This is a genomic window from Dehalobacter sp. TBBPA1, from assembly GCF_040931655.1.
GTDB lineage: Bacteria > Bacillota > Desulfitobacteriia > Desulfitobacteriales > Syntrophobotulaceae > Dehalobacter > Dehalobacter restrictus.
In genome coordinates, this window is the sequence record NZ_CP162385.1 from 1688155 (window position 1) to 1745670 (window position 57516).

At 46.0% G+C, this 57516-nt stretch carries 60 protein-coding genes, 1 riboswitch and 1 other annotated feature (2 of these 62 cut by a window edge); of the genes, 13 read left to right on the forward strand and 47 right to left on the reverse strand.

Going from position 1 to position 57516, the window contains the following annotated elements; translation table 11 throughout:
- The 3 genes in view from trpB to AB3489_RS08290 are tightly spaced (each overlapping or abutting the next) and all read right to left on the reverse strand, a layout consistent with a single transcriptional unit that may run on beyond the window.
- Positions 1-542, reverse strand: partial view of a tryptophan synthase subunit beta gene (gene trpB / locus AB3489_RS08280; protein WP_368292533.1) — the 5' portion only. It extends 712 nt beyond the left edge of the window; only the first 542 of its 1254 coding nucleotides appear in the window; its start codon is at positions 540-542; the stop codon falls past the left edge of the window.
- On the reverse strand, positions 539-1471 hold the full coding sequence (locus AB3489_RS08285; protein WP_368292535.1) for an aldolase catalytic domain-containing protein: 933 nt from the start codon (positions 1469-1471) through the stop codon (positions 539-541). The genes trpB and AB3489_RS08285 overlap by 4 nt, the downstream gene beginning before the upstream one ends.
- Complete coding sequence (locus AB3489_RS08290) at positions 1464-3650, reverse strand: anthranilate synthase component I (protein ID WP_368292537.1); 2187 nt, start codon at positions 3648-3650, stop codon at positions 1464-1466. Before AB3489_RS08290 ends, AB3489_RS08285 begins: the two co-directional genes overlap by 8 nt.
- Before the next feature lie 72 nt (positions 3651-3722).
- Positions 3723-3969: a binding site (T-box leader), on the reverse strand.
- A 154-nt stretch (positions 3970-4123) separates the two neighbouring features.
- On the opposite strand from AB3489_RS08290, the gene asnB reads away from it, so the two are divergent.
- Positions 4124-5965 (forward strand): asparagine synthase (glutamine-hydrolyzing), encoded by a 1842-nt coding sequence (gene asnB / locus AB3489_RS08295; RefSeq protein ID WP_368292539.1) that lies wholly within the window; start codon positions 4124-4126, stop codon positions 5963-5965.
- A 294-nt stretch (positions 5966-6259) separates the two neighbouring features.
- Here the strand turns inward: asnB and AB3489_RS08300 are convergent, their stop codons facing one another.
- Positions 6260-6769, reverse strand: a complete 510-nt coding sequence (locus AB3489_RS08300; protein ID WP_019225533.1) for a hypothetical protein — start codon at positions 6767-6769, stop codon at positions 6260-6262.
- Complete coding sequence (locus tag AB3489_RS08305; protein WP_025205552.1) at positions 6769-7875, reverse strand: ParM/StbA family protein; 1107 nt, start codon at positions 7873-7875, stop codon at positions 6769-6771. The genes AB3489_RS08300 and AB3489_RS08305 overlap by 1 nt, the downstream gene beginning before the upstream one ends.
- 226 nt (positions 7876-8101) lie before the next feature.
- Here AB3489_RS08305 and AB3489_RS08310 point away from each other — a divergent pair, with 226 nt between their 5' ends.
- The 3 genes from AB3489_RS08310 (at position 8102) to AB3489_RS08320 (ending at position 10087) form a co-directional block, all read left to right on the forward strand.
- On the forward strand, positions 8102-8785 hold the full coding sequence (locus AB3489_RS08310; protein ID WP_019225535.1) for a DUF421 domain-containing protein: 684 nt from the start codon (positions 8102-8104) through the stop codon (positions 8783-8785).
- A gap of 39 nt (positions 8786-8824) precedes the next feature.
- Entirely contained in the window at positions 8825-9205 is a 381-nt protein-coding gene (locus AB3489_RS08315; RefSeq protein ID WP_019225536.1) for a DUF4363 family protein, read from the forward strand.
- A gap of 66 nt (positions 9206-9271) precedes the next feature.
- Complete coding sequence (locus tag AB3489_RS08320) at positions 9272-10087, forward strand: YihY/virulence factor BrkB family protein (RefSeq protein ID WP_068883342.1); 816 nt, start codon at positions 9272-9274, stop codon at positions 10085-10087.
- Here the strand turns inward: AB3489_RS08320 and AB3489_RS08325 are convergent.
- The 6 genes from AB3489_RS08325 to AB3489_RS08350 form a co-directional block, all read right to left on the reverse strand.
- On the reverse strand, positions 10080-11333 hold the full coding sequence (locus AB3489_RS08325) for a diaminopimelate decarboxylase (protein WP_368292543.1): 1254 nt from the start codon (positions 11331-11333) through the stop codon (positions 10080-10082). The genes AB3489_RS08320 and AB3489_RS08325 overlap by 8 nt on opposite strands.
- A 166-nt stretch (positions 11334-11499) precedes the next feature.
- A riboswitch (Lysine riboswitch) is annotated at positions 11500-11670 on the reverse strand.
- An 80-nt stretch (positions 11671-11750) separates the two neighbouring features.
- Positions 11751-12284 carry an SMC-Scp complex subunit ScpB gene (scpB, locus tag AB3489_RS08330; protein ID WP_368294610.1) on the reverse strand — a complete coding sequence of 178 codons (534 nt, stop codon included), beginning with the start codon at positions 12282-12284 and terminating at the stop codon, positions 11751-11753.
- Positions 12284-13060: a ScpA family protein gene (locus tag AB3489_RS08335; protein ID WP_019225541.1), complete on the reverse strand. Its 777-nt coding sequence runs from the start codon at positions 13058-13060 to the stop codon at positions 12284-12286. The genes scpB and AB3489_RS08335 overlap by 1 nt, the downstream gene beginning before the upstream one ends.
- Positions 13060-14034 (reverse strand): tryptophan--tRNA ligase, encoded by a 975-nt coding sequence (gene trpS / locus AB3489_RS08340; protein WP_025205544.1) that lies wholly within the window; start codon positions 14032-14034, stop codon positions 13060-13062. Before trpS ends, AB3489_RS08335 begins: the two co-directional genes overlap by 1 nt.
- Before the next feature lie 44 nt (positions 14035-14078).
- Complete coding sequence (locus tag AB3489_RS08345; RefSeq protein WP_368292545.1) at positions 14079-16682, reverse strand: CBS domain-containing protein; 2604 nt, start codon at positions 16680-16682, stop codon at positions 14079-14081.
- A 30-nt stretch (positions 16683-16712) separates the two neighbouring features.
- Entirely contained in the window at positions 16713-17060 is a 348-nt protein-coding gene (locus tag AB3489_RS08350; protein ID WP_025205540.1) for a hypothetical protein, read from the reverse strand.
- 211 nt (positions 17061-17271) lie between these two features.
- On the opposite strand from AB3489_RS08350, the gene AB3489_RS08355 reads away from it, so the two are divergent.
- The gene (locus AB3489_RS08355; RefSeq protein ID WP_282432042.1) at positions 17272-18606 is read left to right on the forward strand and encodes an ArsB/NhaD family transporter; all 1335 of its coding nucleotides are present in this window, start codon (positions 17272-17274) and stop codon (positions 18604-18606) included.
- A gap of 114 nt (positions 18607-18720) precedes the next feature.
- Here AB3489_RS08355 and AB3489_RS08360 read toward each other — a convergent pair whose 3' ends face one another.
- Positions 18721-20061 (reverse strand): MFS transporter, encoded by a 1341-nt coding sequence (locus AB3489_RS08360; protein WP_368292546.1) that lies wholly within the window; start codon positions 20059-20061, stop codon positions 18721-18723.
- 606 nt (positions 20062-20667) lie between these two features.
- On the opposite strand from AB3489_RS08360, the gene AB3489_RS08365 reads away from it, so the two are divergent.
- Complete coding sequence (locus tag AB3489_RS08365) at positions 20668-21561, forward strand: DUF3102 domain-containing protein (RefSeq protein ID WP_368292547.1); 894 nt, start codon at positions 20668-20670, stop codon at positions 21559-21561.
- 310 nt (positions 21562-21871) lie between these two features.
- Here the strand turns inward: AB3489_RS08365 and AB3489_RS08370 are convergent, their stop codons facing one another.
- The 8 genes from AB3489_RS08370 to AB3489_RS08405 form a co-directional block, all read right to left on the reverse strand.
- Positions 21872-22678, reverse strand: a complete 807-nt coding sequence (locus AB3489_RS08370; protein WP_019225548.1) for a methyltetrahydrofolate--corrinoid methyltransferase — start codon at positions 22676-22678, stop codon at positions 21872-21874.
- A gap of 42 nt (positions 22679-22720) precedes the next feature.
- Entirely contained in the window at positions 22721-23839 is a 1119-nt protein-coding gene (locus AB3489_RS08375; protein ID WP_019225549.1) for a uroporphyrinogen decarboxylase family protein, read from the reverse strand.
- 1 nt (position 23840) lies between these two features.
- On the reverse strand, positions 23841-24461 hold the full coding sequence (locus AB3489_RS08380) for a cobalamin-dependent protein (protein ID WP_019225550.1): 621 nt from the start codon (positions 24459-24461) through the stop codon (positions 23841-23843).
- Positions 24462-24514: 53 nt separating this feature from the next.
- Positions 24515-24970 (reverse strand): hypothetical protein, encoded by a 456-nt coding sequence (locus tag AB3489_RS08385; protein WP_019225551.1) that lies wholly within the window; start codon positions 24968-24970, stop codon positions 24515-24517.
- Positions 24971-24974: 4 nt separating this feature from the next.
- Entirely contained in the window at positions 24975-25583 is a 609-nt protein-coding gene (locus AB3489_RS08390; RefSeq protein ID WP_019225552.1) for a GTP-binding protein, read from the reverse strand.
- 111 nt (positions 25584-25694) lie between these two features.
- Positions 25695-26435 carry a GntR family transcriptional regulator gene (locus AB3489_RS08395; protein ID WP_019225553.1) on the reverse strand — a complete coding sequence of 247 codons (741 nt, stop codon included), beginning with the start codon at positions 26433-26435 and terminating at the stop codon, positions 25695-25697.
- A gap of 27 nt (positions 26436-26462) precedes the next feature.
- On the reverse strand, positions 26463-27101 hold the full coding sequence (locus AB3489_RS08400) for a B12-binding domain-containing protein (RefSeq protein WP_019225554.1): 639 nt from the start codon (positions 27099-27101) through the stop codon (positions 26463-26465).
- 289 nt (positions 27102-27390) lie between these two features.
- Positions 27391-27663 (reverse strand): hypothetical protein, encoded by a 273-nt coding sequence (locus AB3489_RS08405; RefSeq protein WP_019225555.1) that lies wholly within the window; start codon positions 27661-27663, stop codon positions 27391-27393.
- A gap of 171 nt (positions 27664-27834) precedes the next feature.
- Here AB3489_RS08405 and AB3489_RS08410 point away from each other — a divergent pair, with 171 nt between their 5' ends.
- The gene (locus AB3489_RS08410) at positions 27835-28260 is read left to right on the forward strand and encodes a hypothetical protein (RefSeq protein WP_019225556.1); all 426 of its coding nucleotides are present in this window, start codon (positions 27835-27837) and stop codon (positions 28258-28260) included.
- Positions 28261-28356: 96 nt separating this feature from the next.
- Here the strand turns inward: AB3489_RS08410 and AB3489_RS08415 are convergent, their stop codons facing one another.
- Genes AB3489_RS08415 through spoVAC form a run of 4 tightly spaced genes read right to left on the reverse strand, consistent with a single transcriptional unit; the run spans position 28357 to position 31766 of the window.
- Complete coding sequence (locus AB3489_RS08415; RefSeq protein ID WP_019225557.1) at positions 28357-29880, reverse strand: spore germination protein; 1524 nt, start codon at positions 29878-29880, stop codon at positions 28357-28359.
- A 4-nt stretch (positions 29881-29884) separates the two neighbouring features.
- Complete coding sequence (gene spoVAE, locus AB3489_RS08420) at positions 29885-30247, reverse strand: stage V sporulation protein AE (protein ID WP_019225558.1); 363 nt, start codon at positions 30245-30247, stop codon at positions 29885-29887.
- Positions 30248-30260: 13 nt separating this feature from the next.
- Positions 30261-31271 carry a stage V sporulation protein AD gene (spoVAD, locus tag AB3489_RS08425; protein ID WP_026071852.1) on the reverse strand — a complete coding sequence of 337 codons (1011 nt, stop codon included), beginning with the start codon at positions 31269-31271 and terminating at the stop codon, positions 30261-30263.
- A 24-nt stretch (positions 31272-31295) separates the two neighbouring features.
- A complete protein-coding gene (gene spoVAC, locus AB3489_RS08430) occupies positions 31296-31766 on the reverse strand; it encodes a stage V sporulation protein AC (RefSeq protein WP_019225560.1) in 471 nt (156 codons plus the stop codon).
- A gap of 191 nt (positions 31767-31957) precedes the next feature.
- On the opposite strand from spoVAC, the gene AB3489_RS08435 reads away from it, so the two are divergent.
- Genes AB3489_RS08435 through sigF form a run of 3 tightly spaced genes read left to right on the forward strand, consistent with a single transcriptional unit; the run spans position 31958 to position 33540 of the window.
- Entirely contained in the window at positions 31958-32275 is a 318-nt protein-coding gene (locus tag AB3489_RS08435; RefSeq protein ID WP_019225561.1) for an anti-sigma factor antagonist, read from the forward strand.
- A gap of 30 nt (positions 32276-32305) precedes the next feature.
- A complete protein-coding gene (spoIIAB, locus tag AB3489_RS08440; protein ID WP_015042555.1) occupies positions 32306-32743 on the forward strand; it encodes an anti-sigma F factor in 438 nt (145 codons plus the stop codon).
- Positions 32744-32757: 14 nt separating this feature from the next.
- Positions 32758-33540: an RNA polymerase sporulation sigma factor SigF gene (gene sigF, locus AB3489_RS08445; protein ID WP_019225562.1), complete on the forward strand. Its 783-nt coding sequence runs from the start codon at positions 32758-32760 to the stop codon at positions 33538-33540.
- 79 nt (positions 33541-33619) lie between these two features.
- Here the strand turns inward: sigF and AB3489_RS08450 are convergent, their stop codons facing one another.
- The 9 genes from AB3489_RS08450 to AB3489_RS08490 all read right to left on the reverse strand — a co-directional run bounded on the left by AB3489_RS08450 (position 33620) and on the right by AB3489_RS08490 (position 41854).
- Positions 33620-34792, reverse strand: coding sequence for a D-alanyl-D-alanine carboxypeptidase family protein (locus AB3489_RS08450; protein WP_019225563.1), 1173 nt, complete (start codon positions 34790-34792; stop codon positions 33620-33622).
- A gap of 92 nt (positions 34793-34884) precedes the next feature.
- Complete coding sequence (locus AB3489_RS08455) at positions 34885-35373, reverse strand: CoA-binding protein (protein WP_019225564.1); 489 nt, start codon at positions 35371-35373, stop codon at positions 34885-34887.
- 341 nt (positions 35374-35714) lie between these two features.
- Positions 35715-37016 carry a pyrimidine-nucleoside phosphorylase gene (locus AB3489_RS08460; protein ID WP_368292548.1) on the reverse strand — a complete coding sequence of 434 codons (1302 nt, stop codon included), beginning with the start codon at positions 37014-37016 and terminating at the stop codon, positions 35715-35717.
- A gap of 47 nt (positions 37017-37063) precedes the next feature.
- Entirely contained in the window at positions 37064-37186 is a 123-nt protein-coding gene (locus AB3489_RS08465; RefSeq protein ID WP_368292549.1) for a hypothetical protein, read from the reverse strand.
- A 412-nt stretch (positions 37187-37598) separates the two neighbouring features.
- Positions 37599-38432, reverse strand: a complete 834-nt coding sequence (locus tag AB3489_RS08470; protein ID WP_368292550.1) for a purine-nucleoside phosphorylase — start codon at positions 38430-38432, stop codon at positions 37599-37601.
- Positions 38425-39609 (reverse strand): phosphopentomutase, encoded by a 1185-nt coding sequence (locus tag AB3489_RS08475; RefSeq protein WP_368292551.1) that lies wholly within the window; start codon positions 39607-39609, stop codon positions 38425-38427. Before AB3489_RS08475 ends, AB3489_RS08470 begins: the two co-directional genes overlap by 8 nt.
- Positions 39578-40549 carry a site-specific tyrosine recombinase XerD gene (gene xerD / locus AB3489_RS08480; protein WP_368292552.1) on the reverse strand — a complete coding sequence of 324 codons (972 nt, stop codon included), beginning with the start codon at positions 40547-40549 and terminating at the stop codon, positions 39578-39580. The genes AB3489_RS08475 and xerD overlap by 32 nt, the downstream gene beginning before the upstream one ends.
- Positions 40550-40651: 102 nt before the next feature.
- Positions 40652-41251 carry a stage II sporulation protein M gene (spoIIM, locus tag AB3489_RS08485; RefSeq protein WP_019225571.1) on the reverse strand — a complete coding sequence of 200 codons (600 nt, stop codon included), beginning with the start codon at positions 41249-41251 and terminating at the stop codon, positions 40652-40654.
- Positions 41252-41329: 78 nt separating this feature from the next.
- Complete coding sequence (locus AB3489_RS08490) at positions 41330-41854, reverse strand: NUDIX domain-containing protein (RefSeq protein WP_368292553.1); 525 nt, start codon at positions 41852-41854, stop codon at positions 41330-41332.
- Between the two features lie 139 nt (positions 41855-41993).
- Between AB3489_RS08490 and AB3489_RS08495 the strand changes: the two genes are divergently transcribed.
- Positions 41994-42560, forward strand: a complete 567-nt coding sequence (locus tag AB3489_RS08495) for a hypothetical protein (RefSeq protein WP_368292554.1) — start codon at positions 41994-41996, stop codon at positions 42558-42560.
- A 90-nt stretch (positions 42561-42650) separates the two neighbouring features.
- Here the strand turns inward: AB3489_RS08495 and spo0A are convergent, their stop codons facing one another.
- Complete coding sequence (gene spo0A / locus AB3489_RS08500; RefSeq protein ID WP_368292555.1) at positions 42651-43460, reverse strand: sporulation transcription factor Spo0A; 810 nt, start codon at positions 43458-43460, stop codon at positions 42651-42653.
- 119 nt (positions 43461-43579) lie between these two features.
- Positions 43580-44779: a SpoIVB peptidase gene (gene spoIVB, locus AB3489_RS08505; protein WP_368292556.1), complete on the reverse strand. Its 1200-nt coding sequence runs from the start codon at positions 44777-44779 to the stop codon at positions 43580-43582.
- A 231-nt stretch (positions 44780-45010) separates the two neighbouring features.
- Between spoIVB and AB3489_RS08510 the strand changes: the two genes are divergently transcribed.
- Positions 45011-46030, forward strand: coding sequence for a YbhN family protein (locus AB3489_RS08510; RefSeq protein ID WP_368292557.1), 1020 nt, complete (start codon positions 45011-45013; stop codon positions 46028-46030).
- Positions 46031-46129: 99 nt separating this feature from the next.
- Here the strand turns inward: AB3489_RS08510 and recN are convergent, their stop codons facing one another.
- From recN to xseA, 11 genes are all read right to left on the reverse strand, one after another.
- Positions 46130-47800, reverse strand: a complete 1671-nt coding sequence (gene recN, locus AB3489_RS08515) for a DNA repair protein RecN (protein WP_368292558.1) — start codon at positions 47798-47800, stop codon at positions 46130-46132.
- Between the two features lie 53 nt (positions 47801-47853).
- Complete coding sequence (argR, locus tag AB3489_RS08520) at positions 47854-48303, reverse strand: arginine repressor (RefSeq protein WP_368292559.1); 450 nt, start codon at positions 48301-48303, stop codon at positions 47854-47856.
- Complete coding sequence (locus tag AB3489_RS08525; protein ID WP_176714392.1) at positions 48300-48908, reverse strand: class I SAM-dependent methyltransferase; 609 nt, start codon at positions 48906-48908, stop codon at positions 48300-48302. Before AB3489_RS08525 ends, argR begins: the two co-directional genes overlap by 4 nt.
- Positions 48898-49716: an NAD(+)/NADH kinase gene (locus AB3489_RS08530; RefSeq protein ID WP_019225578.1), complete on the reverse strand. Its 819-nt coding sequence runs from the start codon at positions 49714-49716 to the stop codon at positions 48898-48900. The genes AB3489_RS08525 and AB3489_RS08530 overlap by 11 nt, the downstream gene beginning before the upstream one ends.
- A gap of 4 nt (positions 49717-49720) precedes the next feature.
- Entirely contained in the window at positions 49721-50539 is an 819-nt protein-coding gene (locus AB3489_RS08535; protein ID WP_368292560.1) for a TlyA family RNA methyltransferase, read from the reverse strand.
- A 59-nt stretch (positions 50540-50598) separates the two neighbouring features.
- Complete coding sequence (dxs, locus tag AB3489_RS08540) at positions 50599-52473, reverse strand: 1-deoxy-D-xylulose-5-phosphate synthase (RefSeq protein WP_368292561.1); 1875 nt, start codon at positions 52471-52473, stop codon at positions 50599-50601.
- Between the two features lies 1 nt (position 52474).
- Positions 52475-53053, reverse strand: coding sequence for a hypothetical protein (locus tag AB3489_RS08545; protein ID WP_368292562.1), 579 nt, complete (start codon positions 53051-53053; stop codon positions 52475-52477).
- 76 nt (positions 53054-53129) lie between these two features.
- Entirely contained in the window at positions 53130-53588 is a 459-nt protein-coding gene (locus tag AB3489_RS08550) for a divergent PAP2 family protein (protein WP_368292563.1), read from the reverse strand.
- 87 nt (positions 53589-53675) lie between these two features.
- Positions 53676-54542 (reverse strand): polyprenyl synthetase family protein, encoded by an 867-nt coding sequence (locus AB3489_RS08555; protein ID WP_368292564.1) that lies wholly within the window; start codon positions 54540-54542, stop codon positions 53676-53678.
- Positions 54543-54557: 15 nt separating this feature from the next.
- The gene (gene xseB / locus AB3489_RS08560; protein WP_019225583.1) at positions 54558-54794 is read right to left on the reverse strand and encodes an exodeoxyribonuclease VII small subunit; all 237 of its coding nucleotides are present in this window, start codon (positions 54792-54794) and stop codon (positions 54558-54560) included.
- Positions 54791-56038 (reverse strand): exodeoxyribonuclease VII large subunit, encoded by a 1248-nt coding sequence (gene xseA, locus AB3489_RS08565; protein WP_368292565.1) that lies wholly within the window; start codon positions 56036-56038, stop codon positions 54791-54793. The genes xseB and xseA overlap by 4 nt, the downstream gene beginning before the upstream one ends.
- Positions 56039-56217: 179 nt before the next feature.
- Here xseA and AB3489_RS08570 point away from each other — a divergent pair, with 179 nt between their 5' ends.
- Entirely contained in the window at positions 56218-56736 is a 519-nt protein-coding gene (locus AB3489_RS08570; RefSeq protein ID WP_019225585.1) for a ferredoxin domain-containing protein, read from the forward strand.
- 278 nt (positions 56737-57014) lie between these two features.
- Here AB3489_RS08570 and AB3489_RS08575 read toward each other — a convergent pair whose 3' ends face one another.
- Positions 57015-57516, reverse strand: partial view of a magnesium transporter CorA family protein gene (locus tag AB3489_RS08575; RefSeq protein ID WP_025205486.1) — the 3' portion only. 452 nt of this gene lie beyond the right edge of the window; 502 of the gene's 954 nt are visible here — the last part of the coding sequence; its start codon lies beyond the right edge, outside the window; its stop codon occupies positions 57015-57017.

Consider the following 57516-nt stretch of genomic DNA (forward strand, 5'->3'; position numbering starts at 1 on the left):
AGTGCTTCGTTAATGGCATCCTTAAGCGTTGCCGTCCCGGTTGTCACAGGAATAACTTCAGCTCCGAGCTGTTTCATCCAGAAGACATTGGCATATTGCCGTTCAGCGTCTTCAGCTCCCATATAGATCGTCGCCTGAAATCCCATTTTTGCTGCCATGATCGCCGTTGCCACACCGTGCTGGCCTGCGCCGGTCTCGGCAATGACTCTGGTCTTGCCCAATTTTTTCATGAGCAGGCCTTGGCCGAGCACATTATTGATTTTATGGGCACCGGAATGATTCAAATCTTCCCGTTTTATATAGATTTTGGCTTTGCCAAAATACGCACTAAGCCCTTCAGCATACGTCAGCGGCGTCGGCCTGCCTGAAAAATCCATCAGGAGATTATAGTATTGCTTATAAAAGTCCTCGTCTCGTAATATTTCCTGAAAAGCCTGATTCAGTTCGTCGACAGCCGGTATCAGGATTTCCGGGACAAATCTCCCGCCATAGGCGCCAAAATAACCATTTTGTCCTAGATAATTAATCATTTTGTTCTTCATACCTGCACCTCACTTTGAAAATGATCATAGATTCGGATCAGATCTTCGCCAGCCCCCTGGATACTATAGACAGGATGCTGATTAAAAATCCCCGTCAAGAGCTGCTTCGGACAGTAACCCCAGGAACGTTCGTTAGCATCATGGGTGTAGTAATCATTAATCAGCGCCAGTACAGGCTTTAAATCATAATTGTCCTTACCGACATAGGGTAAAAGACATTCCAGCGGACAGTTGCCGGCGCCCCTGCCCATCCCGTTGACACTCGCATCAAGGAAGTCAGCACCGCTTTCAACCGCCGTAATGGTGTTGGAGAAGGCCAGCTGCATATTGTTATGCACGTGAATTCCCACATTCATACCGTTTAATTCTTCCTTGTACAGCGATACCAGCTTTTTGACATCATCCGGATAAAGCGCCCCGTAACTGTCTACCACATAGACTGCCGCTGCAGGGATTTGCGTTTTGATTTTTCTTAAGCCGCAAACGATTTCCGGGATTCTTTCTCTGGAAATTGCCATGATATTCAGCGTTGTTTCATAGCCTTTATTTTGCAGAAAGCGGACATCTTCGACGGCCTCTTCAATCTGGTTTAAATAGCAGGCAACCCGGCCCATGGTGAACGGTGAAACTGAGGCATTTTCAACCAATCGCCGGTCAAATCTGCCGACATCCACCATAAAAGCCAGTTTGGGAAGCCCCGAAATTCCTTTGATGATGTCACGTATCTCGCTGTCATCACAGAATTTAAGTTTGCCGTAGGCCGTCCGTTCATAATACGTGGGATCTGCTTTATACCCAAGTTCAAGATAATCGACCTTCGCTTCGGAGATCTTTTGAATATGGTCTTTGATATATTTTTCCGGGAACCGGAAGTTGTTGGTCAGTCCTCCGTCTCTGAGCGTACAGTCCAGAATGGTCAGATTACGCACCGTAGGCACCTCCTCGTATAGACAAAATATTGGTGATGATCCGGAATCCTTGATCCTCATCCATCGACATGATGGATTCAGGGTGGAACTGGACTGCTAGAATGTTTTTATCTTTGCTTTCTACTGCCATAACCACACCATCTTCAGTCCAGGCCGTAATCTCAAGTTCCGGCGGTACTTTTTCAGCAAACAGCGAATGGTATCTGCCTACTCTTAGATTGGCCAATTTTTTAAAGATTACTGATTCCGGGGATATTTTTAACGCCGATTGTTTGCCATGTACCGGTATATCCAATACGCCGAGCTTTCCGTTAAAATATTCGACAATCCCCTGCAGCCCCAGACAGACCCCAAAGAGAGGAATTCCTTTGTCCAGACAGAGCCCGATTGTTTCCCGGAGTTTAAAATCAGACGGTTTGCCCGGGCCCGGGGACAGCACGACCAAATCATACCGTTCTTTCTTTAAGGCTTCTCTGGCCAGATGGTGCCGCATCGTGACCACCTGACAGCCGGCTTTACGGAAATAACTGGCCAGTGTATGCACGAAGGAGTCTTCATGATCAACCAGCAGCACTTGAAAAGGATCAGCGGCATTCTCTTGCCGTGGTGAACAAGCTGTGAGCAGATCATTTCTATTTTCAGTCATACCGGCTTTCGCATCACCCAATACTTTGAGAAGGGCTTCAGCCTTGACAATCGTTTCTTTTTCTTCCTCTTCGGGAATGGAATCATACAGCAGCGTTGCTCCGACTCTGACCCCAGCGATCCCGTCTTTTAAGCGGATGGTTCTGAGTGTGAGTCCTGTATTCATCCGGCCGTCAAAACTAAGGATTCCGACTGCCCCGCCGTACCACATCCGGTTGGACTCCTCATGGTCTTCAATCCATTGGACGGCGGCTTTTTTGGGAGCCCCGGTCACTGTTACCGCCCACATATGGGTCATAAAAGCATCCAAGGCGTCATACCCATCGGCCAGAATCCCCTCAACATGGTCCACGGTATGAATAAGGTGAGAATACATTTCGATCTGGCGCCGTCCCAGTACCTTAACCGTACCTGGTATACAGATCCTGGATTTGTCGTTGCGGTCGACGTCCGTGCACATCGTAAGTTCGCACTCATCCTTATGGGAGTTCAGCAGCTCACGGATTCTCTCGGCATCTTCAAGCGCGTCCCGGCCTCTTGGAATTGTACCGGATATCGGACAAGTCTCGATTCTTCTGCCTTCGACCCTGACAAACATTTCCGGCGAGGAACCAATCAGGTGCTCATTGCCAAGATGAATCAGGAACCCATAAGGACTCGGATTAATCTTTGTCAAGTTTTCAAATATTTCCGAAGGCCTGATCTCACAGCTCCGGTAAAAGGTATGAGACGGAACGACCTCGAAAAAGTCACCGCGTTTAAAGTACGCTTTAGCAATCCGGACTTTTTCCGCATATCGTCCTTCGGTATCGTTTAATATTTCCTGCGCCGGAATAGTCCGGCCGTCATTTTTTATTCTCCCGGCAGCTGACAGCATCGTTTTGGCCTGACCCAGACTGGAAAGACCGCCGAATTCAAAATCATACCGAATACGGAAGCAGTCATCCTTCTGATGGTCAATGACAAAGATTTCATCGGGGATAAACAAGATCATATCGGCCTGCACTTCATCCCGCGGCCTTTTCAGATGGATGCTTTCAAACTGAAAGATCAGATCATAGCCGAAGCTTCCATATAGACCGAGAAAAGCGTCCAGATCAGAGTAAAACGCTTCCAGCAGGCTGCGGACCACAGAAAAAACGGATTTTTGCCTGCTTCTTTGCTCTTCCGGAAAAATTTCCTGACATGGAGCAACCCTGCCCGTTATTTTGTACTGCCCGCGGATCAGTGTTTCCAAATATGTTTCCCGCTTCAGAACGTCATAGATAAATTCCAGCAGGATCAGCCCTTTTTGATCCAACGCCGTTATTTGAATATTTCGGCCAAATGTCCGGATCTCGATCGGAGGATTGATAAATCCGATGTCCCAGCGGGTATACCTGCCCGGATATTCAAAGCTGCTGCAAAAGTAAGCGCCCTGAACGTCATTCAGCTCCATGATGATTTTCTCACGATAGGACTTATCAATTTCTTCCGTTACGGAATGAATCAGAAGTCCGCCGCTGGTGTAATAAGATTTTATTGAAGTATTCATATCGATTAACCTCCCTCGAGCTTGCTATAGAACGCCGCTCATCCGTAAACGTCAAAAAGCCCCTTATCCCTAGAAAGGGACAAGAGGCTATATCTCCTGCGGTACCACCCAAATTGGTATATTACTATACCCGCTTAAACATGTACGATCATACACGTCCTGATGATAACGGGTAGGATTCCCGACGACGCCTACTATCGATGATTTCGGGTCGTACTCATGAGGCCATTCGTCATAAACTTCCCTGCCGCAATCACACCAACCTGCGACTCTCTGTAAATTTCCGTTCATGGTTACTATTCTCAATCTTCGCTTTAAAGCTATGCAGTTATTGTAAATCATTATATACAAATGCTTTTTATTTGGCAAGTGAATTCACGAAATTATTTTGAAACATTCGGTTATACCGGTCATATATATAGTATTAGGTGATACCAGTTATCATTATTTTATTATTTAAGGAGTGAACAGCTTTGTGCGGAATTACAGGCTGGCTGGATTGGACGCAGGATATGTCCGAATCCGGCCCTGTCATTGACAGAATGGTCGACACCCTTACTCCCCGCGGTCCTGATACTCGGGGAAAATGGCTTTATCCCGAAATTGCTTTGGGCCACAGCAGGCTGGCGGTTGTAGATATTGAAGGAGGAAAACAACCCATGACCCGCTGGCGCGGCGGCTGGGCCTATACGATTACTTATAACGGAGAATTGTATAACACCGAAGAAATCCGCCAGGCTCTCTCAGCGAAAGGGTATTCCTTCCAAGGGCATTCTGATACGGAAGTCCTGCTTCTGTCTTATCTGGAATGGGGCGTGGATTGCGTTCAGAAACTCAATGGCATTTTCGCGTTTGGGATCTGGGACTGCCGGGAAAAATCTCTCTTTCTGGCCCGGGACAGAATGGGCGTTAAACCGCTGTTTTATTATCATAAATACCCGTCGTTCATTTTTGCTTCAGAACTTAAAGCGCTACTTGCCCATCCGGATATCCCTGCGGTCATTGACCGTGAAGGCCTCGCCGAACTTTTTATGATTGCCCCGGCCAGGACTCCGGGTTTTGGTGTTATTAAAGACATTTGTGAACTGAAACCCGGATACGCGATGCTGGTTAAGTATGAGGGAATAAGACAGTGGCCCTACTGGCAGCTTGAAAACAAACCTCATACAGATGATATCCGAACAACGGTTGATCATGTTCGCGAACTGGTCATCGATGCCATTTCCCGTCAGCTTGTCTCCGATGTTCCCCTAGGGACTTTATTGTCCGGAGGTCTGGATTCCAGTATCATAACGGCTATCGCTGCCAAGAAGTATCAGGCTGAAGGGAAAATCCTCCCCACGTTCTCTATTGACTACATCGCTAACGACAAATATTTTCAAGCAAATGACTACCAGCCCGATCCGGATGCTCCATGGGTGCGTAAAATGGCCAATTGCTTCAACACCAACCACCATAATCTGTTTCTGGATACTGCAGAACTGGTCGAAGCTCTGACAGACGCTGCCGCAGCCAGAGACCTGCCGGGTATGGCCGATGTTGATTCTTCCCTGCTGCTGTTCAGCCGGAGAATCAAAGAGTCGGTAACGGTCGGACTTTCCGGGGAATGCGCAGATGAAGTTTTTGGCGGATATCCGTGGTTTCACCGGGATGATCTTAAAAATGCAGATACCTTTCCGTGGTCAACGGACCTTCAAACTCGCCTCCGGATCCTATCACCGGAAATTCTCCAGATCATCGCACCTTTAGATTATGTAAGAGAGCGCTACCGGGAAGCCGTTTCAGAAGTTCCCGTTTCGGGGACCGGGGGCGCCAAAGTAGACAAAGATAAACGAATCAGTTACCTGACTTTGACCAGATTCATGCCCACCCTGCTTGACCGCAAAGACAGAATGACGATGGCTTCCGGTCTGGAAGTCCGCGTGCCTTTCTGTGACCACCGGATTGTTGAATATGTCTGGAATATTCCGTGGGAAATGAAGTACTGGCAAAATCGCGAAAAAGGGCTTTTGCGAACCGCCCTGGAAGGCATACTTCCTGAAGATGTTCTCTGGCGGCGCAAAAGCCCTTACCCCAAAACCCACCATCCGCAATTCCTGGAGATGGTCACCGGCAGACTTCGTACTGTTCTGGAAGACTCTGCCTCACCGCTGTATGATTTAGTGAATAAAAAACAACTTCTGGACTTAATGGCCAATCCGTCGTCCGATGCCAATCGACCGTGGTTCGGTCAGCTGATGGACACACCCAGACTTTTTGCCTTTCTGCTGCAGCTGGATTTCTGGTTCAAAAAATATAAGATCAGTATCATCTGATCTACAGAGGAAATTATACAGACGGTTACATTGAAGAGGCCAATAATGCCTAAAAGTAGCGCTTTTACTATTCAGAATTCGCCAAGATTCGGATCCCGTATTCTGCATACGATCGCTTAATATACGCAAAATTTAACGTCATGTAGTCTATCCGCGGCCAAGCGGAGCACGATGCGAAGCGCGGCTTTTTGCGCCAAGGAGGGCGCAATAGCCGAAGAGCGGTTAGGGTACATGGCGTAAACCCCAAATAAATAATATAACAAAGAGAAACTGCCCCGCGGAGAACATTTTGCTTTATTCCTCTCCGGAGGCAGTTTGGCTTTTTCGGACAAATTCAATCACTTTTTCATCATCTTCTTCACCGATGACATTCGTAAGCAGAAAGTCAAGACCAGGCAGTGAGGTCTTGGGCCTTGCCTCACCGGTCTGCAGCAATTCTTCCACGCGTACGAGGTCGAAATCCACCTCGGGTCTGGGATTTCCCCTGCCCTGAGGAATACCGTTCATTAACGGCCGCATGGCTTTTTCATCCGCAGCAGCAATCGTGTTGTAGCCCAGCTCCTCCATGGCCACCTCATTCATCACCGGGCTTTGACCGGCGCTCTTATCAAGCCGCAGAACGTTATTTTGCCTTGCCCAATGATCCTGAGGATTTCTGGACTCATTGTTTTGGACAATCGCAGTTTTCAGGGCATTTTTGACAAAAGCAGACCGTTCCTCCGGAGGGATCTGCGAAAGAACCCTCCAGAGCTCAAAATCTTCATTTTCAGAAATATAGAGTACAAGATGACCTGTTGTTTTCATTATTCAACATTTACTTTCCTGGTAAGATTGTTGACCAGGTTTGCGGCCATAATCCGGAAACCTGCTGCATTCCCAAACTGAGGATCGTCAATCAGAATCTTATTTTCCAGATTCAGATATTCAAAGATCATCTCCCCAACTTTACCGGCAACAAGAATTGTATGAATCCTGCCGGCCATCGGTTTCAGCGTCTTCATAATTTCCCTGGAAATATCAGCGGCCAGTTGGGCCAGCATCTTCTTCATGACAGGATTAAGGTCAATTGCTCCGTTATTCCACGGATATAATCCTTTATTCACTCTGAAAATTTTATCAAGTTCCTTGTCATCCGTCTCGATCGGGTTGGTATGGTTCATGGTCATTTCTTTGAGTTTTTCAGCTACGCCGGCGTAGGCCCATTGCAGCCCCTTCTCAATGCTGAATGAATTCGGTGGATCAAGCATAATGCCATCGTAAAATGTGGCAATATCCGTCGTTCTGAAACCAGGATCTATAACAACGACATAACCGCCGAAAAGCTTCGGATTGGTCGGTTTGCCGTCTTCAGTCAGTGTTTCCTTGATGAATACGCCGTAACTTTGAGGCAGCACTCGCGAACGGAGAATGTTCATACTGCGCGTTTGTCCTTTGAATGTGCCGGACAGAAAAGTCACAGAAAAAGAACCCTTTAATTCTGCCTCATATTTGTCTTTCAGAGAGGCGTAGAATTTGACAGGAACCCCGGTTCCGAGATAGATGTTCGTCTTAGGATAAGGCTGGGCCAAAGCTAAGCCCACGATCAGCAAAGACATCGCTTCTTCGTCCATAGATTTATCTTCATCCCAACAATAATGAGCTTCTTTGGGATTCAGACTCTCGGCCAGGCTTCCCATAAAATAATGCCGTTCTACGCCGCTGGAATTATTTCTGACAATGACATCAAGAGAAGCGATTTGTTTATCGAGATCCGATCCTTTTTCAAGCTCAGTTCTGCCCAAGGTTGAGAAAATTCTCTCATTACCATTACAGATGAGTGCAGGAAATAATATCTTCGTATCGCCAATATCGAGCTTTATGGCGCCAAAACCAGGATCTGCACCAGCAACCAGTATGTCGTTTTCGAACACGTGCTTTCCTCCTTATTCTACAAAAAATATGAATTTCCAAATTAATTCTATCATTCTATTCATTGTATATCAAAACAAAGTTCTTGGGAAGATTTTAAACACTCCATTTTCTTGATTTTTTTGGTAATCATATGGCATTTTCCTCATAACTTTCAGGAAATTGAGAATAAATTGCCCGGATAGGGAAAAAATTAATAGAGATATTGGCCGAAAGGAGCACACGCCATTGCTGATCGGTATTGTTCGAACGATTATCCTCTATTTGATTATTGTCCTCGTCTTAAGAGTCATGGGTAAAAGACAAATTGGTCAGCTCCAGCCTTTTGAGCTTGTTATTATTCTGATGATTTCCGAACTTGCCGTTATCCCGAGTCAGGATTCCGGTATTCCGCTGGTGGCGGGCTTATTTCCGGTCCTGATCCTGCTTCTGCTCGGTCTAGCCATTTCGGAGATCGCTTTAAAGAGTGAAAAAGCCCGCGGTATCATCTGCGGTACACCGACCATTCTGATCAATAAGGGGCAAATCCTTGAAGGAGAACTCAGAAAACTCCGCTACAACCTCAGTGATCTGCTTGAACAGCTCCGGGCGAAAAATCTGCCGAACATCGCCGATGTAGAATATGCGATTTTAGAAACCAACGGTCAGCTTAGTGTTATCCCCAAAACAGGTAAACGTCCGGTGAATACGCAGGATTTGAAGCTGCAGGTAATAGCTGAAGGTCTGCCTTTAGCCTTGATCATGGACGGTAAGCTCCAGCAAAAGAATCTGGAGAAATCGGGTGTCAATATTCAATGGCTGAATAAGGAACTGACCAAAGCAAATGTTCCGGATATTAAGAAGGTGTTTTTTGCGAGCATCGACTCCCAGCGCAAGCTCTATATTCAGCAAAAAGCAGACCCAAACAAATAATTCCAAATAAATATTCTCTTTTGAAAAGGAGGAGACAGCATGCGTTCGACGCTCACCATTATCCTGGGTTTCGTGATTCTAATCGGATCGACCTTATGGGTGGCCGACAGGATCGATTCTACTTCCGGCGCTGTTCTGGATAATCTGGATCAGGTCGAGCTTCTGATCGCCTCTGATAAATGGGACGAAGCCTCCCTAACGATACAGCAAACCTATGATCATTGGACCAAACTGCACGATTGGTGGTCCATTTTTCTTAATCACAGTATCCTGAACAATATAGAAATTTCCTACAAACGCCTTTCCCAATACGTTAAGTACAAAGAAAAAAGCCATTCCATGGCTGAATTGAATACTCTGACGTTCCTGCTACAGGAGGTCCCGAAATCAGAAACATTGAAATTAAATAACATTTTATAAAAGTTAAACGATCAGGTTTTAAAAGTTAAGCGATCAGACTTGTTCAAAACTGCGGGGCTAACAAATATGAACTGGCGTAGCTTTTTCCGGAAGTATGTTCGAATTATCTCCATCAATGAATTATTTGCGCTTAGCGGACAGGTTGCCTACTACATCATCCTGTCCTTTTTCCCGTTTGTTATTTTCCTTCTGACCTTGGTCGGTTTTTTGGACATCAGCAATGTGGAGTTCTTCGACAGTTTTAAGTTCCTGCTGCCTGCCGAAACCATCCAAATGGTTGAGACCATTGTCATTGAGGTCTTCAGCGTCCGCAGCAGCCCTGCTTTGCTTGTCTTAAGCATGATTGGCGCTCTGTGGGCATCTTTGAATGGTATCAATGCCTTGATGAGAGGAGCCGGCAAAGCCTACGGTCTTCAGGAAACCTGGTCGTTTTTTCGTTTAAAACTTTCGGCTTTGCTTTTTTTTGTTATCGTTGCGCTGGCTATTGTTGGTTCATTCCTGGTATTAATCTTCGGTCAAAAACTGGCCAATATTTTTGTCTATCTTTTAGGGCCGGACAACATATTTCCGCTCATCTGGCAGAACCTTCGCCTGCTTATCCAGTTTATTTTTCTGATTATGATCTTCATCCTGCTGAATATCATCGCAACCCACAACAAATATCCGATCCGGAGTTACTTTGCTGGTTCATTATTTTCCGCAGGCGGATGGATTATTATTTCTCTGGCCTTTGCCTATTACGTGAATCATTTCAACAGCTATACCCTGGCCTACGGAAGCATTGCAGGCATCATCATTCTTCTGTTGTGGCTGTACTGGAGCTGTGTTATACTCCTGCTCGGCAGCGCACTGAATGCTGCGTTAATTGACAGGGCTAATTGAGCCCATCAAAATCCAGCGTCGCAAAATAATCCTCAATGGTTTCGGCTCTTCTGATCATCTCAACCCGGCCGTCAGTTTTCAGAAGAAGTTCTTTTGATCTGAGCTTGCCGTTATAATTGAATCCCATGGCATGTCCATGGGCACCCGTATCATGAATCACCACAAGATCCCCGATATCCATTTTGGGCAAAATCCTGTCTACCGCAAATTTATCGTTGTTCTCACAAAGCCCTCCGGTCACATCATACTGATGGTCCGGTATCAACTGTTCTTTCCCAACAACCGTGATATGATGATAAGCCCCGTAAATCCCCGGACGCATCAGATCAGCCATGCTGGCATCGAGTCCGATGTAGTTCTTGTAGATTTCTTTTTTATGAAGCACTCTGGCAACCACATAACCGTAAGGTCCTGTAATCATCCGTCCGCACTCCATGGCTACCTTCAACGGGTCCAGTCCTGCCGGAACAAGCAGTTGTTCGTAAACCTGTTTGATCCGTTTCCCGACATATTCCAGATTTACAGGATCCTGACCCAGCCGGTACGGAATTCCGATCCCACCGCCAAGGTTAATGATCTCAATCCGGATACCGAGCTTTTCTTTCAGTTCCACCGCCAATTCAAACATCATCCGGGCCGTCTCGACAAAAAACTCCGGATCAAGTTCATTGGAAATTACCATGGTATGAATACCGAATCTTTTGGCACCGAGACTTCTCACTTTGGCATACGCTTTAAAAAGCTGCTCTCTTGTCAGTCCGTATTTGGCATCTTCGGGTTTTCCGATAATCGTATTGCCCTCGCGCAGCGGACCGGGGTTATAGCGGAAAGAGATCATTTCAGGGATTCCGGCTTCTCTGTCCAGAAAATCGATATGGGTGATATCGTCCAGATTGATGATCGCTCCGAGGTCCCTGGCCTTGCAGAATTCGGCTGCCGGCGTATCATTGGAGGAGAATACGATGTTTTCCTCTTTCAACCCGGCCTTCTCGGCCAAAATAAGTTCTGGAAGAGAACTGCAGTCTGCGCCTGTTCCCTCTTCGGCCAGAATTTTTAAAATATACGGATTTGGTGTTGCTTTTACCGCAAAATATTCCTTAAATCCTGGATTCCAGGCAAAGGCAGCCTGAAGCCTGCGTACGTTCTCCCGGATTGCTTTTTCATCGTAAATATGAAAAGGCGTTCCATACTCCTGGGCAATTCTTTCAATTTCCTGACTGGAAAAAGGCAATGATTTATTCGACATGGTCGCATCCTCCTATTAAGGTAAATTGGCGGCAGCCTAAGCTGAAATTCGATGTATCAGAAAGCGCTTACCGTATTTTCAAATACACGAAAAAAGTTTACGGATACTACCCGTAAACCTGAAAAATCCTATTTTTCCGGCATATCAAACGCCGGTAATTTGAAAGGTTCCGAATAGCGCTTCATTCCGTTTCAGAATGACAGTTTTATACTCTTTCAGTATAAACCCAGCCCGACTCTTGGCCATCATCCGGCTTCGGCAGTGTTTCCTTTCTTTATTCGTCATCGACTGGCATCTCGGAATCATTACTCTTAAGCACTGCGCCTCTATCCCTAAAAATATTCAATTTGCCCAATTATTTTAGCACATCCGACAGAAAAGGACAACTTCCGATAAGAATAATTTCTATCTGATCGATTAAGCTTCCTCTTCCTCTTCTGCCGTATGCTCCAGCGGCGGGAGATCCTGAATAGATTTCAGGCCAAAGTGGATAAGGAAATCTTCGGTTGTCCCGTAAAGGATCGGCCGTCCCGGACCATCCTTCCGTCCCAAGTCTTTGACCAGCCCTCTTTCAACCAGCGTGGCAAGCGCCCGGTCGGATTGGACGCCGCGGATGAAATCAATTTCGCCGCGGGTAATCGGCTGTTTGTAAGCAATAATCGACAGGACTTCCAACGCTGCATTCGATAGTATCTGAGAAGGTTGTTTGTACAAGACTTCGATGTAACCGGCAAGTTCAGGCTTCGTTCCGAGCCGGAAACCCTGTTCCAGCTCAATAAGCACCAAACCGCTCGCGGGATCTTCATATCTGTCTTTTAGTGCCTGCAGAAATTCAGGCACATGATCGGCCGGTATCTCCAGTATCTCTGCAATTTTCGTCATGCTCAGCGGTTCCTTGGCCACAAAAAGCAAAGCTTCCAGGGCAGCAATTTCCGTATCCTGAAACAGCATCATCCCGATTCCTCATTTCGAAAGTCCCAAGCTTTTTCGGTTGGAACCAAAAATATTTCATTGGCCTCCTTGCTTTGCTCCGCCCTGACCTTTCCTTCTTTGAGCAGCTCAAGCAAAGCGATAAAGGCTACCACAATTTCTACCCTCGATCCGTATCTTAGAAGCTGACTGAACTTCAGCCCTTTGGGATGTAGGATCATTCTGCGCATGATGTCGCTCGTCATCATCTCCACAGGGATTTCTTCGACCTGCACATACTGGATATCCTCACCTTTTTCAACCCGCTCCAGAACAGCTTGGAACGCCTTGAACAAATCCTCCATGACAATGCCCTGCAAAGGGTTCGGCGGCGGGATTCTGGAAAGGATCTCTTCAAGATCGATTTCCCGGAAATACCTGCTGCCCAGTGTTTCGTCCCTCGAACTCAAAAACGAGGCAATGTTTTTAAAAGCCCTGTAGGTGACAAGCCTTTCCACAAGGTCTTGTTTCATCTCTTCTTCCAGCAGCAGTTCCTCTTCGGTCTTTTGCGGTTTTGGCAGCAGCTGCCGTGATTTCAGATACAACAGATGGGCCGCCAGCACCAGAAATTCCGAAGTCACTTCCATATCCAGCGCTTCTAATCTGCGGACAGTAGCGATGAATTGATCGGCAATGAGCGCGATCGGAATATCATAAATATCAACTTTATGCTCCTGGATCAGATGAAGGAGTAAATCCAAAGGGCCTTGAAAATTTGGGATTTCAACATAGGGGGCACGTTTTAGAGCATCATCCATCAGATCCCCAGCGCTGACCGGACTTCCGCCATGGTTGCTGCAGCGGTAATCCTGGCTTTCTCGGCGCCCTCCTGCAGTACTTTTTCAACCTTGCCGTCTTCATCCCAGAATAATCTTCTTTCCCGATAGGGGGCAAGCACTTTATCGATGTTTTCAGCCAGATACTTCTTACAGGCGACGCAGCCGATTTTGCCGGCGCAGCATTCTTCTTCGACCCGCTTTACATCCGGCGTATAAATATGATGAAACTTGGAAACCACACAGACTTCCGGATGTCCCGGGTCGTCCTTGCGGAGGCGCTCGGGATCCGTGATCATCTGTTTGACCCTGATATTGATTTCTTCCGTTGAGGCTGTAAGCGAGATTGCGTTGTTATAGCTTTTGCTCATTTTTCGGCCGTCGACACCCGGCAGCAGCGGCACTTTGCCGATAAGGGCCTGCGGTTCGGGAAAAACGTTCCCATACAGGTAATTAAAACGGCGTCCGACTTCCCTGCAAAGTTCGATATGCGGGATTTGGTCTTCTCCTACCGGGACGGCTTTGGCCTTGTAGACGAGAATATCCGCCGCCTGCAGTAAAGGATAACCTAGAAAACCATACGTATGCAGGTCTTTGCCTTCATTTCCGAGCTGCTGGAGCTGATCCTTATACGTCGGCACTCTTTCCAGCCACGAAATCGGCGTAAACATGGAAAACAAAAGGTGAAGTTCCGCATGTTCTTTGACCTGGGATTGAATGAACACGGCGCTCTTTTCAGGATCTATTCCGACACTCAGCCAGTCCAGAGCCATTTCTCTGATTAAAGCCTTAAGGTCAAGCTTATCTTCATAACCAGTGGTCAGCGCATGCCAGTCGACAATGCCAAAATAGCATTCATATTCATCCTGGAGCGCAGCCCAGTTCTGCAGAACGCTTAAATGTCCTATGTGCAGCGAACCTGTCGGCCGCATACCGCTAAAAATTCTGTTTCTCAAAGTCATTTCTCCCTTCAGAATTTTACAATTCATAAAGATCTATTTTATATTGGTTTATTATCTATGCAATCAGCTCTATCATTTTTTTCGAGCAGGATTTCGAGATACCTTTTTTCTTCATCCGGAGTCCGGATTTTTCCTTCGAGCCAGGCCAGCCGGATTTGTTTCAGGATGCTGCCAATTTCCGGTCCTTCCCTGACGCCTGATTGCCGCAGATCTTTTCCGGTTGTTTTCATCTGGATTCCCTCGCGCAGCAAACGGTATTTTTTCAGAGAGTCCGTATAGGCATCATCACTGCCAAGAATATTAAACAACAATAACGGAACTCCTGCAAGTAATTCATCAAGGTTTTTCAGATCGGTAAGATCTTCCAGTTTCAAGGCTTGCTTCAGCCGCAGGTATTCAAGCGTAATCCTTTTGAGAGATTTAGGTAAGGTCAGTCTGTCCAAAACAGCGGAAATCTCATTACTGTCCAGATTTTTCAGGCTGATGAGCCATCGTTCGGTCAATGACCTTTGCTCACCGACGGACTCCGCCTCCTCAAAATTCCAGGCATAATCTGCTTTAAACCAGGCTTTGAAAATACCGTTCCGTATTAATTCGCGGCCCATGCGCTGAAACTTGGCTTCCTTATAGATCAGGATCAGTTCTTCCGTAAAGCGTTCCGCACTGATTTTGGCAAAAACGGCCTCTTTTAAGGCGATTGGTATCGCATCCGCCGTCACCTTGGCAAGCTTGAACTCATACCGAACTGCAAACTTTATCGCTCTGAGCATCCGGGTAGGATCGTCAATAAAGCTGAGGTTATGCAAGAAACGAATTTCCTTTTGCTGCAGGTCACGAAAACCGCCATAATAATCAATGATATCGCCAAAGCTGTCTTCGTTCAAACATAAAGCCATGGCATTAATGGTGAAATCTCTCCGGAGCAAATCCTCTCTGAGGGTTGACTCCTCCACAACCGGCAAAGCTCCGGGAAAATCATAATCCTCCCGGCGGGTTGAAGCAATGTCCAAATGTGTGCCGTTGCAGAAAATCAGACTGGCTGTGCCAAAGGACGCATGCAAGACCAATTTGTCGCAAGTCAGTTTTTTACTCAGAATCCTGCCCAGCTCAATCCCGTTGCCTTCGACAACAATATCCAGATCATTGTTCGGCATATTCATTAGTAAATCCCTGACAAAACCGCCAACCAGATAGACCTGGTTCCCCATTTCCGAAGCGGCTTCCCGAATTACCGCCAGATCATCCTGAATGTACTGGGGAAGCCCTGCAATATGCCGCAGGATTTCTTCCCGTCTGGCTATGCTTCTGTCTCTGGCAAGCTCATTTAAGGTTGGTACGACGCTGCCATAAATGAGCCGCATCACATCGGATCTCGACACAATGCCGGTAAGGATCTCGTTTTCCACCACCGGGATTCTGCCGATATCATGTAAAACCATCAGCTTCTGGACTTCTTCCCAACTTAAATCCGGCTGGACCGTGATCACGTCCCGGGTCATAAACCCCTTCACCGGAGCGTGCTGCAGCCCGTGTTTCAAGGCCTTGTCCACGTCCCTGCGCGAGATAATCCCGACAAGTTTTTCATCCTGGACAACAGGCAGACCGGTATGCCCGTACTTTAGAAGCATCTTGCCTACCTCTTCGATCGAGGTATCCGGGAAAACCGTTTTAACAGGATAACTCATGATGTCGCGTATCGTCGTTGGTTTCTCTGCCCTCAGCTTGATCTCTTCTCGTAACAGCCTGATGATGCTGTCTATATTGCCATTTTTGATTACGGCTGAAGCGGCTTTTTCATGGCCTCCGCCGCCAAAAGCCTGAACAATTTCATTGAGTGGCAGGCTGCTGCCTCCTCTTGCTCTGCCGACAAGATAGACCCGGTCTTCCATCTTCACGACGAGGAAAAAGATCTCCGCATTCTCAAATTCACCGATCCGGTGAGCAAGCAAAGCCAGCCCTGAAAAATACTCCCTGCTTTCGGCATAAGAGATAAAAACCGGCATTTCATCATATTTTTCGATCACGCCGTTATCCAGTAACTGCTGGAATAAGTCCTTTTGCTCCGAGGTAAGCGGTCTCTGCAGATACTCCGCCATAACGGCAAGCTCAGCCCCTTCTTCCACAAGATAGGCGGCTGCCAGCAGATCCCTCGGTGTTGTGTTTGCAAAAAGCAGGCTTCCGGTGTCATCATAAATTCCCAGAGCCATTAACGTCGCATCGAAACTGGTCAGGTTTATGCCTCTTTGCTGAATCTGTTCGACCAGAATCGTCGTACAGGCTCCGACCATTTCAATAATCTGGTTCTGACCATCCGGTTCGACGACAGGATGATGGTCAATGATCTCAATTGGGATGGTCCGAAGCCTGTCCATAAGCTTTTTATTGCCGATGGACCGTTCGATTTCCTGTGTATCCACGAGAATGATCTTTTCTACCTTGTCCACGTCAATATCTTTGAAGCGGTAGTAGGGCAATTGTTCTTTGGCCAGCGATAAAAATTCCTGTACATAAGAACTGTATTTGCCGTCGATTACCAATACGGCTTCCGGACATAGCTTTTGGGCTGCGGCCATCGCTGCAAGCGCATCAAAATCAAGAAATTGATGTGATAGGATAATGATCATCGCTGATTCTCCATCCATGCCCTTTTCGCCGATAAATCCAGAACGTCTTTACTGCTCAGCATCCTTATTTATCTCACCCATTGCCGCGTCAATTTCATTCTGCGTCATACCTTCTTTTTTCAGCCGATGATCAATCGCATCGACCCAGAACCCGCATTTGGCAGCCATTTTTTTGAAAGCTTTCCCGTTCACTTTACTTCTCTGGGCACGAGATTCGGCATTGCCCTGAACGATACTGCAGATATACCTGGCTTGGAAACAGGCAGCCTGGTCCATCTCGCTATATGTTTTGTTCAGCTGTTCAATCACACCGGTATAATACGTCTTGAATTCTTCAAATGCAATCTCCGTCTCCATTTGAAGGTATTCCTTCAATTTGGCCATTTTTTCGTCCATTGTACCCTCCTGTATCTCCTCTTCAGATAGAAATGATCTTTTTGATCTTGATTTTAATCCCTATCTATCTTAATTCCTATCCTATTATATAAGAAAATAAAGAATTTGGAAAATAAAAATATATTGAACCTGTTAGCCGGATACTTGTTGATTAATTTGCCAGGAGTGCCATAATGTATTAGGAAAAAGTTTACTGTCGAAGCCGTACCCTATGTATACCGATGCAGAAAAGACGAAGGAAAAAGACGAAGGAGGCCTTTCAGCAATGGAATTCACACCTGCCATGACACTGTCTGTCATTATCTTTGCAGCTGCCTATCTGCTCATCGTTACTGAAAAGATCGACAGAGTGATCATCGCGCTCGGCGGCGGCGTTCTGATGGCGCTTACGGGGCTATTAGACCATGAAAATCCTTACGAAGCCATCGACTTTAATACACTTGCCCTGCTGATCAGCATGATGGTGATCGTTATGATCACCCAGCGCACCGGTGTGTTCGAATTTCTGGCCATTAAAGTTGTCAAGCTGGCCAAAGGAGAACCCTGGAAAGTGTTGGTGTACCTTTCCTTCATTACAGCGATTGCTTCAGCCTTTCTGGACAATGTAACCACAATTCTGTTGATTCTCCCGATCACGCTGGATGTAACAAAAGACCTTAAGATAAAGCCCATCCCGTTCGTCATCAGCCAGATCTTTGCTTCGAATATCGGCGGCACGGCGACCCTGATCGGCGATCCGCCAAATATCATGATCGGGACGAAAACAGGCTTAAGCTTTATGGATTTTGTTATTAATGTTGCGCCAATCATTGTTCCTATCCTGTTCGTCACCATTGGAGCATTTCTGCTGGTCTATAAAAAATATCTCCATACAAAAGAAGAGAATAAAAAAAAGGTCCTGCTGCTCAACGAATATGAAGCAATCAAGGATAAAAAGCTCCTTACTAAATGCCTAATCGTACTGGGCCTGACCATCCTGGGCTTTATCCTGCATAGCGTTTTAAATTATCCGTCTTCGGTCGTAGCCATGACCGGGGCAGTCCTTCTCTTACTGATTTCCGGAGTCAACCCGGAGAGAGTATTTAAAGAAGTCGAGTGGAAAACGATCTTCTTCTTTGCCGGTCTTTTTATGCTGGTGGGCGGTCTGGAACGGGCCGGAGTTTTGGAAGTGCTTGCGAAAAGTATTGTTCAACAAACCAACGGTGATATGTTTTTACTCGGAATGGCCGTTCTCTGGGTTTCCGCGATCGCTTCGGCCTTTGTTGACAACATCCCGTTTACCGCGACCATGATCCCGCTGATTCAGGAAGTCGGCGTGCTGACCGGAATGGACATTACACCGTTATGGTGGGCGCTCTCACTGGGGGCCTGTCTGGGCGGAAACGGCACCATTATCGGGGCAAGCGCCAATGTCGTGGCTTCCGGTATGGCCGAGGAAGCGGGATACAAAATAACCTTCGGCCAGTACTTTAAAGTCTGCTTCCCCATAATGCTGATCACCGTCGCCATCAGTACGGTTTACCTTGTTCTGCGCTATTTGATTTAGTTTAATACAAGATGCCTCTCAACAATTATTACCCTGTATCCCTGCTTTTTTAAAATTGAATATCTAGATATGCTTCCTGACTCCGGAAATTCTTGCAGACAATTGATTGCTGTATCAATCGACTATCTTTTCCCTATTAATGGGGGATGCAGCTTTCTTAGCGATTAGTTGAGAAACTACAACACAGATCACTATCAAAAGAAACGGTACCGTTGCGAATACGATAAAGTTCGTTATCAAAGACGCCTCTTGGGCTATCAATATCCCTCCAGTCATCGGTGCGAAAGATCCGCCGAAACGCCCCACAGCATTAGCCCATCCTAATCCGGTCCCACGGAAGGCAAGTGGATAGCTGACTGATATGAATGTAAAGATCAATCCCAATAACCCATACATACCAGCTCCAAGGACAAACAGAACAATTGATACCAGAATTGTATCTAGTTTCAGCATCAAGAGCAGAACAACAAGGGCAGGAACCGCTGCATATAAGGATAGTGTATTTTTAAGTCCAATTTTATTGGCTAACGGACCCGATAGAAGGATACCAGGTATTGACCCGAGGATGAAAGTGAAAAAGAACGTGAGACTGGATCCTAAGTTATATCCTGCACCCATCATCATTTTAGGCAGCCATGTTACTAAGCCGTAAATGATAAACATACATAGTGCCATGATTAACCAATATAAAATAGTATTCACAGCCATGCCATTTCTAAATAGACTTAGGAATGATCCTTTGTCGGAAGGACGGATTTCTGTTTCGTATTGCTCGTCTATGCTAGGGGTGTATTCTGGGGCAACTAATTTTAAGATCTTTTGAATTTTTTCTCTTTTATCGTCTTTTATCAATTTTTGCATAGATTCAGGTAAGTAAAAAATACAAAAAACAATCAAAATCAGGGGAATAAAACCAATCAGAAACATTGGTCTCCACCCAAACGATGGCAAAATAGCCATACCTGCCAAAGTGCTCAACATTCTTCCAAGCGGCATTCCCAGAGTCGTCGTGTTAATCAATTGAATACGATTTTTTAAAGGACTATATTCAGCAAGCATAGCAAAGGTAACTGGGGCAATTCCGGCAGCACCCATTCCTGTTAAAACTTGGTATAAAGAAAACTGCCATACTGTTGTTGCAGTTCCCATCAGACCTGTGAACATCGCGTAAAAGCCAATAGCTAACATGAATACTTTTTTATTACCTATTTTATCAGCTAACATTCCAAATATTATTCCGCCGGCAATCATTCCATATAGTGTATAACTACCAATTAGGCCAAAAACTGTTGGCTCAATACCAGTATCTTGAATCAGCGAAGGAAGGGAAGTACTGTAAACCCCCTGAGCGTATCCATCAAATAATAGACCCAAGAAAGCTAATACCGCCACGATAACAAAAAATCTATTCATTTTGCTTTGGTCGATGGTTTTTGGAACATTTACAGTACTCAATTAACTTATCTCCTTTTTATTGATCCTAATCTTTAAATTGCGTTCTTAAAAGTAAAACCTCGCAAAAACATACAACATCACCGTAACCGCTTAATTTCTGACTATTTCTTCTCTATCAAAATCAAAACGCAGCTCTCAACATGCCTTGAATATAAAAATTTTTATACACTTCATGCGTATCAAGATCCTTGGCAGCAAACTTGCTCAGCACCTCAGTTATACGGTTATTCTTCCCACAGGCTGGATCATGTAGTCTTTTAAAAAGAGCTTTGAACCGTCATCGGCACCACCTTCACCATCACCATTCCGACGCCGAAACCGGACTTGACCGGCAAGCAAGATATCAAGATCATTGATACCACAATCAATGATCTGTATGAGAGGACAAGCTAAACCAGGGTAACGTTACCTCAGCCAAATTAAAACCGGCGGCCGCAAGGCCGTCTTTATTTATGTATTTATTTACTTCCTTCAATAACTGAAGCGTTTGAAAGCGCTTTCAAATTCTTCGATTTCAGAAATTTTACCGCATGGAAGATTCACATCGCAAGGCTTGACAACATATCATACGAAATAAGAGTACAACCAGTAGGAGGATCATTAACCATGGATGCCAATAATATAAACGATATAAACGATATAATCGAAAGGACGCCGGACATTATCGCCGCTGAAATAACCATGATCAAAGAACAGGCCAAAAAATACATGTTAGTCAGCGCCATTGAAATAGGACGACGCCTTTTGGAGGCCAAAGAAAAGATCCCTTATGGTAAATATGGTTTATGGCTGGAGAACGCCGTGCAGTATACCGAGCGCACAGCCTATCATCTTATGCGCATAGCGGAAGAATACGGTCCTGAGCTGCACGGCATCAGCGCGAAAACAGAGCCGTTTGCCAAGATGGGTTATACCCAGGCAATCATTCTCCTGGGGCTTCCGGCGGAGGAACGCGCGGAGTTCATTACCCAATTTGATCTTGAGAATATGTCCGTCCGCGAGCTGCAGCAGGCGGTCAATGACAGGAAACAGGCCCTCGTTGAGAAAGAGGCGCTGCAGAAAGAGAGTGGTGCCCAAAAGAGCGCCATCTCCCAATTATCCAATGAGCTTGGCCAGGCGAAAAAAGAAGCCACGGATAACCTGCAAGCCGTATGGGCCGAGCAGGGAAATGTTTTGAAGCTGCAGCGGAAGCTTGACGTACTTGAAAATGAAAATGCAGCAGCCAAGCGCATCGCCGAGATAGAACTTGAAAGCAAGATCTTAAAGCTCAACCTGTCCATGACCCAGGCAGACGCCCGCTTCGATCTGATAGCCAAAGGATTCGACGATCTGTTTATCGCCATCAAAGAAATGGCCGCAGCGGACCCGAATGCTTTCAAGTTTTATTTAATTCAGACCAACCAGTTTATATTAAAAGCATCGGCGAAATTAAAGCGAATTGAGAGAGCTGTTCTCGCCGCTCCCAAAGTTCCGGCAACTCCTGAAGCTCCCACCCCATGAGCGCTCTTAAAAAAGCTGTCGGTGGGTGGAACTTTGTCCCACGATTGGCATCTGATTTTAACCCAAATCTTACTCAATAATTCAAAAAAGACGCTGTTTGAATCTGGCATTTCCTTGACGGCAGGCCATATTAAGTAATGTCCAAATAAGATAAAACTGCGCACATATTTGCGCTAAGAAGACACCCGCACAGTTTTAAAGAGATTCTCACCTGAGACTCAGGTTGAAATAGCCCAGATTAAGGAAATTGGCAAACAAAAAAATGCCTGAAAGTATCAACCAATCAGACATTTTTTCTTTCAGTCCAGTTCTAGTTTTTTCTGCTGAAATTCGTTTTTGAGGCTTTCGTATAGTTTCTGCAGAAACGGTCCCTGCTCAGCAAAAGCTCTGTGGCATATAATGACTCAATCAGCTGCACATTACTCGGATTGACAACCGCCGAATCCATTCCGGCTTCCAGGGCCAGTGTCAAAAAGGTCCTGTTGATCAAGGCGCGTTCGGGTAGCCCGAAAGAAACATTGCTGAGCCCTCCGGTGATATGGGCTTCCGGGTAGGTGGCCCTGATTGTCCGGATACATTCAAACACCGTCTTGGCTGCCGTCTGGTCTGTGGCTACAGCCATAATCAGCGGATCAATAAAAATCTTCTCATCCGGAATCGCCATTTCTCGTGTTGCCTTAAATATCTTTTCCAGAACGACCATTCTCTCTGCCACGGTCTTAGGCATATCGGATTTGGACTCATCCATAGCCAGTGCGATGACCGGGCAGTTTCTTTCTTTAATTAGTGGAAGGAAGCTTTCCAACCTCTTACTGTCGCCATTGATGGAATTGATCATGGGCGTTGCGCGGACAACCCCCATGGCGGCTTTAATGGCTGACGCTGTTGAACTGTCAATGCAGATGGGGACGTCAACCACCGCCTGAACCGTCTCGATCAACCAGAGTAAATCCTCGGTCTCCCGATTGGGGTCGGTCCCGGCATTAACGTCGAGATAATCTGCCCCTGCTTCCGCCTGGGATATGGCAATCCTCTGAATATATTCGGCATCCCTCTCTAATACTGCTTTTTTGATTGCGCTTCTTGTACCATTGATTGATTCACCGATAAATATCATGCGAATATACTCCCTATATAATCATTAGAATTCATCGCTTTATTAAAATTCTGCTGCCGCCTTAAACATTGCTACCATATTTTCGAACTTAGCATTGGCCGGGGCATCACATCCTGGAGTCACAAAAACCCCCTTAGTGCCGATATCATCCAGAAGTCTCTTCACATAGTCGCTGACTTGTTCCGGAGTGCCTGTAGCCAGCAGCTGGGCCGGTACGTCTCCCATAAACGCTATATGATCCCCTAATTTCTTCTTGGCGTTTCTTAAATCGGTCATGCCATCGGTATTTAGGATGCACTTTTTGGCCGGCACTTCCAGAAATCTCTCAATATCCCGATCCCAATTCTGATCGAGATGGAAAATCGGGGTTAGCCCATTATCAACCAAGGTTATTGCTGCATCATATATATAGGGCCATACTAATTTTTCCCATATTTTTGTTGACACTAAGGCACTGGCTCCACGCCACCCGCCTACCCAAGTGCCAACTCCCTGAGCCGCCTTGCCAATCCCGACTGCAGAATTTACAATATCAGGCTGCATAGCGTCCAAAGCTGCTTTTACTTTGTCCGGCATTTTATAGCAGTCCATATAGAACTGTCCCATAGTGCGGGCGCCACAAAGCATTTCAAAGGGCGGACTGATCATGGAAGCGGTAATGACCGGATAACCGGCATTAATATATTTCCCGGCATCTTTGGCTCCATTTTCCTGATTATACCGGATAAATTCCTGAAATTCCGCCATATCAGCCACTTGAGGAAATATTTTTTCAAACAGCCCATTGTAGCCCTTTTCAATAACCAGATCATAATCTGCGTCCTGCATTACCTTTTTTTCTTCGACTTGCCAGAGGGAATTCTCCGGAAGATCCCTGCCCGGTACCTTTATTTTAGAAAACCATGCTGTGGCCAGCGCTATGTTGGGCTTTAGCATGTATCCACTGTTCAGGCAGTCAACAGGTGCGGTGGCATTAATCTCATTGATATAGTCAATGAATATGTCCAGCCCCTTTTCCTGATCGTTTATGTACTCCGCCATGGTTATCCCCATGTGTGCCGGAGGAGTTGCCGTTCCTATATAACAAGAGGTTACTGAATCATTTTCAAAGACAATGGTTTTCTTGGCTTTTTCCAGGCGTTCAAGATATAACGGATTCATATCAGATCAACTCCTTACATACTCTTACAGCATCCTGGGCATCTTTGCCGAATGCATCCGCTCCTGTAAATTCCACAACTCCCTGGTCAACCGGTCCGCCGCCGATCATGATCTTCACTTTATCCCTTAGCCCCGCAGCTTCCACTGCCGCCACCGTAGCTTTGACTGAGTCGTATGCGGTGGTCAGGAGGCAGGAAAGCCCAAGTACCTTGGCGCCGCTGTCCTGCAAAGCCTGGACAAAAGCCTCTGGCGTTACATCAACGCCCACATCCACAACATCAAAGTTTCCGGCCTTAAGCATGGCAACCACCAGATCCTTGCCGATATTATGAATATCCCCCTGAACTGTGCCGATGACAACTTTTTCCGCATTGGAGCTTCCTAACACTTTGAGAAAAGGAGTAACAATTTCATTGACGCTCATAAAAATTGCCCCTGCCATCATCAGGTCGGAAACAAAGTATTCCCCCTTCTGAAACCGTTTGCCGATCTCCACCATACCTTCCTGGCATGCCCCGAAAATTTCTACCGGGTCAATGCCTGCGTCAAGTTGTCTTCGTACCTCAAGTATAACCTTTTCGTCTTCCAGGTCTGCAGTCATCTGGATCAATACATTGCTCACGTCAAATTTCCCCCTTTGTCCTTTAAATATTATTAAATTTTATCTATAACCACTCAGTGGTTATGATTATGGTTGGGGTCCTCGTGGTGATGTGCATGATGCCCATGATGGTCATGAGCAGCTTTTTCAAGATTGAATGTGCTTTCAAGCAGAAACTCTTTTTTTATTTTCTTGGAAACTCGCCTTAAGACTTGAACTGCGTCTTCCTCCGCAACTCCATAGACCAACGAATTCAGGATTAGAGGAATGCTGTGATAAGATGATTCCCCTACGGATACAACCTCTGCAGGTATGTCGCACTTAAACTTGCTGAATTTTATGTACTCTTTTTTATTAAGGATGGAAATTGCTTTAATATGCCCTATATACACCTTTGGCCTCTGGCACAGTTCACTGGAGTATTGCGAAAAATAATAGTTGACAATATCCGCCCACCGTTTGACGGATGCTTTATCCTGAAGGATCAGTCTGATGCTGAATGTAACCGGATGAAAATGATCTTGATGCATTTACTCACCTCTTTACGATCAGGTTCGCAATATACCCAGACAATTCCCCCGACAAGGATTGACTTGCATCAATCAGGAAGTTTGGTGAATGTGGTCCATGGGTCAAGGCCAATTCCCGGCATTTTTCAATGGACTCCCCGTCTGCCAGGTCTATTTTATTAATCAGTACACAATCCGCTAGCTCAAGACTGGAAATCAGGAGTGGCGTTAATATCTCCAAAAACATCTCAATCCGGGTGGGATCCAAAATAAAGAAGTTTGCTATTCTCTCTTTCTCGATGCCTAAACTGATCAGGGAATTGTAAACGGTTTCCGGATTGGCTGCTCCACTGGGCTCAATGATAATTACATCCGGATGATAATTCTTTTCCAGCTCCTGAATCGTATGTTCCAGGCTGACGGATAACGTGCAGCAGATACACCCGCCGAAGATTTCCCAGACGTTATATCCCAGCTGCTTCATATATTGGTTATCGATGCCGATTTCCCCGGCTTCATTGACGATAAGAGCCGCTTTGATATTTCTTTGCGCTAAAGATTCCACCAGCTTTACGATAAATGTCGTCTTTCCTGAACCCAAAAAACCGGACACAAATACGATTCTGGTAAACATCTTCAGTTCTCCTTTTTAAAATTTTAATATGTACCTGTACGTACTAGTTAATTTAATATTATACCCTGTTATTGAGAATGTCAATCGGCCAGATGATAATTTTCTGTTAATTCAAAATATTTTTTTACTTGCATCTTCCTCCGGAGTTTTCGCCGTAAGCATAAAATACTCCTTACGAATATAAAACAAGCTGTAAGTCAGCGGAGAATGGTCATCCTTTTTCATGATCCTCTCGCTGATTTCAAATACATCCTCGCCCGGGGCAATACTCAGTCTCATGCAGATGTCTTCACCGGCCTTTACCACTTTGATAACCAGCTCTTTAGTTAAGCCAAAGGTTTCTTCCCCAAAAGCCAGCTTCTTATCCAAGTTATATGCATAATTGGCAAAGTTAATTCTGTCCTCAACCACTGGAGTATTGGGTATGTATTGGGTATTGACAACTTCGAGAGCCACCGGCTGATCATCGCTGTAGACTAATCGTTCGACTCTCACCACCCGTCCGTTCTCCTGCAGCAAAAGGTTATCCATTACATCATCCGAAGCGGTATTCACTGTAACCGATAACAGTTTGATCCGGTCAACTTTGGACAGCAGATTATCGTAACGGTTAAAACGGAATTGATAAACATCGGTATCTGGTTTTTTGACAAAATTGCCTTTACCCGGAACGGAATAAATATAGCCCTGATTGGATAATAACGATAAGCTTTTTCGTAAGGTCATTCTGCTTACGCCGTATTCTTTCATCATTTCCGATTCCGACTTCAGCATATCCCTAGGAGAAAGATGCCCGGAAACTATTGCTTTCTTGATTTCTTCAACGACTGCCAAATATAAAATATCAGCCAACGATCATTCATCCTTCCTGTGAAAAAGCTAACTGTTTTTCCCGACCCATTCCTGGCATATTTTAAGCCCTTTATACGCATCGTTGACAATTTCGTCCGCCAGGTTAATGTTGGAATATTTTTTACTGATCGCAGTCCCGCCTATGATTATTTTCAGGTTATCTCTTAACCCTGCATCTTTGATGACATCAATCGTCTTAAAAATATAATTGATTGAGGTGGTCATGGTGCAACTTAAGCCCAGAATATCCGGGTTATATTTCCGTATGCCTTCCACAAATTTTTGAGGAGGAACATCCACCCCCAAGTTGATTACTTCAATGCCCCCGGAAGCCAATAACTCCGTCATAATATCTTTGCCGATATCATGAATATCATCGCAAACCGTACCAATTAAGATCCGTCCCTTGTTTTGAGGACTATTGGCACTGGAAGAATCCTTCATTTCTTCCAGTGCCAGGACTTCTTTGACGAGCATACCGGAAACGATCAGATCCCCGATGAAATACTCTCCTCTTTCATACTTTCTCCCGACTTCTGTAAGGCCTAAGAATATCTGATTTCGGATTTCCTTGGGCTCGATCTTCTGAGACAGCATTCTCTCTACCTCTTCTTTTGCGCTGTTAATATCGAGCATCTTTACATATTCACTCACTTTATAATCCAAAGTATCCCCTCCTTACGTACCTGTACTTACTTACATTATAAATAAACACTAAAGGTATTTCAATTATGCAAACCGTCAAAAAATATCACTATTAGCAATCGCTTCAACCCGCTCAGGTATTGCTACCGATAATAAACTTGTCACTTGTTCTATATATAAAGTAACAGGAGTTATGAGTTGATGGAAATAAGTAACGGTTCATAATCCAAGAAAAAAGTTAAAAAACATCATCCGCCTTTTAGAGCAAAGACAGACAAGCCCTGATAATTATTTAGGGCTTCGTACCTCATTATTTTTCGTCTAGTTCCCGGTTAATTCTCTCCTCTATCTCCTGATCGGTTAGATCATACGCGTCCATCAATTCCCTGGCCCTTTGTCTCTGTTCATAGTAGTAGGCGCGTTTTCTCCGCCTGAGTTCTGAGATATCACTGCCCCTATCATCGGTCCTGTCAACGTTCCGTCGGCCTCTGATCGCTTTAAAGAAAAAATACGAAAGCGACGCTGTGACGACCAGCATCAAAAGCGCCGTAAGCGGACTTCCAAAACCAAAACCTATGATCATGATTAACCTCTCCCCATAAATTACCATGATTGTATCACAATGGCAATTTATTTCGTATAATACCTTAGCATGGTCAACGCTATATCTTCTTTCTTTATCATATCATATTTTTGTTGAGTTTTAATGCCTCCAAATCAGGTATCCGGTACGAATTAATTGAGGGAGATCAACATGAGCAATATGTTGTTTACCAACCATATGTCTTTGGCCCCAGCTGCAAACGATCCGCGTTATTTTTCTATGGCCAGAGGGAATTACGCTAATCCCCGGACAGTTTCATACCCGTATTCCCGCACAGGACAGACAGGACAGCGAAGGGACGTACTTCCGGCGGCATTTTTACCTGGTACCGTCCTACCGGCTGCAAATCTGCCTGGTACACTCCTGCCGGGACCGGTTCTGCGAAGTCCTGTTCCCCCCTCTTCTATCCTTTCAGGTTCTTATCAAAACGGCTATCTGATGCCTGCCGCCCCGCAGGTGGCTGTCTCTGCAAATAATCTGAATAAGATCCTAATCGCCATTTTACTTCTTGTTTCCCTGGACTTGGTGTTTGTCCGGCCGGGCCGCTCTTTGCCATCCATGGCATCGCGGCACTAGGCCATCCGTAGCCGTCGCCGCTCTTTGCCATCCATGGCATCGCGGCACTAGGCTATCCGTGGCTGTCGCCGTTCCTTGTCTTCTGTGACCATCCGTCTAGGGATTTGTTCTTTCTTTAGGCTGTTTTTCCTTCGTTTGTTTATCCTTAGGCTGCCTGATTCGGTCCTTCGGTTTGAAGATACTCGGTCTAAGGTTGTTAATCGGGACCGGATTACGTATCAGGATTGTGGACAGCGCCTTGATATCCATTGGAATCAATGGCCAGAGATACGGTACACCAAAAGAATTGGTCCGCAGCAGAACAAATAGAACAAGCAAAACACCTGCTCCAAATCCCCAGAAATTAAACAGCCCGGCAGCCAGGACAAGGAATAGGCGGACAAGCCTGTTAGCCTGAGCCAGTTCATAACTTGGTGTCGCAAATGTCCCGACTGCCGCAATAGCGGTATACATTACAACCTCCGGTGTAAACAGCCCGACCTGTATAGCCACATCACCCATCATGAACACCGCGATTAAACCCAGGGCTGTAGCCAGAGGCGACGGGGTATGAATTGCCGCCATTCGCAGCATATCGATTGACAATTCTCCCATTAGCACCTGAAACACCAAAGGAATTCTAGCCGGTTTTTGCACTCCAATAAACTGAAGTCCTTCGGGAAGCAGCTGAGGATTTAAAGCTGCAGCGAGCCAAAGCGGCGTAAGAAACACGGACAGAAATATCGCGATAAACCTGACCCACCGCAAATACATACCCACGACCGGCTCTTGGCGGTATTCTTCCGCATGCTGGACATGATGCCAGAACGTACAAGGTGCGATAATAATACTCGGAGAAGTGTCGACCATCACAATAACATTGCCTTCAAGCAGATGTATTGCTGCTACATCAGGCCTTTCCGTATACCTGACTCTTGGAAACGGGTTCCAGAATTTACTGCCGAGGATGAACTCTTCAACCGTTTTTTCCGCCATGGGTATACCGTCAATTTTTATATTTTTGATTTCTTTTTCAATATACTCCACCATTTTGGGATTCGTTATATCTTCAATATAAGCAATGCAAACATCCGTCTTGGAACGGCTGCCTGCTTTCACGAGCTTCATCCGCAGGCCCGGATCACGCAGCCGACGGCGGATCAATATTGTATTAAAAACCAGTGTCTCCGTGAACCCATCGCGTGAACCCCTTGTTACCCGCTCAATATCCGGTTCCTGTGGCATGCGGCCCGGATAAGTCCTGAGATCTACAATGATAGCCTGCGTTCTTCCCTCAATCAGTATCGCCATTGTTCCGGATAACAGAAAGTAGATGACTTCATCCATGGCTTCGACTTCCGAAACCTGCAGGTCAACTATTTTAGACTTTACAAGCTTGTCTACCGCATTCACGGCGAGTTCCACACGTTCAATCTTCGAAAGCACTTCCAGAATCATATTGCTGGCAGGTCTGCTGATCATTCCATTGACGGAATAGATTGCAATCTTTTTGCCGCCGATGTTCATTTCCCGAAGTACAATGTCAAAGCTTTCAGGTACGCCGAGTTTTTGATTCAAATAACTGACGTTTTCCTGATAGTTTTTGGAAATGCTCATTGTCGTTTCTGCTGTTGAGCTCATATCATCAACCTTTCGGATTAAATATAATTGCTGTCAGATAGCCGAACAATACCGCAACAGCAATTCCTGTTGCACCGGCCTGAACACCGCCGGCCAGAACCCCAAGTATGCCGCCGCTTTGTGCTCCTTCCATCGCACCTTTGACCAGCGTATATCCAAAACCGGAAAGCGGCACGGTTGCACCGGCACCTCCGATTCTAACCAGAGGTTCATAAAGCCCTAGTCCGCCAAGAATAACTCCGCCGGTCACGTACCCGACCAGCACATGTGCCGGCGTGATTTTGGCTTTCGTCAGGTCCATCAGCAGCTGTCCGGCGACGCACAGAAGTCCGCCAACCAGAAAAGCAGGTAGAATGTTATTCAGCATCAAAAGACCTCCCTTAACTCATTTCAATCGACACGGCATGACCAATTGCCGGCATGGATTCACCCTGTTGGGATGATACAGAACTATGAAGGCTTCCGCTTCCGACAAATAAGATTTTTTGCAGTTCTCGGCTTTTCAATTTATTCAGGAGATGCCCTGTCAGCACGACCGCGGAACAGCCGCACCCGCTCCCACCGGCATGCGTATCCTGTTCGCTGCTGTAAATCATCACGCCGCAATCCGAGAAGTTATTGGACAGCTGCAGGCCGCTTCGTTTCAAAACCTCAAGTAAGAGTTGAAGCCCGACCGTCCCGAGATCTCCGGTAATGATCAAATCATAATAATCCGGCTGACGGTTAAGGTCCTGAAGATGATTCAGGATGGTGTCGGCAACAGCAGGCGCCATGGCCGCACCCATATTATTGGTATCGGTTTCACCGTAGTCTAAGACCGTGCCAATCGTTGCACTTGTGATTTTGGGTCCTTCTCCTTGAGCAGCCAGAAGGATGCTGCCTGCTCCTGTTACCGTCCACTGGGCATACATTGCTCTCTGGTTGCCCTGCTCATTTGGAAAACGGTATTGTCTCTCTGCTGTCTCATGATGACTGGATGCACTGCAAAGTACTTTAGACGCGAACCCGCCGTCGATCAGCATTGCACCGAGGGCCGTGGAAAGCGCCATCGTCGAGCAAGCGCCATAGAGGCCGATAAACGGAAGACCGATTTTTCTGGCAGCATAGTTCGACGAAATAATCTGGTTCAGCAGATCCCCTGCCAGGTTATAATCCACGGAATCCAGCGGAACATTTGCCTTGGCCGCAGCTCTCGTCATGGAAGTTTCCAGCATTTTTATTTCCGTTTTTTCCCAGGTCTTTTCCTGCCCATAACTGTCTTTTAAGACCATGTCAAAAGTATCTTTTAGCGGACCCTGTCCTTCCTTGGGTCCGACAACGTTATACCCAGCCAGAATAACCGGCGGCTGCTTAAAAACAACCGTCTGATTGCCTGCTCTTTTGGAATGCAACATGATTTCCTTCTTTCTCCGTGATTATCTGATCAATAAATAGATCAAGCCAACAATGATTGAACTTGTAATTCCATAAACCAAAACTGGGCCGGCAATCGTAAAAAGCTTCCCGCCTACACCAAACACATAGCCTTCTCTCTTATATTCAAGTGCCGGTGAAACCATCGAGTTTGAAAAACCGGTCACGGGAATGATCCCTCCGGCTCCTCCGTATTTTACAATCGTGTCATAAACACCGAGACCGGTCAAAATAGCCCCTATCATTATCAGCGTTGCTGTTCCGGCTGTCTGAGCAGCCGTTTTAGCCAGCCCGAGGTAATTCATGTAAAAATTGACAATCATCTGGCCGAAACTGCAGATGATTCCGCCGACAACAAATGCCGACAGCGCATTTTTCAAAACCGTTGGTTTTGGCGAAAGCTTTTCTGTTAATTGTTTATATTCCTCCTGGGTCACCGCAACGGATGGAGGACGGAGCTTTGATTCCGACAATGATTTTCACCCCTTTTTTTGATTAATAATTCCCGATTTTTCGCTAAGAAATTCAGGTATTGTCAATTGTTTTATTTGTTTATCGACTTTATACCAGAATCAGTCAATAATTTCAGGACCAAGCACGAAGGAAATATTTGGGTGATGTCGAAGATAGATTTAACGACTTGTAATATAGGAGCGTGGCATCAATGAATAAAAGAATTGAACGACAAACCCTGCATTTATATCTTGAAGGCGAACTAGATATGAAGAATGCCAGTGAGCTAAAAAGCGTGATTGATCTGGATATAGAGAAAAAAGGAGTCAGGACGGTGATCTTGCATCTGGATGATCTCCGTTTCATAGACAGTTCCGGTCTAGGGGTTATTTTGGGACGATATAAAAAACTGCTTCCTCTCGAAGGAAAACTTAAAATTGCCAATGCTCCGCCGCATATTTACCGGATCATGGAACTGTCGGGGCTTCCCAAAATTATAGAATTTTTACCAAAAGAACCTGCCGTATAAATGAATTTAGAGTTGAAAGGAGAATAATCAATGGAAGTCAATAAAATAATCCTGACATTCTCGAGTCTGCCGCAGAATGTAACAATCGCCCGCATGCTGGCCTCTTCGCTCGGAGCCCAAATGGATTTGGCCTTAAGCGAGCTTGAAGAACTGAAGGTCGCTGTCTCTGAAGCAGTTTCCAACGCAATTATCCATGGTTACAGCAATGCACCTGATCAGTTTGTCACGTTAGAGCTGGAGGCAGATGAAACGAAAATTTCCATACAAGTAACCGATAACGGCTGCGGTATCCCCGATGTGAATCAGGCCATGCAAGCTTCTTATTCTACGGACCCTGACAGAATGGGACTTGGTTTTATCTTTATGCAGTCCTTCATGGATGAACTGCGGGTTGAGTCTGAAGTTAACAAAGGAACCAAAGTATTGATGGTGAAATACTTAAGCCACAACCGTCCGTCCTCTCATTAAGAGGGGGTGTGAAGATGATTCAACGACTTTCAGATATGAACCTGCCCCGTTTTCCCCTGCTCTCCGACCAAGAATTGATGGAGCTTTTACACAAAGCCCAAAATGGCGACATCGATGCCCGGGAGCGTTTGGTCAATTGTAATTTGAAGCTCATTTTTAATATGATCCAGCGTTTTTCCCACAGGGGATATGATCTGGAGGATCTCTTTCAGATTGGCACCATTGGCCTCATCAAAGCCATCGATAAATTTGATTTCTCGTACGGTGTTAAATTTTCCACGTACGCCGTACCGATGATCATTGGAGAAATCCGAAGATTTTTGAGAGATGACCATCCTATTAAAGTTCCACGTTCTTATAAAGAGCTGGTTTACAAAATCAACCGTTCCCGGGAAAAGCTTTCCTCGGAATTAAATAGAGAACCCACGCTGAACGAAATTGCCGAAGATATCGGCACACCGAGTGAAGATATCATACTCGCCATCGAAGCAGTGCAAAGCCCGTCGTCGATTCATGATACGCTTTATCAGGACGATTCTGATCCTATTTATGTTATTGATCAACTTCCGCAGGAGAAGGATGCCGATCCGGGATGGTTTGAAAAAATTGCCCTGCAGGAAGTTCTCGATAAACTGCCCGGAAGGGAGAAAGAGGTTCTGTATCAGCGATTCTTTGAGGACAGAACGCAAAATGAAATTGCTAAAGTCATGAACCTCTCCCAAGTCCAGATTTCCAGGATCGAACGCGCGGCCTTACTCCATTTAAAGCAGATTTTGAACGACAGTCCTTATGAGTAGATCGCTTTGTAAATCCCGTTAACAACAAAGATAAAGTGGCTTTGCTCGGATTAGTCAACGTTATGTTGGAATCGAGCTACTAGTTGGCATAGATCGGCGGGATCATGCTGTAGGACTGCCGGACCGTACGCTTGAACATCTCCAGCAGTCCTGCTTTTCCAACTTCTTCTCCAGCTACAAGCTTTATGCTGTCTGCTTCTTTCTGACCGCAATAAATGATCATCTCTCCGAGCTGCTGTCCCTTGGCAATTGGTGCGGATACCGGGTTTGCAAAATACCTGGTTTCAATCCGGCATTCTTTCTCCTTCCCTTTTTCAATACACAAGCCGACAGCTTCCTGACTGACAAGGTCAACTGTTTGCAGCTTCCCTTTATGAACAATGACTTCTCCCTGTTTGGAACCGGCAGGGGCAAATTCTTTATAAACATAATTGGCAAAACCATAATTGTACATCTTCATAGACTCCTGAAAATGGCCTCTGACCTGCGGGACTCCCATGACAACACAGATCAGTCTCAGGCCATCTCTTTTTACAGTTGAGGCCAAGCAGTATTTTGCTTCCTGCGTCCAGCCGGTCTTAAATCCATCGGTTCCCTCATACCACCATAAAAGTTTATTGGTGTTCCACAATTTAAAATCACCGTTGCGCAGTTCATATTCCTTCATGGATGTCAGCTGTGATACCAGCTGGTATTTGAGTGCTTCCCTGCCTAAAATCGCCAGATCATAGGCACTCGTGTAATGCCCCTCAGCCGGCAGTCCGTATGCGTTGGCAAAATGGGTATTCTTAAGTCCTAATTCCTTGGCCTTTCTGTTCATCGAATCCACGAATTCCTCATGGGTTCCGAAGATATGTTCCGCAACAGCCACGCAGGCATCATTTGCCGACCCTACTGCGATCGAGATCAAAAGTTCTTTCAGGGTGAACTTCTCTCCTGGTTCAAGATATATTTGCGATCCGCCGAGAGAAGAGGCATTCTCACTCGCCGTCACCGTGTCGGTCAGTTTGACTTTGCCCTCTTCAACAGCTTCTGCTGCCAGCAGCATTGTCATCAGCTTCGTAACGCTTGCCGGAGGCAGTTCCTTGTGAGCATTCTTTTCATAAAGAATTTTGCCCGTTGCCGCATCCATAAGAATGGCACTTTCAGCGGATGTCTCAATATTTGCGGCCTTTACCGGCACCGCAATCCATCCGAGCAAACATGCCGCGGCCAGAACCACTGTCAGCATCCGTAAACAAAATTTAGGCATACTAAAACCTCCCAAGCTAAATTGTGTTTGTTGTTTTAGTATGCCCTTATAAAATTAAATCATGTTATGTTTCCAATATTCTTCAGATTGGATTAACTCCTCTGATACTTTCCCGGTACTTTATTAACCTTCCAGCCGTGCCAATAACAAGGATTCAGATACGCAAATGGTCTTGGATAGATTTTATGTTTCAAAACGCAACCGCGAACCACTTCGATTTCATTCTCCACACACGCTGCGTCAAGTTCAGGCGTCCAATTCTGTTCCTGAAACCAGATTGCTTTGGCCCCGCATTCCACTGTTTTCCTGACAATGTCCTGAATCAGCTCCGCCCTAAGGCACGGAACCACAACATCAACTCTACCCTGAAGTGCGCTTAAATCCGGATAAACCTTGCTCCCTTCAAATGTTTTTAGATCCGGAGCAACCAGATAGACCCTGCAGCCAAAGTACTTAAGACAATGGGCTGCTTTCCAGGCATGCTTATGCTTCAGAAAACGGTCAGAACTGGCATAGACAGCATACCGCATGCTTGTATCCAGACTGCCGGAAAACGCATAGATCGTCTTGGCTTCTTTCATCGGTTTCACTCCAGTCAGCGTCAGTATTGGGTTAGACCCCCGCATGAGCGTAATATTTACAAATGATTGATCAACAGGTATGTAAAGAACCGTTAAATAGCTGTTATTTAAGAATAGTCTATGAGATGAGCATCTAAAAATTGCCTGAAGACACAAAAAGACCTGAACCTTTTGCAGTTCAAGTCTTTATTTCGTTTAAGTCTTGTTTCGTTTAAGTCATATTAGTTTTTCAGGTGATATTGAAATTCTCAGAACGTGATCTCCACCGGGTATGCCGTAAAGAACTTTCGGGTTCTTAAGCAATTGTGCAAAGACATTTTTTTGATTATTGGTTGGTCATTTTACCGGATCACTGTCGAAACCGTTGGCTTAAGCAGCGGCTTTTCTTCGCCAATTGTAATCGCCTCTACAGCCTTTGCCAATCCAAGCGAACTTTTTTCGGCAGAAGAAGTATACAGCATGCATAATGGCTCACCGGCTTGCACTGCGTCACCGGCCTTTTTCAACAGATAAACGCCTGCTCCAAAGTCGATCTCACTGTCTTTGTTTTCCCGGCCGGCTCCAAGAACCATGGCCAGAAGTCCAATCTTCCGGGCATCAATATGCTGAATATAACCTGCTCTTTCGGCTTTATAAACGATTTTCTCTGAAGCCAAGGGCAGGTTTTTGGCATGCAGCACGGCCGTATCGCCTCCCTGGGCTTGAACAAACGCCAAAAACTTCTCCCAGGCTCTGCCGCTCTGCAGTGTATCTTTCAGGATCTCGCCAGCTTCCGTGATTGTAGCAGCTTTCTTCCCGAGCACAAGCATCCAGCTTGCCAGCTCCAGACACACTTCCATTAAATCATCAGGTCCCTTGCCCTGCAGACACTCAATCGCCTCAAGAACTTCAATGCCATTGCCGACGGTCCTCCCGAGCGGCTGATCCATACTGCTCAGTACCGCCACCATATCTCTGCCCAAATTTTTACCGATCCCGACCATGATTTTCGCCAGTGTTTCAGCTTCTTCCAAAGTCGCCATAAAGGCACCTGCGCCGTATTTTACATCCAGCACAACTCCCTGGGCACCCGCAGCAATTTTTTTGCTCATGATCGAAGAAGCGATCATCGGAATCGAGTCGATGGTTGCCGTAACATCCCGTAAGGCATAGAGTTTTTTATCTGCTGGAACCATCCTTCCGGTCTGAGCGATAACCGCTAAGCCGATCCTGCCGACCTGTTGCAGGAATTCCTGCCCTCCTAACTCGACCCGGAATCCGGGAATAGCAGAGAGTTTGTCGATGGTTCCCCCGGTGTGTCCGAGTCCTCTACCGGACATCTTGGCAACCGGGACGCCGCAGGCCGCCACCAGCGGGGCAATAACCAGCGTCGTCTTGTCCCCGACACCTCCGGAACTATGCTTATCGACAAATACTTTCCCCGGAAGGGACAGTTCAAGCTGATCTCCGCTCTCCGCCATCGCCATGGTCAGCTCCGATGTCTCCTGAACGGTCATTCCCTTAAAATAGACCGCCATCGCCCAGGCCGAGACCTGATAGTCCGGGATTTTTCCTTGAACATAGCCCTGAACGATAAACCTGATCTCCTCCCGCGTAAGCGGATAGCCGTTTTTCTTCTTTTCAATCAGCTCAACCATTCTCATCGTATTCATGCCGCCTTATAACTATTTATTTGGGGCTGGTCTGTGTGTCACAGCACCGCTCTTCGGCTATTGCGCCCTCCGTGGCGCAAAAAGCCGCGCTCCGCATCGTGCTCCGCTTCTCGCGGAGTTGTGACACCCAGACTGATTACAAGTCTAAGTCTATTGTGCATGTCATGATGTAAGAAGCGTTTTATCATGGCATTGTCGCAAGCATTTCAATACGAAAGCGACAACCCTACATCCACAGATGAACAAAGCTCACAGTTAATAGATGAGGCTTCCAGCTAAAGAAATGAGTTATCATTGGAACAACTGTATTTTCAACAATCATCTGCGATTATCTGCGCTGAAATAAAACCCTCAGATCAGTCAGCGTGCCACGGCTCCGCGAAGAGCGTAGCAGGATTGCGTAGCGCGGCTTTTTGCGCCACGGAGGGCGCAATAGCCGAAGAGCGGTGCTGTGGCACGCTGACCTACCCAAATAGAATTTTTACACGGAGATCTACCCCTAAAGTAATTTGGAAACCCAGACAGCCCCTGAAGAGGTTTCCAGGCGTGAAAGCATGCCTATAATGCATACCGTTAGTCCAGCAACGCGATTAGCTGCCTCATGTACCGCAGAAACGTCTCCTCAATTCGATCCGCCGTCGCCAATACCTCCTGATGGTCGAGCTTTTGCTCCAAGATCCCTGCGGCCATGTTGGTCACACATGAAATGCCGAGCACTTTCATCCCGCCGTGATTCGCAACAATGACTTCCGGTACGGTGGACATCCCAACAAGGTCGGCCCCAATCGTTCTCAAATAACGGATTTCCGAAGGCGTCTCATAGCTCGGTCCGCTGAGAGCCGCATAGACTCCCTGCCGCGGATTCAAACCGTGCTCCGTCATCAGGGAGAGCGCCAGCTCTCTCCATTTGCCGTCATAGGCTTCACTGAGATCCGGAAAACGCGGTCCAAGATTGCTGAGATTCGCTCCGCGCAGCGGATTGCTTCCAGTCAGATTGATATGGTCTTTGATCACGATCAGATCACCGGGACGGTAGTCCGGATGGATGCCGCCGGCGGCATTGGTCACGACCAAACCTTTCATCCCGATCGTTTGCATCAGACGGACCGGGAAAGTCACTTCATGCATCTCATAACCTTCGTAATAATGGAAACGTCCCTGGAGAACCATGACCTTTCTGTTCCCCAGTGTTCCGACAATCAGCTTGCCAGAATGCCCTGTAACGGTAGACACAGGAAAATGCGGGATCTCACTGTACGGAATAACGACCGCATCTTCCACAAGTTCGGCCAGCTTGCCAAGACCTGAACCCAGAATGATTCCTAGTTCAGGGATATATGGGATTTTCTTGAGCAGAAAATTTTGGGCATCATTCAGCCATGTCGTCATGACTTGTTCATTAATCATGCTGGTTCTCTCCTTTTAATTCCGTATAAAAACTGGTTCCGTTTTCAAGCCGCTGTACCCCTAAATATTCAGCAATGGTCGCTCCAAGATCTGCAAAGCAGGCTCTCTGTCCAAGATTCACTCCCTGCTTCAGCTTCGGCCCGTAAACAAGCAGCGGAACGTATTCCCGGGAATGATCTGTGCTTGCTGTCGTCGGATCACAGCCATGGTCAGCCGTAATAAACAGGATATCATCCTGCCTGAGAATGCTGGTAATCTCCGGGATTCTGGCGTCAAAGGCCTCAAGTGCCTCGGCATAACCCCTGACATTATTGCGATGTCCATAAACCATATCAAAATCAACAAGGTTTGTAAAAATCAAGCCGGGGTCGTCCCGCCGCAGATATTCAATGGTCTTGCTGATTCCATCGTCATTTCCACGGGAGCTGACATGCTCACTGACTCCTTTGCCATTAAAGATATCGTTGATTTTGCCGACTGCTAACACCTTCTGCCCGGCTTCAGTAATCCTGTCCAGCAGTGTTCTGGCAGGGGGGTCAACTGCAAAATCATGCCTGTTGGTCGTTCTTTGATAATTGCCTGCTTCACCGAGAAAAGGACGCGCAATAACACGGGCAACCCGTAATTCACCCTGCAGCATTTCCCGGGCAATTCTGCATATTTCCATCAGCTCGCTTAACGGAATGACCTCTTCATGCGCTGCAATCTGGAATACCGAATCGGCTGAGGTATAAACGATCGGTTGTCCAGTCCTGACATGCTCTGCCCCGAGGCGCTGCATAATTTCCGTGCCGGATGCCACCTCATTGCCTAAAGTCAGCCGGCCGATTCGTTCTTCAAACCTTCTGATAAAATCATTTGGAAAGCCGGACGGAAAAGTTGGAAAGGCCTGATCTAGAATGATACCGGTCATTTCCCAATGGCCGGTGATGGTATCCTTGCCTTTTGATCTTTCAGCCATGAACCCGTAATTTGCAGCAGGATTGCTTTGGGGAGAAACAAAAGGAATTTCGCGTGCGTTGCCAAGACCCATACGCTCAAGATTCGGGATTTTCAATCCGCCTGCCTGCTTGGATATATTCGCAAGTGTATTGCTTCCTTCATCGCCATATTGGGCTGCATCCGGCATTGCTCCGATGCCAACACTATCCATTACGATCAGTATCGCCCGAACCATCTGCATTTCCTCCTTTTTTAGCCCGCGGATGTGATTTGCGGAAAACATCCAGCAGGCGTTTTCTTGTTAAATGCGTATAGATCTGAGTGGTCGATATATCGGCATGTCCGAGCATTTCTTGAACCGAACGCAAATCAGCGCCATTATCAAGCAAATGCGTTGCAAAACTATGTCTTAACAGATGCGGGTAGACACTTGATCCCAAGTTGTTTTCCGCTGCCCATTTTTTCAGAATCAGCCAGACACCCTGACGTGTCAGCGGTTTGCCGCGTGAATTGAGAAAAAGGATATTCCTGGCTTCTGCTGTTGGTTTCGGGTTGCGGGCGAGCAGCGTTTGCCTTGTGGAATCATTGTATGCCTTTAAGATAAGGATACCGGGCTCACCCAAAGGTACGATTCTTTCTTTATTCCCTTTGCCCCGGCAGCGAATATATCCTAAATGATAGGAAATATCGTTCAGGCTGAGTCCAATCAGCTCTGAGACCCTGAGCCCGCTTCCATAGAGCACCTCGACAATCGCCCGGTCTCTGCTGCTGAGATCATTTTGACTATCGTTCTGGTCAATTGCCCTGGTCAGATTGATTTCCGACAAGACGTGGGGCAGCTTTTGTTCGAGTTTAGGGGCCGCCAGAAAGACCGTTGGATCGTCATTTCTTTTGTCTTCCTGAAGCAGATACCCGTAAAATCCCCTTAAGGCTGCCGTATACCTGGCCAGTGTTCTTGCAGATTTCCCCTGCTTCTTTTCGCCCAGAATAAAAGTGATCAGGTCTGAGGTACTGCACTGCAAAACTGTCCTGCCATTTTCCTGAATAAAAAGCACAAATTTATACAGATCCCTGCTGTAATTGGAACAGGTATTTACGGAAAGCCCTCTTTCAACACGCAGATGATACAGATAATCTTCTAACAGATCATCCCTTAATTTGCTATCTTTAGACATAAAATATCCTCCCCGCAGTTCATTTCTACGCAAGGAGGAATTATCCTTTTCTTTAGGGATTATCGTTCATATTTAATTTTAAAAATAAGACTCGTACCCTGTCTATAAACCAAAAAGACGGGCCCCCAGTATGGTGAAATATCCCTGTATCACCCCGGTGGCTAAAGCCGCGATGGAGATCAATAAGGCCATGCCACAGTAGTGGAGAAAGTTATTCTTCAGAAAATCGCCCCGCATCCTGCCCTGCAGCAGAAGAAACGAAAAAACAGTCGCTAGACCGGCTCCGAGCAGAAGACACGGAACTGCCAGAAGCGATGGAAAAAGGACCGTAAACAGAACCAAGCCCAAGCCCATCATTTTTTTCAGCTGAATAATAAACACAACGGTAAAACCGAAGATAAATCCTCTCGTAAAGACGATCAGGTACACCAGCGGAGCTCCAATCACCGTCAAGCCGAGGACCCATATCCCTGCCATCATAATAAAGTTATCCCTGGCCAGCTGCTGAAGGAATGACGTGTCGATGGCGGTTGGTTGTTCTCCGAGCAGGCTGTTAAAAAAACCGGTTAGTTCTTTCGCTTTTTCTATGCCCAATGAACCGACCCCAACTGCTCCGAAAACACCTCCTGCCAGAAATACGCAGCAGAGCGTCAGATAGATAACCCAGTACTGCTTGATATGATCGTACAGCATTTTCTTCATCATTCTACCTCCCCGAAGACTTGTCCTCAAGAAAATCATATTCAGGAAGGCAGAAGACTATGTCAACTAGGACAATGTTTATAAAGCCAGAAGCAGACCAATGGCAGTTTTGGCATCAAAGAACCCGCTGCTCCCTGCCATTTGCAGGGCCTGTTCCCTCGGAACAGCTACCACATTCAGAAACTCATCCTCATCACAGTCCAGAGGGGACCAGCTCAGATGCTGTGCCCGGTAGATATGGATAATCTCATCGGTAAAACCCGGTGATGTATAAAAGGAGCCAAGATAGTTCAGTTCTCCTTCATAACCTGTTTCCTCTCTTAATTCTCTTAAGGCGCAGGTTTCCGGATCTTCACCCGGGTCCATTTTACCGGCTGGAATTTCCAGCGTCTCTTTGGCCAGCGCATAGCGGTACTGGCGAACCATCAGGATCTTGCCTTCGTGTTCAGGCACGATGGCTACAGCACCCGGATGCCTTACAATTTCCCGAATAGACGTTTTTCCATTCGGTAGTTCAACGGTATCCTGATTGACACTGATGAACTTTCCGGAATATACGCTCTGTTCGGCAATACATTTTTCTGTCAGGCCGATTTTGTCCATGCTAAACCTCCTGTATTCGTATTCCATAAAATCTGTGGATTGCACTCTTCATGATGTTTTTTTGTACCGGCTTCCGGCATATTATCGTCTCCCTCCATACTAAGATAGAATAGGTTTGTTTGGTCTGGGAGGCGTAAATATGTCGACTGAATCTCATCATAACACCTATCAGCTGCTGGTAACGATAACAACCTTTATCTTTGCTGTTACCTCCATGATTACCGTCTATATTTCCCTGACAGCCTGGAAGGAAGAACGGGAATCAGTCAGACCCTACCTTACCTTTACGCAATCTCCTTCTGTGGAGATCCTCCATAAAAAAGATCTGACATTCAGCTTTCATTTTACCAACGTCGGTACGCATCCGGCAGCTTCACTCCATTGCCAGGCCATCTTTGCAGACAGTGATTTAAATGCCGAACCGCTCCAGGTTGATCAGATCTCCCTCGCCAATTATGTTTCTCCTGATTCCACTGTGGATTTAGTTGTCACCGTCGATATTCAGACCCAGGGAATTGATACCGGACAGGTCAATCAGCATTATATTATTTTAAATCTGAAATATTTTGATCCGGTATTTGAAAAACAATACGAACAAATTATCTATTTACGATGGGCCGGTATCTCCAAAGGCCAGCTTCAGCCAATTTATCATGCTTCCAGGGAAGACAAGGCTCAGATCATCCAGTATCTTGGCAAAACCTAGACCGCCATTCAATCGTATATAGCTGAACAATTTAAAACACCTCAGAATTTATTCGAAATAAAATTCTGAGGTGCTGAGTTCAGCAGGCAATTAATCAGCAATTCTCAACTTATCTGCGACCATAGCGATAAATTCGGAATTTGTCGGTTTCCCGCGGTCAACATTAATCGTATAGCCAAAAAATTTGTTCATGAAATCAATATTTCCTCTGTCCCAGGCTAGTTCAATCGCATGGCGGATTGCCCTTTCCACTCTGCTGGGAGTCGTCCCATAATTTTTGGCGATCATGGGATACAATTCTTTGGTCACAGCACCAAGCAGAGAAACATCTTTGATCACGGAGACAATAGCATCTCTCAGATACTGATAGCCCTTAACATGCGCGGGTACTCCCATCTGCTGGATCATCTTGGTAACTTCAACTTCAATCATCTTGGAATTTTTGGCGTTAACCTGGATAACACTGCTCATATTCGAAGATAACATCACATTTGAAATATTGTTAAACGAGGGAGCGGCTTCATAAACCCCGACCAGCTGCCGTATTCTTTTCCCTAACGTTTCCAAATCAAACGGTTTCAATATGTAATAGTCAGCCCCCAGCTGAACTGCCCGTTGTGTCATATTTTCCTGGCCAAAAGAAGTTAAAATGATCACTTTGGGTCTTTTGATCGTGTTTATTAGTTTTTCCATAACGCCTAATCCGTCAAGATGAGGCATAATTATATCCAGGACCACGACATCAGGTTCCTCTTTTTTGATCATATCCAGTGCATCGTTTCCGTTATAAGCTACACCCAAAAGCACCATGTCCTTTTGATTGCTTATATATTCCTTTAATACTTCAATAAAATCGCGGTTATCGTCAGCCAACAAAACTTTTATCGTTTTCGTTTCCATCGAACTATCCTCCAGTTTCCAAAGATACGCCGAAAAAACATATAAATCCAATTCTGTTACTCTTCGACAAGAATTTACCAATTCCTTCTGATCTATTGGAAAAATATATATATTCAGTATCAAGTATCATTTTTTATAATAAGAAATATAATAAGCATGCATGTACTGAAAAAACCGCCCTCGCGGGCGGCTGCAGCTTTACTTATTATACCTGATTCGTCTATCATTTTCTCAATAAATATTCCGTATCCCCGGGTAGAATCATTGACAAATACATGCGTAACGGCGCCAACAATTTTGCCATTTTGAATAATCGGGCTGCCGCTCATACCTTGGACGATCCCTCCGGTTTTTTCCAGCAATTCCGGATCGGTGATCCTGATAATCATGTTTTTGTTGTCAGTCCGGTACTGCATAATTTTTTCTATTTTAATGTCAAATTCTTCGATGGTATTGTCTTTTAAAACCGTATAGATTTTGGCCGGCCCAACCTCAACCTCAGATTTCCAAGCTATAGGGACAATGGTACTGAAATACGGATTCCGGACTTCACCTTCATAAATACCAAATATCCCGCTGCCTGAATTCTTGGCAATTTTACCGGTGAAATTTGACTGAAGCATAAACGTACCAATTTTTTCTCCGGGGTCTCCTCTTTGGCCTTTTTCAATGGAGTAGATTGTGGATTCGACGATTTTACCGTCACTTAATTCAATTTGGTCATTGGTATCAATATCCGTGATTACGTGTCCCAAAGCCCCGAATATTTTCGTATTGGGTTCAATAAATGTCAGAGTTCCCACGCCTGCAGCCTCGTCCCTGATAAACAGCCCTACCCGATATCGTTGGGTTTCTGAGCAGAATACCGGCTGAATCTTTTTCTCCAGAATTTTTTCTTTGTGTTTGATCTCAAGCACAATGGTTTTGTTTTCTTTGCATTTTTTATCGATTTCCTGTGCTACCTGAAAATCATTCGTTGCTGTGATGCCATTAATTTTTAAAATGATGTCCCCGACTTCTATTCCAGAATCCTTTGCAGGATAAGACTGTTTGCCTTCCTTGTTCGTGATCGGAGCATATCCTACGACCAAGACTCCTTTGGTCTGCAAGGTCACTCCAATGGATTGTCCGCCTGGAACAACGGATGGCCGTGCTTTATTGACTTCCTTGCCTGCTGAAAAAAAATCGAGATAATTAATTACCGGGTAAAAACGACTGGTTTCTGTTTTCTGATAGAATCCTGCAATTTGTTGAATACTAAGGGTAAAAACGAGGAGAATTCCTATTCGGAAAATAATACGGGTTAGTCTTTTATGCAAACCGTTTTTTCCCTTCAGTTTTTCACCCTCCTCACGTATTTTTTTCTCTGCAGAGATACAATAAAATTTTTTATTGCAGTATTAGATTTCCCTTATAAAAAGGTTTCATCCTGTGAAATGTTTTCTAGGATTTCTTAAATTTATGGCGAAATAAACAAATGACAAAAGCTAGCACTCTTGTCATTTGTTGGGTTATAATAGGTTTTACAATGCTTATAAAAGGAAACAAACATGAAAAAAATATTTGTAAATTATTTCTTTACAGCCCTGGTCATTGCAGTGACCGTCTGGATATTGATTTCCAGTTCGAAATTTAGTATTATACCTCACCTGATCGCCATAACTGATGGAGGACTGTTATTCCTGGCACTTGTCTGCATGGTCCTTTTTTGGTTTTTTGATGCGTTAATTATTAAAGTGATTGTTGAGATCTCTGATCAAGGTATCCGTTTTTGGCAATATATGAAAATAGCGCTGATTGGACAGTATTATAGTTCCATTACTCCTTTTTCTGGCGGAGGACAGCCTGTCGCGCAGGTCTATACGATGAAAAATGACTATAAAATCCCGCTGGGGCTGGCTTCATCCGTCACGATCAATAAATTTACGATCTATCATATTATTGTGACTGCCTTCGCCTTGGTTATGGCTATTTTTAAGTATGATTTTATCTTTGAGCAGGGTGCTGTCAGCAAAACCTTCATTGCTATAGGTTTTATGATCAATATCATATCGACGCTGGCTCTGCTTTTGCTCTGTTACAACAGTTTGATTGTGAAAAAGGTCTGCCTTCTGATCTTAAGACTGCTTCATAAAATCAAACTGGCCAAGAATATGAACGATCAAATCTTTTCCAGACATATTGAGGAATACAGAAGTTCTCTGCGCTTGTTCCTGAGAGACCGCAAAGCTCTGCTTCTAACCTGTCTCTATACGTTGATTCAAGTCATCGTGTACTTTTGCGTAACCTATTTTGTCTATCTGTCATTTGGTTTAAGAGACGCGTCCCTGTTTGATATTCTTGCTGTGCAGTCTTTGCATTACATGGCGATTAATTACATTCCGACACCTGGAAATGCCGGAGCATCCGAGGGAGGATTTTACCTGATATTCGGGCTGGTTTTCCCTTCCAGTGTTATGATCTATGCGATCATGCTCTGGAGATTCATCATCTATTATTTAAACTTGTTCGTAGGCGGGATTGTCGTACTGATCGATTACCTTTATAAACAAAACTTAAGGAAGTCGTAAAGGAAGCCCGTATTTAAAAAGTACCCTGTTATCGCTTTTGTATGCGAAATAACAAGGCACTTTTTTATTACATTTTTAACTATTTTTTGGCCTGTTAATTTATTTTTTGGCCTGCTGCCATAATTCCTCCGCAAGGCTTAGCGCGACTCTTTCACCGCCAAGCATTCGGGCCATTTCCTGGACCCTTTCACTTTCGCCAAGCCGATTGACTTTGGTCTGTGTCCGGTCTTCCACAACGACTTTATCAATGCCAAAATGGCTGTCGGCAAATGCCGCGATAGGGGCCGAGTGGGTAATGCAGAGCACTTGTCTGTTCTCAGATATTTTTTCAAGCTTTTCAGCGACCTTCATGATCGTTCTGCCGCCGACTCCGCTGTCCACTTCATCGAAAACAAACGTATCCACAGTTTCCACTTTCGATAATAAGCTTTTGAAAGCCAGCATGATCCTGGCCATTTCTCCGCCTGAAGCCACTTTGGCCAAAGGCTTGGGAGGTTCTCCGACATTCGCGGAAAAATAAAATTCGATCTGTTCCGCACCTTCGGGCGACGGTTCGGTGACTGGTGAGAATATGATTTCAATCCTGGCCTCGTTTAGTCCCAAATCGAGCAATTCGTCTGCCAGGCCCTTTTCAATTCGTTCAGCCTGGATCCCGCGATTCAGGCTGAGTTCCTCCGCTAGATTATTATACGTTGTCAGCGCCTCTTTCTTTTCGCGCCGGATATTTTCCTTTTCATCCTGAAGATGGGTAATTTCTTCAAGTTCTTCTTCCATTTCAACTCGTCTTTCCAAAACAGCTTCAATCGTATACGCGTATTTTCTGAGCTTCCCGAGATCAATCAGGCGGGTTTCAATTTCGTCAAGCCTTCCTGGTTCAAAATCCAACCTGTCTTTATACGACCGCAGTTTGGTCACATAATCTTCGAGACTAAAATAGATCTCTTCAAGGTTCTTATGCAGCTCCTCAATCTCAGGATCAAGCGCCGAGAGTTCCCCCATTTTTTCCGTGGCTGACCCAATCATATCAAAAGCAGAATCAGAGGCTTCTTTGGTTCCGGCATATAGTTCATCATAGGCTTCATTGACAAGACTGACGATCTTCTCGGCATTCAGCAGAAACTTTTTCTCCTGTTCCAGAGATTCCTCTTCCCCGGAAACCGGTGCAATCCGGTCAATCTCCTCAATCTGGTAACGCAGTATTTCTTCCCTTTTCTCCCTGTCCCGCTCCGAACGCAGGAGTTCTCTTTCTCTGGACATGGTGTTCCGGTAATTGACAGCCGCGTCCCTGACTTGTTTCAGCAGTTTTAAATGCTCCTCGCCGCCGAAACTGTCTAAGAGCTCCCTTTGGGTTTCGGCCTGCAGCAGTGACTGGTGCTCCATCTGATCGTGAATGTCTACGAGTCCTTCACAGAATGTCCGGTACAGGGATAACGGGACGGTTCTGCCTTGAACACGGCAGACATTCCGGCCGGAATCATTGATTTCCCGATACAGAAACAGCAGATCATCTTCGAGCGGATATCCTTCGTCCTGCAACATTTCAGTCAATTTCAGCGGCAGATTGGAAAAAATCCCTTCCACACACGCTTTGTCCTTGCCATGCCTCAGAAATTCATTGCTGGCTCTTCCGCCCAGAAGCAAACCCAGCGCATCGACCAGCATGGATTTTCCGGCTCCTGTCTCCCCTGTAAAAACAGACAAGCCTTTATCAAAAACCAAATGGACATCTTCCATCAGTGCAAAATCTTTGATGCGAAGTTCTACGAGCATAGGTCTCCTCCTCTTTGCCATACGCAGTCAATCCATGATTTTAAAGGCATGGTTCAGCTCAGTTCGGTTAGTCTTTCCAGAATGATTTCTGTTTGTTCTTTAGGTTTGATCAGAAGAAAGATGGTATCATCACCAGCTACAGTGCCGATCACTTCTTTCCAGCCAATATTGTCAAGCAGCAACGCCATCGCCTGCGCATTTCCCGGTATGGTCTTGATCACAATGATGTTTTCGCTGCTGTCGAACGAGATCACAACTTCCTTGAACATTCGTTTCAATCTTTCCTGATACCCGGGAGGATGCGCTTCAGCCTGAATGGCATAGCGGTATTCATCGTCCGAGCCGGATATCTTGATCAGACCCATCTCCTTGATATCCCGTGAAACAGTGGCCTGTGTGACATGAAAGCCCTCTTCGAGCAGCCTTTGCGCTAATTCTTCCTGCGTTTTAACCGGTTCATTGGTAATCAGTTCCTGGATTTTTTTCTGACGGCGGCTTTTCATGAATGATCACCTCTGTTCTTCTGAATTGTTAGCCAATATGGAGATGTCTCACCTTGATTTAGATACATTCCCTGCAGGACATGAAAATCCTTCTTGGACAGTTCCGCTGCATAAGCATTCAGTGTATTTGCTTCTTCCAAGCTGCGGCTGTGTCCGCGATAGACGGTCAACATGATGGCCCCTTTGGCAACCAGCAGCTTCAATGTATCATTTACCGCCCGAAGCGTTGTCTCCGGCCCGGTAATGATTGTCTGACTGCTCCCGGGCAAATATCCGAGATTAAAAACGGCAGCTCTGATTCCTTGCGGAACAAGGCGCCCAATCTCTGTGTGACTCTCCTGGAATAAGGCTACCCTGTCGAGCATCTTATGCGCTGCGAGCAGTTCCCGGGTTGATTGGATAGCTTCTTCCTGAATATCAAACGCAAACACCCGGCCTTCAGGACCCACGCATTCCGCCAGAAAAAGGGTGTCCTTGCCGCGTCCTGCCGTAGCATCAATCACCTGATCTCCCGGCTGGATAAGGTGCTGCAGATACATTTTTAACATTGTCTGCGTATTTTCGATTCCCTTCGGATTAAAGACACCGTTCATCTCATGATTCATGCCAGCGGTCCCGGAGTTTCTCCCGGACAACCTTCGGGAAGCTCCTTCCTCCAAGCCGGATAAATCTTGCTTTGATCGGAGCCGTCTCAATCCGGACCGCATCTCCGGAATTCATGGTCGTCAGATACTTCCCGTCAACGGTCACCCGGCATTTATTGCCTCTGGTCAGACTGATATCTATTTTTTCCTTGTTTGATATGACCATTGGCCGGGACGAAAGCGCATGAGCAGCCAGCGGCGTGATCAGCATGGCCTGAACATCCGGACTCACAACAGGTCCGCCGGCTGAAAGTGAATAGGCGGTCGAACCTGTCGGGGTTGCAATAATCAAGCCGTCCGAAGGCGGACTCGCAATCGGTTCACCGGAAAGCTTGACCTGAAGCGTTATCAGCGTCTCTTCACTGTCCCGGATAAAAACGACATCATTCAGAACCATATCCTGCTGTTTCTGACCGTCTTTGAAATATGAAGTAATCATCATGAGTCTCTCATCGACCGTATATTCATTGCGCAGCACCTTTTTTAAGGCAGAATAGATTTCGCCGCGCTCAACCTCGCATAAAAAACCAAGCCGGCCGTAATTCACGCCGAGAACCGGGATGTTGAACCGGGCGGCTTCTCTGGCAGCTTTCAAGACTGTGCCGTCTCCGCCAAGGGAAAGTACAAAGTCAACATCTTCCGTAATCTCCTGGTCCCATTCCGGTACAGTTTCCCATCCCTGACTGTTGAACCAATTAATCAGCTGAGGGGTGATGCTCTCTTTCGTAATTTTAGAATGGTTAATCCATATCCCTACCTTATTTCGCATCCGTTCACTCCGTTCCTGCCTGAGCCTTCAGAACAAGCTCATTCAGACAAGGATTCCAGTCGAATACCGCTGCCTCTTGCTCATTTCCCTTGCGGAGCCAGGCTAAAAATTCTATATTTCCTTCGGGACCGCGAATTGGCGAAAAATCTAGTCCCTTGACCTGAAATCCTTGTTTTTGAGCTTCAGACAGGACGTTTTGCAGAACCCCCCGGTGGACTTGCGGGTCTCTGACAACACCGTTTTTGCCGACATTCTCTGGACCGGCCTCAAATTGCGGTTTGATGAGGACCAGCGCCTGTCCGCTTTCTTTCAGAATTGCTGTCATCGAGGGAAAAATCTTGGTCAGGGAAATAAATGAAACATCACATACGATCCAGTCTACTTTTTCCGGGAGACTGTCCGCAGTCAGGTAACGTGCATTGGTTCTTTCCAGGCAGACCACTCTTTCGTCACTGCGCAGCCTCCATGCCAGCTGACCGTAGCCGACATCGACCGCATAGACCCTGTAAGCCCCATTCTGCAGTGCACAATCTGTAAATCCGCCGGTAGACGCCCCAATATCGGCAATGACCTTATCCTTCAGATCCAGCTGAAATACGTCCATCGCCTTGGCCAGTTTCAGACCTCCGCGCGAAACGTAAGGATGGATCTCTCCCTTGACAATCAGGCCCGTATCTTCTTCCAGCATGATGCCTGGTTTGTCAAGACGAAGATTGTCCTTATAGACTTTTCCGGCCATAATTAAAGCTTTAGCTTTTTCTCTGCTTTCAACCAATCCTTTTTGGACTAGAAGAAGATCGAGTCTGGATTTATTTTTGGCCACGATATGCCCATCCTTGCTCTATATCTATTTAAAATCATTAATAAATCGTTAATAAATCATTAACATCTATTCTTCATCAGTTCTCTGGAAACACTGACAATATGCTCAATCGTAAGGCCGCAGTCTTGATGGAGAAGCGGAATTGCCCCGTGTTCAACATAATCATCATAACCTATCCGTTCGACTGCTGTGCCTTGAATTCCTTCTTCTTCGAGAACTTCCAGTACCGCGCTGCCCATCCCTCCGGCGAGGATATGGTCCTCAACCGTAACCAGCCTCCCTGTTTTTTGGACCTCAGCAGTCACCATTTCCCGATCGATCGGATTGATAAAACGCAAATTAATCACACCGGCCTGAATACCTTCAGACTCCAGCTGCTTAGCAGCCTCCATACAAAAATTGACAACCGGCCCAAAGCCGATCAGGGTAATATCCTGGCCCTCCCGCAGCAGTTCCGCTTTGCCTTTCGGCAATGTTTTGAATTTCTTATCAATCTTCACACCGACACCGGCCGACCTCGGGTACCGGACAGCTACGGGGTTGTCCAAGGTGAGCGCTGTATGAATCATATGTTTAAGTTCATTTTCATCTTTCGGCGCCATCAGGGTGAGGTTCGGGATCGTTCTGAAAAAAGAGATATCGAATATACCATGATGCGTCTTCCCGTCCTCGCCGACGACGCCGGCCCTGTCGACCGCAAACACGACCTTGGCGTTTTGCAGGCAGACATCATGCAGGACCTGGTCATACGCTCTCTGATAGAACGTGGAATACATGGAAACAACCGGTTTCAGTCCCTCCAGCGCGAGTGCCGCAGCAAAAGTTACTGCGTGCGGTTCGGCAATTCCGACATCAAAAAATCTTTCGGGGTAATTTTGGCCGAAATGGTTCAGACCTGTCCCCGATCCCATGGCTGCCGTAACTGCAACGATCCTGTTATCCTCTTCCGCCAATTCACAAATGGTCCGTCCAAAGACATCCGTATAAGTCGGCGGCGCATTCTTTTTAACCATTTCACCCGTTTCTTTGGAAAATGGCCCTACCCCATGGAAGATATCCGGGCTTTGCTTGGCCGGCTCATACCCATTGCCCTTGCAGGTCTTAATGTGAACCAGAACCGGACCTTTTTTTTGTTTGGCCTGATGGAGAACCTTTTCCAGTGCCGCAATATCATGTCCATTAATTGGCCCGAGATAGGTCAGACCCAGCTCCTCGAACAACAGACCGGGTACCAAGAAATATTTAATGCCGTCTTTAGCCCTTCCGGCTGCTTTGGCCATGGAGGAACCAATACACGGGATATTTCTTATGAACTTTTGGACATCTTTCTTCCTTCTGTCGTAAGATGGATCTGTCCTGATCTTGTTCAGATACGAGGACATTGCGCCGACATTCTGGGAGATAAACATTTCGTTGTCATTTAAAACAATAATTAAATTACTGTCGCTGTTACCGGCATGATTCATCGCTTCATAGGCCATCCCGCCGCTCATTGCCCCATCACCAATCACAGCAACAACATGATAATTTTCCTTCTTAATGTCCCTGGCTTTGGCGAAGCCCAGCGCAGCTGAGATGGAAGTGCTGGCATGTCCGGTATCAAAACAGTCGTATTCGCTTTCCTCTCTCTTCGGAAAACCTGCCAAACCGTGAAATTGCCGGATCGTCTTAAAAGCGTCCTTCCTTCCGGTTAGAATCTTATGAACATAGGCCTGATGACCAACATCCCAGATAATCTTGTCGGTTGGGGTGTCAAATACCCTATGCAGCGCCAGGGTCAGTTCCACAACGCCGAGGTTTGATGCCAGATGACCGCCATTCACAGAAATAATATCTATCATCTCCTGACGGAGTTCTTCGGCCAGAACTGTCAGGTCACTTTCGCTTAAGCTTTTCAGGTCGGTCGGAGAATCAATTTTGTCCAGAAGCCGCAAATTATTTTCCTCCTCGTTTATTTTTTTTCATGCTCAGTCCAGTTACCTTTTCCACACTGGCAATCACTCTGCCGGTCATATCAACAATCCGATTTGCTTCGTTAATCGCAATGGTTTTGCCCCAGGCCTTTCCCGTCACAGTAAGCGAAGCAATCAAGGCCAAAATCAACACATTTAAAAGTACCTTCCAGGTACTTAAAGCAGAAAATTTAGCGATTAAGCTTAAGATAATGGTCGCGCCCATCGCCCCGCTTAATGTTCCCGTGATATCACCGACAATATCATTGGCAAAATTGGCGACTTTATCGGCGTGTTTGATTAAATAGACAGACTGCTTGGCGCCAAAAATTTTTTTGGCTGCCCTGGCATGGTGAGGCGCTTCATCAGCAGCTGTCACCGCAATACCGATGATATCAAACAGGATTCCAACCGTAATCACAACCATGAGCAATATCCAGGTCAGGCTTACCGAAAAAAACCTTAAAAAAGCCTCTGTTCCACTTCCGAGAAGTGAAGCAATAAAAAACGTGGCAATAAATACGGTAATAATATAGCGAACACTTTGTTTCTTGCGAACCAAAAGTCTATCCTGCCTTTCTAATCCTATACCCCGTGCTCAAAATAACGACATGAGAATGCGCTGCATTCTGGCGTCACTAAAAGATCAAACCGACTGCGCAGCCTAGAATTGCGCCACCAAACACTTCAAAAGGCGTATGACCGATTAGTTCCTTAAACTTTTCCTCTTGAATATTATAACCCAAAAAATCTGTCGGGTGCTGCCGCATCCATTCCACAAGATAGTTGATAATTCTGGCATGATTTCCGGCTGCGCGCCGGACACCGGCAGCATCATACATGACAATAACAGCCAGCGTAACAGCAATCGCAAACAGAGAAGATTCCCAGCCATCGTTTTTACCAATGCTGATGGCCAAGGCACAGACAATCGCTGTATGAGAACTTGGAAATCCACCGGAACTTGTCAGAAGATCAAAATCCCATTCCTTCTCAATCACAAAATTGATCAGGATCTTTAAAAATTGGGCAAGTATCCAGGCAAAAAGCGAAACCCACATGATATTGTTGTTCAATATCGAAGAGACTGGGTTCATGGAGATGAATCATCCTCTCTCATCCTGATTAATTTTTTCTATCATGATGATGTTTCTGTCATTGTTCCCGTCATTCGTTATTTTTATCTAGTTTGTTCTTTCAGCGGTGTAGTCAGCCAGCGATAATAAAAACGCTGCTTTCGGGCCAAAACAAGATAGGGATTCTTTCGCCAGAAAGATCGTTTTTTCCAGTTGTTCCCTGGCCCCCTCAAGCCCCAGCAGCGACGGATAGGTTGGTTTGCCGGATCTCTGGTCCTTACCGGCGGATTTACCGATAACCGCACTTTCTCCTACAACATCAAGAATATCGTCTTTGATTTGAAAAGCTAATCCCAAGTATAAAGCATAGCTTGTCAGGATTTCAATCTCCGGTTCCGATCCTCCGCCTAGAATTGCGCCAAGACGAGCTGAAGCCTTCAGAAGAGCGCCGGTCTTTAAATGATGGACCTGCTCGATATCAGCCAGCGTACTGTTTTCTAGGTTTCCAAGCGTATCCAGGCTCTGCCCGCCGACCATGCCCTGCCAGCCCGCGGCTTGAGCGGTCTCTCTGATGACCCTTAATTTCTTCTGAGCCTCTATTGCCGAAGGTCCGGCCAGCAGCTCAAAAGCAAGCGTAAGCAAGGCATCACCCGCCAAAATGGCTCCCGCTTCTCCGAACACTTTATGGTTAGACAGTTTACCTCGGCGATAATCATCATCATCCATGGCCGGAAGATCGTCATGAATCAGGGAATAGGTGTGGATAAGCTCGATCGCGGCTGCTTCTGACACAAGCTCTTCCGGACGGCCGCCGACAAGCTCCGCGCAGGCCAGAGCCAATACGGGCCGAATCCTTTTACCTCCGCCGACCAGGGAATAGTTCATACTCCTGGCCAGGATATTCCGATCCAGCGGCAAATGATTGAGATATTGTTCAACCATCTCCAAATAGTCATGATAGCGTTCTTTAAACATTTTCTGTCTGTACTCCTAATCTTGATCGGTTACAACCAGTTCGCCTTTACTATTTTCCAACAACACTTTGACCTTTGCTTCGGCCGAATCCAGAAGGCCGTTACATTGTTTGATCAGCTTAACTCCTTCCCCAAACAAGTCCAGGGACTGCTCGAGCTGCACATTGTTCTGATCCAGATCATTAATGATTTGCTCCAGCCTTTCAATCCCTTTATCGAAGGTGAAGGCTTCTTTATCGCTATTCTTTTTCATGGTAACCCTCTCTTGACGTTTGAATCGTTTGACGCTTGAAGTTCTTCTATATCTGTAACTTCGCAGATTAATGTCCCGTCACTGAGCCGCACGGATAAAGCGTCCCCTGCTGCGGCCTGTCTTACCGTTTTGATTAATTTCCCCTCGATATCATAGGCTAAAGAATATCCTCTTCCCAGTATATTTAAGGGACTTAATAAGTCAATTTTCGCGCTTAACAACCTAAGTATACCATTTTTTTCTGTCAGAAATCCAGTCATTCCCTCGACAAGACGCGTAGAGAGATAATCCAGATTCTGTCTGGACTGTTCGACACGCCAGCCCGGGCGGGCCAAAGCAGAGTCGGACATCAGTTCTTCCACTTTATGCCTTTTGGTTCGCAGAACGCTTTGGATCCTTTGTGTGAGTTTTTCTTCATAATAACGGATACCATCTTTCAATTCGTTAAGGACCGGAATGGCCAATTCTGCAGCAGCTGACGGCGTCGGTGCTCTTAAATCGGCAACAAAATCCGCAATCGTATAATCGACTTCATGACCCACAGCAGAAACCACCGGTATGCTGGAAGCGGCAATGGCTCTTGCCACCTCCTCAGTGTTGAAAGCCCATAGTTCTTCCAGGGAGCCGCCCCCCCTGCCGACAATCAGCAGGTCAATCTCGCCGTAATGATTGGCCCGCTGAATAGCTCGGGCGATTTCTCCCGGTGCTGCCTCACCCTGAACCGCAGAAGGAATAATGATTAAAGAAACCAATGGATTGCGTCTTCGGGCAATGTGCAAGATGTCCTTCAGCGCTGCTCCGGTAGAACTGGTCACAATGGCCACCCTCGAAGGAAATCTTGGAATCGGTTTCTTCTTCTCTGCGGCGAACAGTCCTTCGGCAGCCAAGCGGCTCTTTAGCTGTTCAAATGCCAGGTATAAAGCACCGAGTCCGCTCGGGTAGATTTCTTCCGCATACAGCTGGACGCTGCCGTCTTTTTCATAAAGACGGATACTTCCCCGGATCGACACCTTCATTCCGTTTTGAGGCTGAAAACCGGCCGTCAGATTCCTGGTTTTAAACATTACGGTTTTAATACCGGCTTCTTTATCTTTCAATGTAAAATACCAGTGACCTGATGGAATATGATCTTTAAAATTAGATATCTCGCCTGTCACCCAGCAATTCCATAAACCGTTATGTTTTTTCAGCGCGTCATTGATTTCCCGGTTGATTTCCGATACTGTCAGTATTCTTTCAGTCAAATCAGTTCCACCTCATTTAAATACCCTTTAAATACCCTTGTCAATCTTAAAAATATGGATATAATGGCGTGCAGATTTTTACAAAGTTCTGGTAATTCGTTATAATAATAGTACTATTATACTTACAAAATATCAAAAACACTAGAACAGCGCACAATTTTGAAGGGAGAAGCAGAAATATGGAAATTATGAAAACCGTAGCAGAGCTTATGGCTTTGTCCGCAGTCACTGCTCCGAAAGCAAAAGGACAGGATTACATAAACGTAAAGGTCATTACAGAATCATCTGTACTGACTTATCTGGCCGATGAAATGTCGAAGTGCAGCGAGGAAAACGGGAAGAAATTTTTCAACCGTGATGCTGCCAATATACGTAATTCTCAGGCGCTGGTTTTACTGTCTCTGAAGAATGCCAAACATGCCGGCTTAAACTGCGGCGCCTGCGGCCATCCAAACTGCGCGATGCTCGAAGCTGTCGCGCAAGGGCCGGAATTTAACGGTCCGCTTTGTCCCTGGCGCCTGATTGACCTGGGTATTGCGCTCGGATCAGCCGTAAAGACAGCCGGAACACTCAACGCGGATAACCGCATCATGTATTCCGCAGGCGCCGTTGCGAAAAAAATTGGGTTAATTGAGGGGGATATCGCTGTCGCAATCCCGCTGAATGCGAGCAGCAAAAACATCTATTTTGATCGGTAATGTTCTGTTCTTACTTAGTCTTTTTTGTAAAGAATCTTTTGTATTCGCATACTGCTAATAGCTCACAAAACTATTAGCGGTATTTTCTTATCATTTTGGGTTTACGCCATGTACCCTAACCGCTCTTCGGCTATTGCGCCCTCCTTGGCGCAAAAAGCCGCGCTCCGCATCGTGCTCCGCTTGGGCGCGGATAGACTACATGGCGTTGATTTTGAGTATATAAAGTAATAGGAAAAGCGCCTCAAATGAAGCGCCATCATTAGACTGAATATCTTATTTTATAGTATCTTCCTTCGAATCAGGATATATACTGCAGTTCCCGTAACCAGCGCAGCAATCGCCACGACGAAGCCAAACCCATATGGATTTGAATCGCGGAAAGGGACATTGACATTCATTCCCCAGAAACTTGCGATCATCGTCGGAATCGCTAAAATAATCGTCATCGACGTTAAGAATTTCATGACCATATTCAAGTTGTTCGAAATAATGGATGCAAACGTATCTGTCAGATTCGTAAAAATCCTGCTGTACATCTCAACCATCTGAACAGCCTGATTGTTTTCAATGATGACATCTTCCAGCAAATCCTCATCTTCTTCATGAATCTGAATGAGATGCCGGCACTGATTATTTGAGCGAATGCGCAGCAGCCGGTCCATAACAATGCCATTGGAACGAAGCGAGGAAGTGAAGTACGTTAAACCCTGCTGGAGATCCATCAGTTCGAATAGTTCTTTGTTTTTCATGGTTCTGCGCAGGTCCACTTCAATTTGTTCA

What these genes read in the sequence shown, in the direction of transcription:
- AB3489_RS08290 (WP_368292537.1), bottom strand. Translation starts at nt 3,650, where the DNA reads ATGAATACTTCAATAAAATCTTATTACACCAGCGGCGGACTTCTGATT.
- AB3489_RS08300 (WP_019225533.1), bottom strand. Translation starts at nt 6,769, where the DNA reads ATGAAAACAACAGGTCATCTTGTACTCTATATTTCTGAAAATGAAGAT.
- AB3489_RS08315 (WP_019225536.1), top strand. Translation starts at nt 8,825, where the DNA reads ATGCGTTCGACGCTCACCATTATCCTGGGTTTCGTGATTCTAATCGGA.
- AB3489_RS08320 (WP_068883342.1), top strand. Translation starts at nt 9,272, where the DNA reads ATGAACTGGCGTAGCTTTTTCCGGAAGTATGTTCGAATTATCTCCATC.
- AB3489_RS08325 (WP_368292543.1), bottom strand. Translation starts at nt 11,333, where the DNA reads ATGTCGAATAAATCATTGCCTTTTTCCAGTCAGGAAATTGAAAGAATT.
- scpB (WP_368294610.1), bottom strand. Translation starts at nt 12,284, where the DNA reads ATGCTGTTTCAGGATACGGAAATTGCTGCCCTGGAAGCTTTGCTTTTT.
- AB3489_RS08335 (WP_019225541.1), bottom strand. Translation starts at nt 13,060, where the DNA reads ATGGATGATGCTCTAAAACGTGCCCCCTATGTTGAAATCCCAAATTTT.
- AB3489_RS08345 (WP_368292545.1), bottom strand. Translation starts at nt 16,682, where the DNA reads ATGGATGGAGAATCAGCGATGATCATTATCCTATCACATCAATTTCTT.
- AB3489_RS08350 (WP_025205540.1), bottom strand. Translation starts at nt 17,060, where the DNA reads ATGGACGAAAAAATGGCCAAATTGAAGGAATACCTTCAAATGGAGACG.
- AB3489_RS08355 (WP_282432042.1), top strand. Translation starts at nt 17,272, where the DNA reads ATGTATACCGATGCAGAAAAGACGAAGGAAAAAGACGAAGGAGGCCTT.
- AB3489_RS08365 (WP_368292547.1), top strand. Translation starts at nt 20,668, where the DNA reads ATGGATGCCAATAATATAAACGATATAAACGATATAATCGAAAGGACG.
- AB3489_RS08370 (WP_019225548.1), bottom strand. Translation starts at nt 22,678, where the DNA reads ATGATATTTATCGGTGAATCAATCAATGGTACAAGAAGCGCAATCAAA.
- AB3489_RS08375 (WP_019225549.1), bottom strand. Translation starts at nt 23,839, where the DNA reads ATGAATCCGTTATATCTTGAACGCCTGGAAAAAGCCAAGAAAACCATT.
- AB3489_RS08385 (WP_019225551.1), bottom strand. Translation starts at nt 24,970, where the DNA reads ATGCATCAAGATCATTTTCATCCGGTTACATTCAGCATCAGACTGATC.
- AB3489_RS08390 (WP_019225552.1), bottom strand. Translation starts at nt 25,583, where the DNA reads ATGTTTACCAGAATCGTATTTGTGTCCGGTTTTTTGGGTTCAGGAAAG.
- AB3489_RS08405 (WP_019225555.1), bottom strand. Translation starts at nt 27,663, where the DNA reads ATGATCATAGGTTTTGGTTTTGGAAGTCCGCTTACGGCGCTTTTGATG.
- AB3489_RS08410 (WP_019225556.1), top strand. Translation starts at nt 27,835, where the DNA reads ATGAGCAATATGTTGTTTACCAACCATATGTCTTTGGCCCCAGCTGCA.
- AB3489_RS08415 (WP_019225557.1), bottom strand. Translation starts at nt 29,880, where the DNA reads ATGAGCTCAACAGCAGAAACGACAATGAGCATTTCCAAAAACTATCAG.
- spoVAE (WP_019225558.1), bottom strand. Translation starts at nt 30,247, where the DNA reads ATGCTGAATAACATTCTACCTGCTTTTCTGGTTGGCGGACTTCTGTGC.
- AB3489_RS08435 (WP_019225561.1), top strand. Translation starts at nt 31,958, where the DNA reads ATGAATAAAAGAATTGAACGACAAACCCTGCATTTATATCTTGAAGGC.
- spoIIAB (WP_015042555.1), top strand. Translation starts at nt 32,306, where the DNA reads ATGGAAGTCAATAAAATAATCCTGACATTCTCGAGTCTGCCGCAGAAT.
- sigF (WP_019225562.1), top strand. Translation starts at nt 32,758, where the DNA reads ATGATTCAACGACTTTCAGATATGAACCTGCCCCGTTTTCCCCTGCTC.
- AB3489_RS08450 (WP_019225563.1), bottom strand. Translation starts at nt 34,792, where the DNA reads ATGCCTAAATTTTGTTTACGGATGCTGACAGTGGTTCTGGCCGCGGCA.
- AB3489_RS08455 (WP_019225564.1), bottom strand. Translation starts at nt 35,373, where the DNA reads ATGAAAGAAGCCAAGACGATCTATGCGTTTTCCGGCAGTCTGGATACA.
- AB3489_RS08460 (WP_368292548.1), bottom strand. Translation starts at nt 37,016, where the DNA reads ATGAGAATGGTTGAGCTGATTGAAAAGAAGAAAAACGGCTATCCGCTT.
- AB3489_RS08465 (WP_368292549.1), bottom strand. Translation starts at nt 37,186, where the DNA reads ATGCACAATAGACTTAGACTTGTAATCAGTCTGGGTGTCACAACTCCG.
- AB3489_RS08470 (WP_368292550.1), bottom strand. Translation starts at nt 38,432, where the DNA reads ATGATTAATGAACAAGTCATGACGACATGGCTGAATGATGCCCAAAAT.
- AB3489_RS08475 (WP_368292551.1), bottom strand. Translation starts at nt 39,609, where the DNA reads ATGGTTCGGGCGATACTGATCGTAATGGATAGTGTTGGCATCGGAGCA.
- xerD (WP_368292552.1), bottom strand. Translation starts at nt 40,549, where the DNA reads ATGTCTAAAGATAGCAAATTAAGGGATGATCTGTTAGAAGATTATCTG.
- spoIIM (WP_019225571.1), bottom strand. Translation starts at nt 41,251, where the DNA reads ATGAAGAAAATGCTGTACGATCATATCAAGCAGTACTGGGTTATCTAT.
- AB3489_RS08490 (WP_368292553.1), bottom strand. Translation starts at nt 41,854, where the DNA reads ATGGACAAAATCGGCCTGACAGAAAAATGTATTGCCGAACAGAGCGTA.
- AB3489_RS08495 (WP_368292554.1), top strand. Translation starts at nt 41,994, where the DNA reads ATGTCGACTGAATCTCATCATAACACCTATCAGCTGCTGGTAACGATA.
- spo0A (WP_368292555.1), bottom strand. Translation starts at nt 43,460, where the DNA reads ATGGAAACGAAAACGATAAAAGTTTTGTTGGCTGACGATAACCGCGAT.
- AB3489_RS08510 (WP_368292557.1), top strand. Translation starts at nt 45,011, where the DNA reads ATGAAAAAAATATTTGTAAATTATTTCTTTACAGCCCTGGTCATTGCA.
- recN (WP_368292558.1), bottom strand. Translation starts at nt 47,800, where the DNA reads ATGCTCGTAGAACTTCGCATCAAAGATTTTGCACTGATGGAAGATGTC.
- argR (WP_368292559.1), bottom strand. Translation starts at nt 48,303, where the DNA reads ATGAAAAGCCGCCGTCAGAAAAAAATCCAGGAACTGATTACCAATGAA.
- AB3489_RS08525 (WP_176714392.1), bottom strand. Translation starts at nt 48,908, where the DNA reads ATGAATCATGAGATGAACGGTGTCTTTAATCCGAAGGGAATCGAAAAT.
- AB3489_RS08530 (WP_019225578.1), bottom strand. Translation starts at nt 49,716, where the DNA reads ATGCGAAATAAGGTAGGGATATGGATTAACCATTCTAAAATTACGAAA.
- AB3489_RS08550 (WP_368292563.1), bottom strand. Translation starts at nt 53,588, where the DNA reads ATGAACCCAGTCTCTTCGATATTGAACAACAATATCATGTGGGTTTCG.
- AB3489_RS08555 (WP_368292564.1), bottom strand. Translation starts at nt 54,542, where the DNA reads ATGTTTAAAGAACGCTATCATGACTATTTGGAGATGGTTGAACAATAT.
- xseB (WP_019225583.1), bottom strand. Translation starts at nt 54,794, where the DNA reads ATGAAAAAGAATAGCGATAAAGAAGCCTTCACCTTCGATAAAGGGATT.
- AB3489_RS08570 (WP_019225585.1), top strand. Translation starts at nt 56,218, where the DNA reads ATGGAAATTATGAAAACCGTAGCAGAGCTTATGGCTTTGTCCGCAGTC.